We start from the raw sequence: 53,193 nt of genomic DNA, 5'->3' as shown, positions 1-53,193 counted from the left end.
CTCTGCGGACTTTGTTCGCCCGCGGGTGTGTTTGCCGACTTGCGATGCGGGATGGCCGGCTTCGGCGCCATGGCCAAGGCCCGCAGCGCCCCGAGCCACACCGCGTACGTCTTGCCGGCACCGGTGGTCGCGTGCAGCAAGCCGGACTGCGCCTCGGCAATGGCTTGCCAGACCTCTTTCTGGAAAGCGAAGGGACGCCAGCCGCGAGCCTTGAACCAGGCCAGAAGCGCACCGGTACTCATCGCCATGGCCGCGCTCCAGGGCTGCACGAAATGCGCAACCGGGATGCCCCCTGCGAACGGCACACCTGCGTCATGACGGCAACAATGCCTCCAACGTCCCCAGCGTATCGGCCTCCTCCACCGGCTTGTCCTCGCGCCAGCGCAGCATGCGCGGGAAGCGCACGGCGATGCCGCTCTTGTGGCGCGTGCTGCGGGCGATGCCTTCGAAGCCCAGTTCGAACACCAGCGTGGGTTTCACGCTGCGCACCGGGCCGAAGCTCTCGATCGTGGTCTTACGGATCACGGCGTCCACACGTGCCATCTCGGCGTCGGTGAGGCCCGAATAGGCCTTGGCGAAGGGCACCAGCTTGCGGTCCGGCTGTTCCGGCGGACCATCCCAGACGGCGAAGGTGTAGTCGCTGTAGAGGCTGGCGCGGCGGCCGTGGCCGCGCTGGGCATAGATGAGCACGGCGTCGACGGACAGCGGATCGATCTTCCACTTCCACCACACGCCCACGTCCTTGGTGCGGCCCACGCCGTACTGCGCGTCGCGCCGCTTGAGCATCATGCCCTCCACGCCCAGGCTGCGCGCGGCCTCGCGCTGGCGCGCCAGGTCGGCCCAGTCGGTGCCCGCGAGCAGCGGGCTCGCGACGAGCTGCGGGTGGCGCAGCTGCGCGAGCAGCGCGTCCAGCCGCACGCGCCGCTCGGCCTGTGGCAGCGCGCGCAGGTCGCGCCCTTCCCATTCGAGCAGGTCGTACGCCAGCAGCACCACGGGCAACTCGCGCAGCAGCCTGGCGCCCAGGGTCTTGCGGCCGAGGCGCTTTTGCAGCTCGGCAAAGGGTTGCACGCGGCCTTCGGCGTCTGGAGCCGCCGCATCGCTGCGCCAGACGACGATCTCACCGTCGAGCACCGTGCCGTCGGGCAGCGCCTCGCCCATCATGGCCAGTTCGGGGAAGCGCTCGGTCACCAGTTCCTCGCCGCGCGACCACAGCCACACCTGGCCCGCGCGCTTGACCAGCTGGGCGCGGATGCCGTCCCACTTCCATTCCACCAGCCAATCGGTGGGCGGACCGAGCAGTGCATCGAACTGCGCCACGTCCACGTTGAAAGGATGCGCCAGGAAAAAGGGGTAAGGCTGGCCGCTGGTACTTGTGTTTTGCTCGCCCTCGCTCTCAGGGGCGATGAGCGCCGTGTAGGCCGCCGCGTCGGGCCGCGCGCCGATGTGCGTGTAGCCCATGAGCCGCTGGGCGACGCGCTTGGCGTCCACCGCGCCCACGGCCGCCAGCGCCTGCGTGACCTGCAGCTTGGAAACGCCGACGCGGAAGGCGCCGGTGATGAGCTTGAAGTACACCAGCCGTTCGCCCTCGGCGAGCTGGCGCCATTGCGCGCGCAGGCGGTCGGGCAGTTCCTCGGCCGGCGCGCCCCGCAGCGGCAGCAGGTGCTGCTCGACCCATTGCGCCAGGCCGAGGTCGTGCGCGTCGCTGGGCGGGGGCAGCAGCAGTGCGATGGTTTCGGCCAGGTCGCCCACGGCCTCGTAGCTTTCGTCGAACAGCCATTCCGGCAGGCCGGCCGCCTCCTGCGCCAGGAAGCGCAGCAGCTTGACCGGCACCAGCTGGCGCGGTTTGCCGCCGGCCAGGAAGTACACGGCCCAGGCCGCGTCGGCCGCGGGCGCATCGCGCAGGTAGCGCTGCAGCGCGGCCTGCTTGGCCAGGTTGGAGGTGCTGGCGTCCAGCGCGTGGTACAGCGCGGCGAAGGCCTTCACGGCGCGTCCGCCTTCCGGCCCGCACGAAGGTGCGGATGCGCGGGCGCATCGGGCACGGCCTGCGCCGCGCCTGCGTCCTCGCCGCCGGCCGCACCCGGCCGGTCGGCCATGTCCTCGTCGCCGTACTCGGTCTTGAAGCCCTGGGCCTGCAGGCCGCTCTCGCGCAGCCAGCGCACGAGCACCGCCACGCTGCCATGCGTGACGAACACGCGCTCGGCCCCGGTGCCGGCGATGGCCTGCTGCAGGCCGGGCCAGTCGGCGTGGTCGCTCATGACGAAGCCGCGGTCCACGCCGCGGCGGCGGCGCGTGCCGCGCAACCGCATCCAGCCCGAGGCGAAGGCGTCGGCGTAGTGGCCGAAGCGCTTCATCCACGGCGTGCCCTGTGCCGAAGGCGGCGCCAGCACCAGCGCGCGCTGGAGCAGCGTGGCATCGACGCCGGGATCGGTCACCCGCAAGGTGGGCGGCAGCGCCACACCTGCGGCGCGGTACACGGCATTGAGCGGCTCCACCGCCCCATGCACGACGATCGGGCCGATGCTCGCGTCCACCCCATGCAGGATGCGCTGGGCCTTGCCGAAGGCATAGCAGAAGAGCACCGAGGCGCGGCCCTGCGCGGCATTGCGGCGCCACCAGTCGTTGATGTCGGCCAAGAGCGCCGCCTGCGTGGGCCAGCGGTAGATGGGCAGCCCGAAGGTGGATTCGGTGATGAAGGTGTCGCAGGGCACGGGCTCGAAGGGCGCGCAGGTGCCGTCGGGCTCGGTCTTGTAGTCGCCCGAGGCGACCCACACCCGGCCGCCGTGTTCGAGCCGCACCTGCGCCGAGCCCAGCACATGGCCGGCGGGGTGCAGCGAGATGCGCACGCCCTGGTGCACGAGGGCTTCGCCGTACGGCAGCGTCTGCAGCGTGATGTCGGCGCCCAGGCGCTGGCGCAGCACGCCTTCGCTGTCGGTGTGGGCCAGGTAGTGCGCATGGCCCCAGCGTGCATGGTCGGAATGGCCGTGCGTGATGACGGCGCGCGCCACCGGCTTCCAGGGGTCGATGTAGAAGTCGCCGGGCGGGCAGTACAGGCCTTCGGGGCGGGCGATGACGAGGTCCATGCGGGGCGCGGGGCGTCGGGCGATGCGCCATCATCCGCCAGGGCGCGGCGCGCGCGGTGTCGGAAAAGAGGCCAAGCCGGCTGGCGCGCCTCCGAGGCGAGGGGCCTACTTGCCCGTGTTTCCCGCGCCGCGCGCGGCGGGCCCCATCTGCTTGTGCATCTCGGCCGCCATGCGCTTCATGGCTTCCAGGTCGACCTGGGTGCCATCGGGCAGCGTCATCTCGCCGGCCTTCGCGTCGGGACCGGTGCGCATCAGCTGGCCGGCCAGGGCGCCCATGCGGGTCATGTCCTGCACGTTCACCTTCATGCCGCCCGGCAGCATCATGTCGCCGGGCTTCATGCCGGCGGGGCAGGCGCCCAGCCAGCGCATGTCGGCCACCAGGTCCTCGTCGGGCGGCGGCGTGCGCGGCTTCGGGTCGTACACGGTGTGCGACTCGACGCGGTAGGCCACGTTGAAATCACCCGAAATGACGATGCGGCGCGTCATCGTGGTGCCGCTCTGCCTGCAGGTCTCGGTGTGCACGAGCATCTTGCCGGCCTCGTTGCGCATCTCTTCCTTGCAGAACTTGCGGTTCATCTGCGGCTGCGCGAGGCCGTATTCCTGCAGCGCCTTGTCGGTGGCGCTGTCGGCGCATTGCTGCACGGTCATCGCCTCCTTCGCGCCGGCCTTCTGCACGGAGCGCATTTCCCACAGGCCGGGCTTGCGGGGCGGAAATCCGGGGCCGGCCAGCACGGCCGCACCGGCCGCCCCCAGGGCGGCGGCCAGGCCCGCGCGGACCAGCAAAGGAAAAGACAGGGACATGGACGGGCTCCGGCAGGCATGGGACAGGCAGAGCCGCGGCGCGGGCCGCGGAAGCTGGCCGTTGTACCGAGCGCCGCGGCGCGCGCCTATACCGCCTTCGCCATAGGCGTGTGCCGGCAGCGCCGTGCGCCTGCGCATGGCGCGCGGGCAACGCGATCGGGCACGCCCGCCCGCGCGGCGAAGCGCGCGGCGCCTACCAGGCCGTCCACTTCTGCGCGCTGGCCGCCGAGGCGACCGTGCGCTCGATGAAGCGCACGCCGCGCGCGCCGTCTTCCACGCGCGGGTAGTCGGCCTCCAGTGCATCGGCCCGGCGGCCGGCCTGGCGCGCGCGGATGTCGGCGATCACGCCCGCGTAGACGTTGGCGAAGGCCTCGATGAAGCCTTCGGGGTGGCCGGCCGGGATGCGGCTGGCCCGTTGCGCCGAAGGGCTGAGCCAGGGCGCGCCGCGCGTGAGCACGCGCTGCGGCCCGTCGTCGGGCCAATGCCGCAGTTCGCTGGGCCGCTCCTGCCGCCATTCCAGCGTGCCGCGCGTGCCGCTCACGCGCAGGCGCAGGTCGTTCTCCTTGCCGGTGCTGATCTGCGAGGCGACCAGCACGCCGCGCGCGCCGCCCGCAAAGCGCAGCAGCAGGCTCGCGTCGTCGTCCAGCGCACGGCCGGGCACCAGCGCGCCCAGGTCGGCGCAGATCGCTTCGATCTCCAGGCCGGTGACGGTGGCCACGAGGTTCTCGGCATGCGAGCCGATGTCGCCGATGGCACCGGCCGCGCCGCTGCGGGCGGGGTCGGTGCGCCAGCCGGCCTGCTTGTTGCCCTCGCCTTCCAGCGCGGTGGCCAGCCAGCCCTGCGTGTATTCGACCACCACCTTGCGCACGGTGCCCAGTTCGCCCGCGCGCACCATGTCGCGGGCCTGGCGCACCATCGGGTAGCCGCTGTAGTTGTAGGTCACGCCGAAGACCGTGCCCTGGCGCGCCACGGCGGCCACCAGCGCGTCGGCCTGTTCGCGCGTGTGCACCAGGGGCTTGTCGCACACGACATGGAAGCCCGCTTCCACGAAGGCCTGCGCGACCGGGAAATGCACGTGGTTGGGCGTGACGATCACCACGAAGTCCACGCGCTCGTGCGCGGGCCGCCGCTGCTCGTCGGCCAGCAGCGCCTGCCAGCTGCCGTGGTTGCGGTCGTCGGCCAGGCCCAGGGCCTGACCCGAGGCGCGTGCCTTCTCCGGCGTGGACGACAGCGCGCCCGCCACCAGTTGCGCCTGGCCATCGAGGGCCAGCGCATGGCGGTGCACCGCGCCGATGAAGGCCCCCTGCCCGCCGCCCACCATGGCATAGCGCAGCGGTCGGATCGAGGAGGCGGCAGGGGCAGTCATCGGAGCGGTCACTTGAAGAAAAAGAACGGGGAGCGTGCGGCCTTCAGGGCGTCGCCGTGTCGTCGAAGGGGTCGTAGCTGCCGAAGTTCCACACATGGCCACCGGGGTCGCGCGCGTCGTAGCTGCGGCCCGGGTAGCCCTCGTTGTCGTGGGGCTCGGTCAGGATCTCGGCACCGGCCGCGCGGGCGCGGGCGCAGTGCGCGTCGGGGTCGGCGATCACGGCATAGATGCACTGCGTGATGCCGCCCGCCTGCTGCGGCGTCTTCCAGCGGTAGCGATCGCGCACCTCGCCGGGCCGGTCGGAGCCCAGCATCACCATGTGCCCGTGCAGCAGCAGCTCGGCATGGTGCACGACCGAGGCGTCCTGCTCGTCCGTGTAGACCACCCGCCGCTCGAAGCCGAAGGCGTGGCACAGGAAGTCGATGGCGGCGGGCGCGTCGGCATAGCGCAGGCAGGGAATCAGGGCGGGACGGATCGGCATGGAGGGACTCCTGGAAGAACGAGGCCGTGCGTTTGCACGAGACGGGAGCGGCACGCAGCGGGGGGGCCGCCCGTGCCGCCGCAGGCCGCGACCGCCGGCCGCACGCCCGGGCGCAACGGCACCGAGCGCCCGGGAGCCGCCGGCGCGGCGCGCCGGTCAGAACGGCGAGTTCGGGTGGTAGAAGTCCTTGGCGTTTTCCTTGGTGATCAGCACCGACGGGATGATGGTCGTCGCCGGCAGCTTCTCGCCCTTCAGCCGTGCCTCGGCCGTGAGCTTGATCGCGTCGTAGATGAACTTGGGCGAGTAGCTCACGTTGGCCTGGATGCGCGGATCGCTGTTGTCGATCAGCGTCTTCACGGCGCCCTTGGCGCCGGCGCCGCCGAACACGATCTTGATGTCGTTGCGCTTGGCCTGCTCGATGGCCTTGAGCACGCCCACGGCCATGTCGTCGTCGGCCGCCCAGATGGCGTCGATCTCCTTGAAGCGCGTCAGGTAGTCCTGCGTGACCTTGAAGGCGTCGTCGCGGTTCCAGTTGGCGTACTTGGCATCCAGCAGCTTGATGTCGGGGTAGTTCTTGAGCACGGCGTTGAAGGCGTCCATGCGCTCGTTGTCCAGCGTGGTCGCGATGCCGCGCAGCGCCACCACGTTGCCCTTGCCATTGAGCTTCTTGGCGATGTATTCGGCCGGGATGCGGCCGAAGGCGGTGTTGTCGCCGGCGACGTAGGCGTCCTGCGCGCTGGTGTCGGTCAGGCCGCGGTCGACCACCGTGACATAGGCGCCCTTGGCCTTGACCTGCGCGACCGGCTTGGTCAGCGCCGCCGACTCGAAGGGGAAGACGACCAGCGCGTTGATCTTGGTGACGGTGGACAGGTCCTGCAGCTGGTTGGCCTGCTCGGGCGCGTTGGCGGCCGTCTTGATCGTGATCTTCAGGTCCTTGTGCTGCTTCTCCAGGTCTTTCTTGGCCTGGTTGGCCCAGTAGTTGATGCCGCCCATGAAGCTGTGGGTGGCGGCCGGGATGGACACGCCGAGGTTCACTTTTTCGGCAGCCAGCGCGGGCAGGGCCGCGACAGCGGCGGCGGCGGCCACGGCGCTGAGCGCGATGCGGCGGGTGATGCGGTTCATGCAGAGTCTCCTTGGTTGGGATTCACGGACGGGGAAAGACACAGGAAAAAGGCGCGGCAGCCGGCTAGCGGCGGCCGCGCTGGAGGAACGCGACGACGATGATCACGAAGCCCTGCACCGCCGCGTTGAGGTACACGCTGATGATGCTGGTGAGGTTCAGGATGTTGCTGATGACCGAGAGCAGGATGGCGCCGACCACGGTGCCGCTGATGCTGCCGGCACCGCCCTTGAGCGCCGTGCCGCCCACGATCACGGCGGCGATGGCTTCCAGCTCCCACAGCAGGCCCGTGGTGGGCGAGGCCGAGCCCAGGCGCGGCACGTACAGCAGCGTGGCGATGCCCACGCACACGCCCAGCAGCGCGTAGGTGAGGATCTTCACGCGGTCCACGTCCACGGCCGCGTAGCGCGCCACCTGTTCGTTCGAGCCGATGGCCTGCACGTAGCGCCCGTAGGCCGTGCGGTTGAGGATGACGCCCCCCAGCACGGCCACCGCCGCGAAGACCCACACCGGCACCGGGATGCCCAGCAGGCTGCCGTAGTACACGGGCGCGTAGAGGTCGGCGAATTCGTTGTCCAGCGTGAGCGCGCCGCCGTCGGCGAAGTAGGTCAGGTAGGCGCGGAAGATGCCCAGCGTGCCCAGCGTGACGATGAAGGGCTCGATGCGGCCCTTGGTGATGAGCAGGCCGTGGGCGAGGCCGAAGACCGCGCCCAGCAGCACCGCGAGCGCCGCGCCCAGCACCACCGCGAGCATCGGCGAGCCGCTGGCGGGGCCGGCCCAGTTGATGAACATGATCACGCTGCCCGCGATCAGCGCCGCCATCGAGCCCACCGACAGGTCGATCCCGCCCGAGATGATGACGAAGCACATGCCCACCGCGATGATGCCGATGAAGGCCGTGCGGGTGAGCACGTTCATCGCGTTCTCGGGCGTCGCGAAGTCGCTGTTGAGCAGCGCGCCCGCGATGCACAGCAGCACCAGGCCGATGACCGGGCCGAAGCCGTGCAGGCGCTCGGTCCAGCGCGGGGCGGCCTCGGCGCGGTGCGCCGCGCCTTCGGCGGCGGCGGAGAGGGGGGTCGGATCAGGCTGGGACATGGTCTGAAGCGGCGGTGCCGGTCGCGTGCGCAATGAGTTCTTCCTCGCTCAGGTGTTCGGCCGGCAGCGTGGCCACCAGGCGGCCGGCGCGCATCACGGCCACGCGGTGCGCAAGGCCGATCAGCTCCATGAGTTCGGAGGAGACGACGATCACGGCCAGGCCTTCGCGCGCCAGCCGCTGGATCAGGAAATAGATGTCGCGCTTGGCGCCCACGTCCACGCCGCGCGTGGGCTCGTCGAGCACCACCACCTTGGGCTGCGGATGCAGCACCTTGGCCAGCGCGAGCTTCTGCTGGTTGCCGCCCGACAGCGAAGCGGCGCGCACGTCGAGCGAGCCGGTGCGGATGCCGAAGTCCTTCACCGCGGCATCCAGCGCCGCGCGCTCGCTGGCCGGCTGCAGCCAGGGCTGGACATGGCGCTCCAGGGCCATCAGCGTGAGGTTCTGGCGCAGGCCGAAGGCCACGTGCAGACCTTTGCCCTTGCGGTCTTCGCTGAGGTAGGTCAGGCCCTGGTCGGCGGCCTGGCGCGGCGAGCGCAGCTGTACGGCGCGGCCCTGCAGCTGCACCTCGCCGCTCGCGGGGCGCAGGCCCAGCAGGCCTTCGAACAGTTCGGTGCGGCCCGCGCCGACGAGGCCGGCGAAGCCCAGGATCTCGCCGGGCCGTACCTCGAAATCCACCTGCTGCGCCCAGCCCGGCACCGTGAAGCCGCGCACGCGCAGCGCCGGTGCGCGGTCGGTCGCCACGGGGTCGCGCGGCGGATACAGGTCGGCGATCTCGCGGCCGACCATCAGGTTGGCCATCTGGTGGCGCGTGAGCTTTTGCGTCGCCTCGCGCGTGACGAAGCGGCCGTCGCGCATCACCACTACCTCGTCGGTCACGCGCTCCACCTCGTCGAGCTTGTGCGAGATGTAGACGATGGTCACGCCGTCGGCGCGCAGTTGCGCGATGAGCTTGAACAGGCGCTCGGTCTCGCCCGGCGTGAGCGTGGCCGTGGGCTCGTCCATGATCAGCAGGCGCGCGCGCCGGGCCAGGGCCTTGGCGATCTCGACCAGCTGCTTCTCGGCCACGATCAGGCGGCGCACCTTGGTGGCCGGATCGATCGGCAGGCCCACCTGCGCGAGGGCCGCGGCGGCTTCTGCGTGCATGGCGCGGTCGTCCAGGAAGAGGCCCTTGCGCTTCTCGTGGCCGAGGAAGATGTTGTCCGCGATGCTCAGGTCTTCGGCCAGGTTGAATTCCTGGTGGATCAGCACGATGCCCAGCGCCTCGGCATCGCGCGAGCTGCGGAAATGCCGGGCCACGCCGTTGATGCGCAGCGCGCCGCCCGTGGGTGCTTCGTAGCCGCCCAGGATCTTCATCAGCGTGGACTTGCCGGCGCCGTTCTCGCCCAGCAGGCCGATCACGCGCCCCGGCGGCAGCGCGAAGCTCACGCCATGCAGCACCTGCACGGGGCCGAAGGCCTTGGTGATCGCATCGAAATCGACGGCGACGGAGGGCTTCGGGATCGTTGAGGAAGTCATGCGTCGGTCCTGCGTCACGGCGCCACGCCGCGCACCTTGAGCGTCTCGTGCATGGCCAGCACACCGGCGCCGATCACGCCCGCGTCGGTGCCCAGCGGCGTGTACTGGATCTCCAGGTGCCGCGTCGACAGGGCGAGCGAGCGCTGGTAGACGCTCTGGCGCACGGCCGCGAGGAACAGCGGGCCGATCTGCGTGATGCCGCCGCCGATGAACACGTGCGAGGGGTTGAAGAAATTGACCACCGACGCGAGCATCTGGCCGATCAGGTTGCCCGCGCGCTGGATGATGGCGTTGGCCGCCACGTCGCCCGCGCGGCTGGCATGGCCGACGTCGACGGCCTCGATGCGGCCCTGGGTGCGCAGCACGGCGGCCAGCGCGGGCGACTCGCCGCGTTCCGCCGCCGCCTGCGCCATGCGCACGATGGCGGGGCCGGCAGCCATCGTTTCCACGCAGCCCACGTTGCCGCAGTGGCAGCGCGGCCCCTGCGGGTCCACGCAGATGTGGCCCACGTCGCCGGCCGAGCCGGCCGCGCCGCGGTACACCTCGCCGTGGCAGACGATGCCACAGCCGATGCCGGTGCCGACTTTGATCACGAGGAAGTTGGACAGCTGGCGCTGCAGGCGCCACAGCTCGCCCAGCGCCATCAGGTTCACGTCGTTGTCGACGAAGACCGGCGCCGCGTAGTCCTCGCGCAGGTAGTCGCGGATGGAGAAGCTGTCCCAGCCCGGCATCAGCGGAGGATTGACGAGCTGGCCGGCCTCGAAGTTCACCGGGCCGGGCACGCCCATGCCGATGCCCAGCACGCGGCGCGGCGAAATGCCCTGGCCCTGCAGCAGCTCGCGCAGGCGCTGGCGCACGCGCGCCAGCACCACGCCGGGGCCTTCGCGCACGTCGATGGCTTCGGCATGGCGCGCGAGCACCGTGAGGTCGGGCTGCAGCACGGCCACGTCGAGGCTGGTGGCGCCGATGTCCACGACCCCGAGCACGCCCAGGTCGGCATGCAGGCACAGGTGCTCGGGGCGGCGGCCGCCGGTGGACGCGCGCGGACCGGCCTCGGCCAGCAGGCCCTGGGCGATCAGGCCCGCGATCAGTGCATTGGCCTTGCTGCGCGAGAAGCCCAGGCGCTCGGCCATGCCATGGCGGGAGCCGCCGGCCGACCAGAAGGTGGTCGACAGCAATTCCAGCTCACCGGCGGAAAGGCCGTTCCAGGGCGCCATGCGGCGTTGTCTCCGTGCGTTCGTGTGAGGCGCCGCTCAAGGGCGGCGTCGATGCACGGATGCTAGGCGGCCGACTTCGCACAAACAAGGCCTAACTTTGGCCATTCTTGAGCAAAAGACCAAGGCTGGCGTGCGCACCGCCCAAAGAAAAAGCCAGTCAGCGAACTGACTGGCTTCCAGGCCCGAAGGCGAGCGGCGGCGAAGGCCGCTTACTTCTTCTGGCGGTACTTGCGCAGTGCGGCGATCTGGGCGGCCATCACGGCCAGCTCGGACTGGGCCATGGCGATGTCGATGTCGCTCTTGGCGTTCTTCAGCGCTTCTTCGGCCGCGGCCTTGGCCTGGTTCGCCTTCTCGTCGTCCAGGTCCCTGCCGCGGATGGCCGTGTCGGACAGCACGGTGACGGAATCGGGCTGCACCTCGAGGATGCCGCCGGCCACGAACACGAACTCCTCGTTGCCCTCGGCCGTCTCGATGCGCACGGCACCCGGGCGGATGCGCGTGATCAGCGGCGTGTGGCGCGGATAGATGCCGAGCTCGCCGGCTTCACCGGGCAGCGCCACGAAGCGAGCCTGCCCCGAGAAGATGGACTCTTCTGCGCTGACGACATCGACTTGAATGGTGTTGGCCATGTAGCTTCCTTTGGATCAGGGAAAAAGTTGCGGAAAGCAAGCAGTCGGGACGAGCCGCGAGGCGCGGCGCACAGCCGTACACCAAGTACGGCGAGCACCGCAACGACGCGGATCGCCCGAATGCACCGCTTTACGCGACCTTCTTGCCCTTTTCGATGGCTTCGTCGATCGTGCCCACCATGTAGAAGGCCTGCTCCGGCAGGTGGTCGCACTCGCCGTTCACGATCATCTTGAAACCACGGATGGTCTCGGCCAGCGGCACGTACTTGCCGGGCGAGCCGGTGAACACTTCGGCCACGTGGAAGGGCTGCGACAGGAAGCGCTGGATCTTGCGGGCGCGGGCCACGGCCAGCTTGTCTTCCGGTGCCAGTTCGTCCATGCCCAGGATGGCGATGATGTCGCGCAGTTCCTTGTAGCGCTGCAGCGTGCCCTGCACGGCGCGCGCCACGCTGTAGTGCTCTTCGCCGACGACGTTGGGGTCGAGCTGGCGCGAGGTCGAGTCCAGCGGGTCCACGGCAGGGTAGATGCCCAGCGAGGCGATGTCACGGCTCAGCACCACGGTGGAGTCCAGGTGGGCGAAGGTCGTGGCCGGCGAGGGGTCGGTCAAGTCATCCGCAGGGACGTACACGGCCTGGATGGAGGTGATCGAGCCGACCTTGGTCGACGTGATGCGCTCCTGCAGGCGGCCCATTTCCTCGGCCAGCGTCGGCTGGTAGCCCACGGCAGACGGCATGCGGCCCAGCAGTGCCGACACCTCGGTACCGGCCAGCGTGTAGCGGTAGATGTTGTCGACGAAGAAGAGCACGTCACGGCCTTCGTCGCGGAAGGATTCGGCGATGGTCAGGCCCGTGAGCGCCACGCGCAGGCGGTTGCCCGGGGGCTCGTTCATCTGGCCGTAGACCATGGCCACCTTCGACTCGGACAGGTTCTCCTGAACCACGACCTTGGAGTCCGACATCTCGTGGTAGAAGTCGTTGCCCTCGCGGGTGCGCTCACCCACACCGGCGAACACCGACAGGCCCGAGTGCGCCTTGGCGATGTTGTTGATGAGCTCCATCATGTTCACGGTCTTGCCCACGCCGGCACCGCCGAACAGGCCCACCTTGCCGCCCTTGGCGAACGGGCAGACCAGGTCGATCACCTTGATGCCGGTTTCCAGCAGTTCCTGCGAGGGCGACAGCTCGTCGTAGGCGGGGGCCTTGGCGTGGATGGAAGCGGTCAGCTCCTGGCTCACGGGGCCGCGCTCGTCGATGGGATTGCCCAGCACGTCCATGATGCGGCCCAGCGTGGCCTTGCCCACGGGCACCGTGATGGGCGCGCCGGTGTTCGTCACCGTCAGGCCGCGACGCAGGCCGTCCGAGGAGCCCAGGGCGATGGTGCGGACCACGCCGTCACCGAGCTGCTGCTGCACTTCCAGCGTCAGCGTGCCGTCTTCGAACTTCAGGGCGTCGTAGACCTTGGGCATCTGGTCACGCGGGAATTCCACGTCGACCACGGCGCCGATACATTGAACGATTGTTCCTTGAGCCTGAGCCATGTTCTGCTCCAGTAATTTGTCTTGAATCTGTATGCCGGACCGAGGGAATCAGTTGCCGGTCGCCGCGGCCGCACCGGCCACGATCTCCGACAGTTCCTTCGTGATGCCGGCCTGGCGGGTCTTGTTGTAGACCAGCTTGAGCTCGTTGATCACGTTGCCCGCATTGTCGGTGGCGGCCTTCATGGCCACCATGCGTGCGGACTGCTCCGACGCCATGTTCTCGGCCACGGCCTGGTAGACCAGCGACTCCACGTAGCGCACCAGCAGCTCGTCGATGACGGTCTGCGCGTCGGGCTCGTAGATGTAGTCCCAGCTGTGGCCGGGGGTCTTCTCGCCTTGCAGTGCGTCGGCGCTCAGCGGCAGCAGCTGCTCGACCACCGACTCCTGGCGCATCGTGTTGATGAACTTGGTGTAGCTCAGGTAGACCGCGTTGATCTTGCCTTCCGCGTAGGCGTCCAGCAGCACCTTGACCGGCCCGATGAGCTTGTCCAGGTGCGGCGTGTCGCCCAGCTGCGTGGCATGCGAGACCACCTTGGCGCCGATGCGCGTGAGAAAGCCCAGGCCCTTGTTGCCGATGGCCACCGCCTCGGTCGACACGCCGGCCGACTGCAGCTCGCGCAGCTTGGCCGTGACGGCCCGCAGCACGTTGGTGTTCATGCCACCGCACAGGCCCTTGTCCGTCGTCACCACGATGAAGCCCGCGACCTTGGCGTCGTTGGTCTTCATGAAGGCGTGGGTGTACTCGGGATTGGCCTGGCTCAGGTGCGCCGCGATGGTGCGCACCTTGTCGGCGTAGGGACGGGCCGCACGCATGCGGTCCTGCGCCTTGCGCATCTTCGACGCGGCCACCATTTCCATGGCCTTGGTGATCTTCTTGGTGTTCTCCACCGATTTGATCTTGCCGCGGATTTCCTTGCCGGCTGCCATCGATGCTCCTTAAGCCTTGTCCTGTCCGGCCGCCATCAGGCGAAGGACTTCTTGAACGCGGTGATCGCGGCGGTCAGCTCGGCTTCGGCGTCCTTGTCCAGGGCCTTGGCCTGTTCGATCTTGTCGAGCAGCGCGGCGTGGCTGGTCTTCAGGAACTGGTGCAGGCCATGTTCGAAGGGAAGCACCTTCTTCACGTCCAGGTCGTCCATGAAGCCCTTGTTCACGGCGAACAGCGACGCGCCCATGAGCGAGATCGGCAGCGGGCTGTACTGGGTCTGCTTGAGCAGTTCCGTCACGCGTGCGCCACGGTCCAGCTGCTTCTTGGTCGACGCGTCCAGGTCGGAGGCGAACTGCGCGAAGGCCGCCAGTTCGCGGTACTGCGCCAGGTCGGTACGGATACCGCCGGACAGGCCCTTGATGACCTTCGTCTGCGCAGACGAACCCACGCGCGACACCGAGATACCGGCGTTGATGGCGGGGCGGATGCCGGCGTTGAACAGGCTGGTTTCCAGGAAGATCTGGCCGTCGGTGATCGAGATCACGTTGGTGGGCACGAAGGCGGACACGTCGCCGGCCTGCGTCTCGATGATCGGCAGCGCCGTCAGCGAACCGGTCTTGCCCTTGACCTCGCCCTTGGTGAAGGCTTCGACGTAGTCGGCGTTCACGCGCGCGGCGCGCTCCAGCAGACGGCTGTGCAGGTAGAACACGTCGCCGGGGTAGGCTTCGCGGCCCGGCGGGCGGCGCAGCAGCAGCGAGACCTGGCGGTACGCCACGGCCTGCTTGGACAGGTCGTCATAGACGATCAGCGCGTCCTGGCCGCGGTCGCGGAAGTATTCGCCCATCGTGCAGCCCGAGTAGGCCGACACGTACTGCATGGCGGCCGATTCGGAGGCCGATGCGGCCACCACGATGGTGTAGTCCATCGCGCCGGCCTGTTCCAGGGCACGCACCACGTTCTTGATCGACGAAGCCTTCTGGCCGATCGCGACGTAGATGCAGGTCATGTTCTGACCCTTCTGGTTGATGATCGTGTCGATCGCGACGGCCGTCTTGCCGGTCTGGCGGTCGCCGATGATCAGTTCGCGCTGGCCGCGGCCGATGGGCACCATGGAGTCGATCGACTTCAGGCCCGTCTGCATCGGCTGGTCGACGGACTTCCGTGCGATCACGCCGGGTGCGACCTTCTCGATCACGTCGGTCAGCTTGGCGTTGATCGGGCCCTTGCCGTCGATGGGCTGGCCCAGCGCGTTCACCACGCGGCCGATCAGCTCGGGGCCGACCGGCACTTCCAGGATGCGGCCGGTGCACTTGACGGTGTCGCCTTCGGAGATGTGTTCGTACTCGCCCAGAATCACGGCGCCGACGGAGTCGCGCTCGAGGTTCAGCGCCAGGCCGTAGGTGGCCTGGCCCGAGGCGGTGGCCGGGAATTCCAGCATTTCGCCCTGCATCACGTCGGACAGGCCGTGGATGCGCACGATGCCGTCGGTCACCGAGACCACGGTGCCCTGATTGCGGATGTCGGCGCTGACGCCCAGGCCTTCAATGCGGCTCTTGATCAGCTCGGAAATTTCTGCGGGATTGAGTTGCATGACTCTTTCCTTCTTTCAATCTGTGTGACGGCCAGCGCGCGCACCGCCCTCAGGCGATGAGTGCAGCCTTCATTTGTTCGAGTCGGGCCTTGACGGAGGTGTCGAGCACTTCGTCGCCGACCACGGCACGAATGCCGCCGATCAGCGCGGGATCGATCTCCACGCGTGCCGTGAGCTTGCGGCCAAAGCGGCGTTCCAGCACCCCGGTGACTTCGCTCAGCGCGGCGTCGTCGATCGGGAAGGCGCTCTGGATCACGGCGTCGGCGGCGCCGCTGCTGGCGTTGTGCAGGGCACGGTACTGCTGCGCGACTTCGGGCAGGGCCGCCAGGCGGCCGTTCTCCAGCACGGTCTGCAGAAAGTTGCGGCCGGTGTCGGGCAGGCCCTGGGGCACCAGGCCGGCGATCAGGTCGAACACCTGCTGCACCCCGACCTTCGGATTGGACGCGAACTCCTGCAGGCGGGCATCGCCCGCCACAGCAGCCAGCGGGGCGAGCCAGCCGAGCGTGGCGTCGGCCGAGCCGGCCGTGGCCTTGTACAGGGCTTCGGCGTAGGGACGTGCGATGGTCGCGAGTTCGGCCATGGCAGTCCTCAGAGTTCGGTCTTCAGGCGCGAAAGCAGGTCGGCGTGGACGCCGGCGTTGACTTCCTTGCGCAGGATCTGCTCGGCACCCTTGACGGCCAGCGCAGCCACCTGCTCGCGCAGGGCTTCACGGGCCCGCACGGCCTGCTGCTCGGCCTCGTCACGCGCGGCGGCCACGATCTTGGCGGCTTCCTCGGTGGCGCGGGCCTTGGCCTCTTCGATGATCTGCTGGGCGCGGCGCTCGGCGTCGGCCAGGCGGTTGCCGGTCTCGGTGCGCGAGGCCTGCAGTTCCTGTTCGACACGCTGGTTGGCAGACGCGAGTTCGGCCTTCGCCTTCTCGGCGGCCGCCAGGCCCGCGGCGACTTTCTGTGTGCGCTCATCCAGCGCCTTCGCGATGGGCGGCCACACGAACTTCATCGTGAACAGCACCAGCAGCAGGAAGACGACGGCCTGAACGAACAGCGTTGCGTTGATACTCACGTCAACACCTCTCTTTTAGGCGGGGCGTCGGACGCGAATCAGGCGGCGGGCAGCGCGGCGATGAAGGGGTTGGCGAAGGCGAACAGCAGAGCGATGGCCACGCCGATCAGGAAGGCGGCGTCGATCAGACCGGCCAAGATGAACATCTTGGTCTGCAGGTCGTTCATCAGCTCGGGCTGACGGGCCGAGGACTCGAGGAACTTGCCACCCATCAGGGCAATACCGATGGAAGCACCGATCGCGCCGAGACCGACGATCAAACCACAAGCCAGAGCGACGAGACCGAGAACGTTTGCCATGATGACTCCTTAGGAAAAAATGATTGGCAAGAGGAAAGGGAAGGGAAACGAGAAACCGGGGTGATCAGTGCGCTTCGTGCGCCTGACCCAGGTAGATCAGCGCCAGCATCATGAAGATGAAGGCCTGCAGCGTGATCACCAGGATGTGGAACACAGCCCAGATGAAGCCCGCAATGATGTGACCCAGCGGCAGCAGCACGCCCGACAGGGACAGGGCCGCGGCGCCGCCCATCAGGGCGATCAGCATGAACACCAGTTCGCCGGCGTACATGTTGCCGAACAGACGCATGCCGTGCGAGACGGTCTTGGCCACGTATTCGATGACCTGCATCAGCAGGTTCACCACGCCGAGGATCAGCGCGAAGATGGGGTTCTTGCTGGTGCCGAACGGCGCCGTGACCAGCTCGTGCGCCCAGCCGCCAGCGCCCTTGATCTTGACGCTGTAGAACCAGCACAGCAGCAGCACCGAGGTGGACAGGCCCAGCGTGGTGGACAGGTCGGCCGTCGGCACGACGCGCATGTAGGCATGGTGCGGGTCATGGCCCATCGCACCATAGGCCTGCGCCCACAGGTGGGGCAGCAGGTCGACGGGCAGCAGGTCCATCGCGTTGAGCAGGAAGATCCAGACGAACACGGTGAGCGCCAGCGGGGCGATGAACTTGCGGCTCTGGGCGTTGTGGATGTTGGCCTTGGCCTGGTTGTCGACCATCTCGACCAGCAGTTCCACGGCGGCCTGGAAGCGGCCCGGGACGCCCGAGGTCGCCTTGCGCGCGGCCAGCCACAGCACCAGACAGCCCAACACACCCAGGATCACGGAATAGAGCACCGAATCCAGGTTGATCACGTTGAAGTCGATGATCGCCGTCTGCTTCGTGGCATTGAGGCCCCAGTCCACCTGCCAGTGCTGCAGGTGGTGGACGATGTACTCACTGGCGGTCGGTGCGTGTCCTTCGGCGGCCATTTATCAGCGTCTCTCTAACGGTCAAATACGGTTCAAAAAGCGAGGCCGCACCAAGAGCGCAACCCAGTACATCTTCAGCGCGACCACCACGCCGGCCACCAAGGCCAGCCAGTGGAGATCGCCGATCAGCCACGGCGCCGCGGCCAGCAGGGCCACGGTCAATACGATCTTGATCAACTCCCAGACAAAAAACCTCAGCATGACAGCAGACTGTGACAGCTGCTGCGTCCCGCGCCGCGTCGCCTTCAGGAAGAGGGCTGCAGGCAAGGTGACCGCCAGGGCTCCGTAGAAGGCCGACCCCGCAGCCGAAGGCTGCCGGGCCCAGGCCCAGGCGATCCCTGCCGCGAGCAATCCCGCGGCCACCTGGGCCGCGATCACCCACCAGGGCGACGGTTCGGGATGCTGTTCGCGCAAGCGCTGCGCCTGCTCGGCGGTCAGCGGCTTGAAGTCGGAAACCTCGGCCTCATCTCCGGTCACAGGGGCGTTGTTGTTCATTGGTGTGGCCGCCCCTGCATCCGCAGAAATTCTACAAAGCCTCTCATTATAAGTACAAACCCCGGCCGCTCCGGCATTCCGTCACGCCGGGCGTTGTCGCGCGCGTGAAAGCAGCATGGCGCGCGGACCGGCGCGGCGTCATTCCACGCCGCGGGCGGGAGGCGCGGGCCCTGCCTGCACACTCTCCCCGCCGCCGCAGGGCCCGCCCTGGAATTGGCGCCCCGCGCCCCCATCTGGGAGACTCGCCGGCATCCGGCCTCGCGGCTGTCGCCGACCGCATCGGCGCCCGCGGCCTCCGAAGGAAGTTCCATGTCTGCCTCTGCCCTGCCCCCCAGCCCGCCCGTCGCCGACGGCCGCAAGGACTCGCTCATCGAGTACCCGAGCGCCTTTCCCATCAAGGTCATGGGCGCGAACGTGGACGGCTTCGTGCATGCCGTGACGCAGGTGGCCAAGGCGCATGACCCCGGCTTCGACGCCAGCACCATCGAGCTGCGCGACAGCAAGGCCGGCAACTACCTGGGCGTGACGATCACCGTGACCGCCACCAGCCGCGAACAGCTCGACGCGCTGTACCAGGCACTGTCCACGCATCCGATGGTCAAGGTCGTGCTGTGAGCACGGCGGGCGCCCTGCAGCCCGAGCGGCTGGGCCGCGTGCCCTACGCGCCCACCTTCGCGGCCATGCAGGCCTTCTCGCAGTCACGCACGTGCGACACGCCCGACGCGCTGTGGCTGTGCGAACACGACCCCGTGTTCACGCAAGGGCTGGCGGGCAAGGCCGACCATGTGCTGCTGCCCGGCGACATCCCGGTGGTGCAGACCGACCGCGGTGGCCAGGTCACCTTCCACGGTCCCGGCCAGGTGGTGGCCTATCCGCTGCTGGACCTGCGCCGCGCGGGCTACTACGTGAAGGAATACGTCTACCGCATCGAGGAAGCCGTGCTGCGCACGCTGGCGCACTTCGGCGTCACCGGCCACCGCGTGGCGGGTGCGCCGGGCATCTACGTGCGCCTGGACGACCCGTTCTCACACGCGGCGTGGAAAGGCCCCCACGCTGCGCCGCTGCGCGGGTCGCTGCCCCCCGGGGGGGCTGATTCGTCTCGGGGCGGCCCGGCGGCGAATTCCGGCCCGCAGCCCGGCGTCGACCCCTTCCGCGGCCTGGGCAAGATCGCGGCGCTGGGCATCAAGGTCAGCCGCCACTGCACCTACCACGGCGTGTCGCTCAACGTGGCGATGGACCTGGAGCCCTTCACGCGCATCAACCCTTGCGGCTACGCGGGGCTGCAAACCGTCGATCTTTCTACAATCGGCGCCCCAGTCACATGGGACGAAGCCGCGCAGGTGCTGGGCCAGAAACTCAGTGCCTACCTGGCCCCCTGAGTCCTGCCGAGGCCCTGCCATGAGCACTCCCGAAGTCGTCCGCGAAGCCCAGTCCGCCGAGAACTACAACCCGCTGGCCAAGCAGAAGGCCGCGGCCAAGCTGTCGCGCATCCCCGTCAAGGTGGTGCAGTCCGAGGTGCTCAAGAAGCCCGAGTGGATCCGCGTCAAGGCCGGCAGCCCGACCACGCGCTTCTACGAGATCAAGCAGATCCTGCGCGAGTCGAACCTGCACACGGTGTGCGAGGAAGCCTCCTGCCCCAACATCGGCGAATGCTTCGGCAAGGGCACGGCCACCTTCATGATCATGGGCGACAAGTGCACGCGCCGCTGCCCCTTCTGCGACGTGGGCCACGGCCGGCCCGACCCGCTGGACAAGGACGAGCCGCTCAATCTGGCCCGCACCATCGCCAAGCTGCGCCTGAAGTATGTGGTGATCACCAGCGTGGACCGCGATGACCTGCGCGACGGTGGCAGCGGCCACTTCGTCGAATGCATCCAGAAGACGCGCGAGCTTTCGCCAGGCACGCAGATCGAGATCCTGGTGCCCGACTTCCGCGGCCGCGACGACCGCGCGCTGGAGATCCTCAAGGCCGCGCCGCCGGACGTGATGAACCACAACCTCGAGACCATTCCGCGCCTGTACAAGGAAGCGCGCCCGGGCTCGGACTACCAGTTCTCTCTGAACCTGCTCAAGAAGTTCAAGGCGCTGCACCCCAACGTGCCCACCAAGAGCGGCCTCATGGTCGGCCTGGGCGAGACCGACGAGGAGATCCTGCAGGTCATGCGCGACATGCGCGCGCATGACATCGACATGCTGACCATCGGCCAGTACCTCGCGCCCAGCAACAGCCACCTGCCGGTGCGCCGCTACGTGCACCCGAACACCTTCAGGATGTTCGAGGAAGAGGCCTACAAGATGGGCTTCACGCACGCCGCCGTGGGCGCGATGGTGCGTTCGAGCTACCACGCCGACGAGCAGGCCCACGCCGCGGGCGTCTGACCTCCGCGCGGGCGTCACCCGCCCGTCACCTCGGCGACGGCGGCGGGTCCGGACGGCGCACTAAGGTCGGGCCATCCCGCCCGTCCTCGTCCCCCATGCCGCTGACCGCCTCCGACATCGCCGCCGCGCCCTTCCGGCGCGTCACCGACTGCATCCGTCTCCATGCCGAACAGGCGCCGCAGCGCCCGGCCCTGCGCGATGCGTCCACCACGCTCGACTACGCGGGCCTCGATGCGCACATGGACCGCATCGCCGCTGCGCTGGTCCATGCCGAGCTGCCGCCCGGAGCGGCCATCGCGATCTGCGCGCAGGCCTCGGTGGACTACGCGGCCGTGTTCCTCGGCGCGCTGCGCGCCGGCGTGGCCGTGGCGCCGCTCGCGCCCGGCAGCACGGCGCAGAGCCTGCGCCGCATGGTGGACAACGCGCAGGCCACGCTGCTATTCGTCGACGCGGCCGGCTTCGAGGCGCTGCAGAGGCAGGCCCCCGAGGGAGTGACGCTGATCGGCATCGGCCCGCCACCGGCGGCCGAAGGCCTGCAGACGCTGGAAGACTGGCTGGCTGCGGCGCCCGCCGCAGACCCGGTCGCGCTGGCGCAGCGCCAACCCGCCGAAGACGCGCCCTTCAACATCATCTATTCCTCCGGCACCACCGGCGAGCCCAAGGGCATCGTGCAGAGCCACGCCATGCGCTGGGCCCATGTGCAGCGCGGCCAGAGCTACGGCTACGGCCCCGAGACGGTCACGCTGCTGTCCACCCCGCTGTACTCCAACACCACGCTGGTGGTCTTCTTCCCCACCCTGGCCTATGGCGGCTGCGTGCTGCTGATGCCGAAATTCGAGGCCGGCGCCTGGCTGCGGCTGGCCGAGGCGCACGGCGTGACCCACACCATGCTGGTGCCCGTGCAGTACCAGCGCCTGCTCGCGCATCCGGATTTCGACCGCACCGACCTCGGCCGCTTCCACATAAAGTTCTGCACCAGCGCGCCCTTCTCCGCCGCGCTCAAGGCCGAGGCGCTGGCCCGCTGGCCCGGCGGGCTGGTCGAGTTCTACGGCATGACCGAAGGCGGCGGCACCTGCCTGCTGGAAGCGCACCTGCACCCCGACAAGCTGCACACGGTGGGGCGCCCTGCGCCGGGCAGCGACATCCGCCTGATCGACGAAGAAGGCCGCGAACTGCCGCCCGGCACCGTGGGCGTGGCCGGCGAAGTGGTGGGCCGCTCGGGCGGCATGATGACCGGCTACCACCGCCAGCCCGAGAAGACGCGCGAGGCCGAATGGTTCTCGGCCGAGGGCTTGCGCTTCATCCGCACGGGCGACGTGGGCCGCTTCGATGCCGATGGCTTTCTCACCCTGGCCGACCGCAAGAAGGACCTCGTCATCAGCGGCGGCTTCAACATCTACCCCAGCGACCTCGAAGCCGTGCTGCGCGAACACCCGGGCGTGGCCGATGCGGCCGTGGTCGGTGTGCCCTCCGAACAGTGGGGCGAGACGCCGGTCGCCTTCGTGGTGCGCAGCGCGCAGGCCGGCGCGATCACGCCCGAGGCGCTGCTCGCCTGGGCCAATGCGCGCCTGGGCAAGACCCAGCGCCTGAGCGCCGTGCAATGGCTGGACGAGCTGCCGCGCAGCGCGATCGGCAAGGTGCTCAAGCGCGAACTGCGCGACGCCTGGGACGCGCGCGCCGGCACGCAGTAGGCGAAGCCCGCAGGGCGCGCAGGCGGCTGCGGCGCACAATGCCGGCAACCAGCCCCTTCTTTCGCCGGCCTTCGCTTCGCGCATGCGCTCACCGCCCCCGCAGCCCTCACTGCACCTTCGCAGCTACCGCGGCCATTCGGTCCCGCATGACCACGACTTCGCGCAGCTCGTGCTGCCGGTCGCGGGCGCGCTTCATCTCGACTTCGGCGACCGCGCCGCCCCGCTGGACGCCGCGCGCGGCGCCTTCGTGCCCACGCGCCAGCCGCACGCCACGCACACCGACGGCCCGAATCGCTCGCTGATCCTGGATCTGCCGGGCGACCCGGCGCTGTCGCCGCTGCTCGAACAGCTGGCGCACCGCCCCTTCCTCGCGCTGTCGGCGCCGGCCACGCGGCTGCTGGATTTCATGGCCCTCCTGGTCGAGCAGGGGCAGGCCTCGGCGCCTGCGGTGCAGCTGTGGGTGCCGCTGCTGCTCGACACCCTGCTGCTGCAGGCGCCGCGCCCCGCGTCGCGCCTGGCCGCGCTGCGCGCGCGCGTGGAAGCCGACCCCGGCGCCGGCTGGACCGTGGCACGCATGGCGCAGTTCGCCGCCCTGAGCCCGAGCCGGCTGCACGAGCTGTTCCAGGCCGAGCTGCACACCCCGCCGCGCGCCTGGCTGCAGGGCCTGCGCCTGGCGCGGGCGCGCGAGCTGCTGGCCCACACCCGCCTGCCCATTGCCGAGATCGCGAGCCGCTGCGGCTTTGCGGACCAGAGCGCGCTGACGCATGCGATGCGCCGTGCGCACGACATCACGCCGGCGGCCTGGCGCCGGCAGAACGCGGCGCCCGGCGCGCCGTAGCCCGCAGCGCGCCCGCAGCCGCGAAGCGAAGGCGCGCACAAAAGCGGCGGAGCCTGGCACAAGCCGCCGCCGACGCGCGCGGGCATGATCTCCTTGGCCGTGCCTGCGCCTGCCGCGCGCCGCCTTTTTCCTCCGCTTCGCATGTCTTCCTCTTCGTCCATCCGCCGCGGCATCGCCTGCGGGGCCGCCGCAGGCGCCTTCTGGGGCCTAGTCTTCCTCACGCCCGAACTGGTGCGCGACTTCACGCCCGGGCAACTGGCGGCCGGGCGCTACCTGGCCTACGGCCTCTTCGCGGCCGTGCTGATCGCGCCGCGCCTGCGCCGCCTGCTGCCCCGGCTGGGCGGGCGCGAATGGTGGGCGCTGACCTGGCTCAGCCTGCTGGGCAACACGCTGTACTACGTGCTGCTGGCGCAGGCCGTGCAGCTGGGCGGAATGGCCATGACGGCGCTGGTGATCGGCTTCCTGCCCGTGGCCGTGACCCTGGCCAGCCGCGGCGGCGCAGGCGCCGTGCCGCTGCGCCCACTTGCGCCCTCGCTGCTGCTGGGCATCGCGGGCATCGGCTGCGTGGGCTGGCAATCGCTGGGCGCGGCCTCGGCCGCCGGCCCGGCCGCCGACCTGGCCCGGCCCGGCGCCCTGCTGGGCTTTGCCTGCGCGGTCGGGGCGCTGATCTCCTGGTCCGTCTATGCCGTGGCCAACGGCCGCTGGCTGGCGCGGCGCGCCGACCTGTCGGCCCACGACTGGAGCCTGCTGACCGGGCTGGCCACGGGCGCGCAGGCACTGCTGCTGGCCGTGCCGGCCTTCCTGCTGACGGGCAGCGGCGCCGAGGCTGCGGCGCATACGCCCGAAGCCTGGTGGAGCTTCATCGGCGTGGTGACCAGCGTGGCCATCCTCGCCTCCATCGTCGGCAATGCCTTCTGGAACCGCGCCAGCCGCCTGCTGCCCTCGACCATGATCGGCCAGATGATCCTGTTCGAGACCCTGTTCGCCCTGCTCTACGGTTTTGCGTGGGAACGGCGCGGCCCCACGCTGCTGGAGGCATGCGCGATGGTGCTGGTGGCCGCAAGCGTGCTGCTGAGCGTGCGCGCGCACGCGCCCGCCGGCGCGGCCCATGCGGCTTGAAGCGGCCGGCGCCTTTCGGTCAGTGCCCGGGTGCAGCCACCGGCGCGCGCCGGCGCCGCAGCGAGGCGAGCATGACGGCGACGACGCCCAGGTTCAGCACCAGCAGCCCCAAGTGCAGCGCCGTGGGCGCGCGCCAGAAGGCCATCAGCTCGAAGGGCACGTAGATCGCGCCGCTCACGGCCGCCAGCAGTTCGGCCCAGGCGCGTCCGCGGTACAGGCCGTAGGCCTCGACGAAGCGCAGCAGCGCATAACCGGCCGCGCCTGCCGCCAGGGTTCACAGGCGAGCGTCATGCACGCGCGTGGCGGCGTCCAGGAAGATCTGCGGATAGTGGGACGCCGGGTTGAGATGCGTGTGCTCGACCAGGGCCAGCGCCAGCGCATGCAGGTCGCGGTGCGCGAGCGACAGCACGGCCGAGGAGGCCAGCAGCACCACCGCGCCCTTGAGCGCTTCGAAGGCCGCGACGGCGCGGATCGTGCGGCTCATCGGGAATGCGCCCGGGCGGTCTCAGTCACACGCAGGGCGAAGCGCGCGGAGCCGCCTCAAGCGGAGGTGGCGCAACCCGCCGGCTTGAGCACCCGTTGCGTCGACGCCGGGTGCTTCGCCAGCTTGGCCGCCGGCCGGCGCGGACGCTGCAGCAACTCGCCGCCGCAGTTCGGGCAGGCGCCGCCCAGCTTCTGCGCGGCGCAGGCAGCGCAGAAGGTGCATTCAAAGGTGCAGATGCGGGCGTCGCTGCTGTCGGGCGGCAGGTCGCGGTCACAGCATTCGCAGTTGGGGCGCAGTTCGAGCATGGCGGTCAAGGAGCGGGGGTGGAACGAGGCCGCGCTTCAGCGGCGGCGGTCGAGGGCCAGGATGGACAGGCCGGCCGCGACGAAGGTCAAGCCCGCGCCCACGTTCGCCGCCACCACGGCCTTGGGCCGGCGCGCCAGCCAGCCCGACAGCTGTGCGGCAAAGGCGCCCAGCACGCTGAAGAGCAGCGCCGTCACGAGCGCGAAGATCGCGCCGTAGACCAGCATCTGCGTGTGCACCGGCCCGCGCGTGGCCGAGACGAACTGCGGAATGAAAGCCACCACGAACAGCCCCGGCTTGGGGTTGAGCACGTTGGACATCAGACCGACCCAGAACACGCGGCGCAGCGGCTGCTTTGCGGCCGGTTCGAAGGAGATCAGGTTGCGGCTGCGCAAGGCCTTGAACCCCAGCCACAGCAGATAGGCCGCGCCCGCCAGCTTGACGGCCAGGAAGGCCAGCGGCGAGGTCTGGAGCACCAGCGCCAGACCCAGCGTGGCAGCGGTCGTGTGGACCAGGATGCCCAGCCCCGCCCCCGCCGCCGACAGCGCCGCCGCCAGCGGGCCCTGGCTCAACCCACGGCTGACGGCCAGGATGTTGTCCGGGCCGGGCGAGGCGACCACCACCAGGACGGCCGCCAGGTAGGCGATGAGGATGTCGGTCGGGAACATGGTCAGGGGGAAAGAAGGTCCGTGGAGGCGAGGACGCGCGCAGCGGCCCGCCGTGCGTTATAGCGCGGCAGGAGCCGCGTTGCGAGCCATTGCCACATTCACCTGCACGCGCCGGCGTCCTCGTGCAGTCTCAAGCCAGCTGCTTGGACTGCGCCGCCGTGATGAACGGGCGGAAGCGCTCGCACCAGGCGATCACGCAGGCCGCTGGACGCGATGCCGACGTGACGGGCGCGTCGCAGCGGGCCGGCTTCGCGCTTTCGACGGGCTCGGCACGGGCCGAGCGACGCGGCCGCCCGCGCGCTTGCCTGGTCCCTCAGTCCTTCGCCACTTCCAGCACCAGCTTGCCGAAGTTCTCGCCCGAGAACAGCTTGCCCAGCGCCTCGGGGAAGTTCTCGAGGCCCTGCACGACGTCCTCGCGGCTCTTCATGCGGCCGTCCTTGAGGTAGCCGGCCATCTCGGCGATGGCGATGTGATAACGGTCGGCGTAGTCGAACACCACCATGCCTTCCATGCGCGCGCGGTTCACCAGCAGGCTCAGGTAGTTCTTGGGGCCGGCGGCGGGCATGCTGTTGGCGTTGTTGTACTGGCTGATGGCGCCGCAGATGACGATGCGGGCCTTGCGCGCGAGCTTGGCCATCACGGTGTCGAGGATCTCGCCGCCGACGTTGTCGAAGTACACGTCCACACCCTTGGGCGCGTGCTCCTTCAGGCCTTCGCGCACGGCTTGCGGGCCGGCCTTGTAGTCGATGCACGCGTCGAAGCCCAGTTCCTTCACCACCCATTCGCACTTGGCCGGGCCGCCGGCGATGCCGATGGCGCGGCAGCCCTTGATCTTGGCCAGCTGGCCCACGGTCTGGCCGACGGCGCCGGCCGCGCCGGAAACGACCACCGTGTCGCCCGCCTTGGCCAGGCCCACGTCCAGCAGGCCGAAGTAGCCGGTCATGCCGGGCATGCCCAGCACGTTGAGCCACTGGCTGGCGGTGCCGGCCTTCAGGTCGATCTTCGCCAGGCCGCTGCGCTTGACCTCGTCGGCGGCCACCAGCGCATAGTCCTGCACGCCCAGCGTGCCGTAGACGACGTCGCCTTCGGCGAAGCCGGGGTTCTTCGACGCGACCACGCGGCCGACGCCGCCGGCGCGCATCACTTCGCCGATGCCCACGGGCGGGATGTAGCTGCGGCCTTCGTTCATCCAGCCGCGCATGGCCGGGTCCAGCGAGAGCATCAGCGTCTTGACCAGCACGCCGCCTTCGCCGGGTTCGGTCACGGGCGATTCCTGCAGGCGGAAGTTCTCGCGCGTGGCAGCGCCCTGCGGGCGGCTGGCGAGCAGGAACTGGCGGTTGGTGGCGGTGGGTGAAGCGCTCATGGCGAGGTCTCCTGATTCGGTGTTGGACAGCGGACGGGCATCCTAGTGCGCACCGCCTGGACCTGCAGGCGCGCGCGGGACATGGGCAGCGCCGGGCGCATCGCCCGTCTTGCCCACCGGACAGCCCCGCGGCAAAGCCTGGCCGCCGCTGTCTTCCTTCCGCCCGCTGTCACAAACGCGCATCCGCCACCGTCTGCCTGGAGAGGGCGGCCAAGCCGCTGCCCCAAGGACCAAACGCACGCATCCACGAAAGGAGTCCCGATCATGCAACGCGCCAACTGGTTTGCCATCTCGCCCGCGGGCGCCCAGGCCGTCGGCGGCCTTCACCATTACGTCACCACCGGTACGGCGCTGCCGCCGCGCCTGGTCCACCTCGTCTTCCTGCGCGTGTCGCAGCTCAACGGCTGCGCGCATTGCATCGACATCCATTCGCGCGACCTGCTGCAGGAAGGCATGGCCGTCGACACCCTGGTGCTGGTGCCGGTGTGGCACGAGGCGCCGTGGCTCTTCTCCGAGCAGGAACGCGCGGCCCTGGCCTGGGCCGAGGAAGTGACGCACGTGGGCCAGACGCACGCCTCGGACGCGGCTTATGCGGCGGCAGCCAGCGCCTTCAGCGAGAAGGACCTGGTCGACCTGACGCTGGTGATCGCGGCGATGAACGCCATCAACCGCATGGGCGTCAGCTTCCGGCTCAAGCCGCGCGCACGCGCCTTGCCCTGAGCGCGGCCCGCGGCACTGCCGCCAACGACGTCACACCACGCGTTCGATCGCCTGCCCGAGCAGGTGCACGCCGAGGTCGATCTCCTCGTCGCTCACCGTCAGCGGCGGCGCGATGCGGAACACGCCGCCCATGCCGGGCAACTGCACGATGTTCATCGACAGGCCCAGCTTCATGCACTCGCGCGTGATGGCGGCGCCCAGTTCCGGCGCGGCCTGTTTGCCGGCCTTGCTCTTGACGATCTCCATGCCCAGCAGCAGGCCGCGGCCGCGCACGTCGCCGATGCAGTCCATGCGTTCCTGCAGTTGGCGCAGGCCCGCTTCCAGGCGCTGGCCCGCCACGCGCGCGCGCTGCACCAGGCCGTCGCGCTGCACCACTTCCAGCACCTTCACGCCAACGGCGGCGGGCAGCGGATCGGAGACATGCGTGGTGTAGAACAGGAAGCCGCGCTTGTGGCATTCCTCCTCGATGGCTTCGGACGTGAGCACGGCCGCCAGCGGCAGGCCGGCGCCCAGCGTCTTGGACAGCGTGAGGATGTCAGGCACCACGCCATCGCGGTCGCAGGCCAGCATGGTGCCGGTGCGGCCGATGCCGGTCTGCGCCTCGTCCAGGATCAGCAGCATGCCGCGCTCGACGCACTTGGCCTTGAGTGCGGCCAGGTAGCCCAGCGGCAGGTCGATGAGCCCGCCCGAGCTGAGGATCGGCTCGGCGATGAAGGCGGCGAGGTTGCCGCTCGATTGGCGGTCGATCAGGTCGAAGGCATAGTCCAGCTCGGCCTGCCAGTCGAAGCGACCGTCTTTCTCGAAGCGCGGACGGTAGGGGTACGGCGCCGGGATCGCGAAAGAACCCACGGCCGCGGGGCCGTAGCCCTTGCGGCCTGCACTGTAGGTGGCCGAGGCCGCGCCGCCCGTCATCCCGTGCCAGCTCTGCGCAAAGCTCACGACCTCGTGCTTGCCGGTGTAGAGCTTGGCCATCTTGATGGCGGCCTCGTTCGCTTCAGCACCGGTGGTCAGCAGCAGCGCGCGGTCCAGCCCGGCGGGCGTGATCTCGGCCAGTTGCGTGGCTAGGTCGACCACCGGGCGGCTCAGCATGCCGCTGAACAGGTGGTCCAGGCGCTGCGCATACTCGGCCACCACGGCCGCGATCTCGGGGTGGCCGTGGCCCAGCAGCGCGCTCATCTGGCCCGAGGTGAAGTCCAGGATCGCGCGGCCGTCGGCGTCGTAGACGAAGCTGCCCTGGGCGCGCTCGATGATCAGTGGCTCGAAGCTGCCACCGTAGCGGATCAGATGGCGGCGGGCGTGGAGCCAGAAGGCGGGGTCGTCGTTGCGGGACATTTTCGAGGGCATTGCGGTGAGTCAACGGCCCGAGCGTACGAAAACAGGAGGCATGCGCCAAGCGGGACTTCTGCAAGCGTCAGGCTGGGTACACCCCGTGCGCATGGCCGCGACTCTAGAATCGCTACGCGCCGATCAGCGGCGGAATCTGGCCCCCATGCCGGCGCGGCCCTGCTACCAACCCATTACCCATCCAAAGGAGACGAGACGATGAGCAAGTTCAGTATGGAAAAGCCGACCCTGACGTTCAGCGGCGTGTTCTACCCGCGCGGATGGGTGGTTCTCATGTTCGCCACTCCCGACGCTGGGCGAAAGTGCGAAGCCGATCTGAAGACCGGTGGATACAGTGCAGACGACCTGATCTTCGTGAGTTCGGCCGACGTCCTTGCCAATGTGGCCAACACCATCGGGCAGGCGGACAGCGGACTGCCTTCGGTTGGCGCCGAAAGAGGGATGGTGCGCCAGCACGAGACGCTGGCCCGCCAGGGTCATGTCGCTGTACTGGCCTTTGCGCCGAGCGAAGAAGAAGTCGAGCGAGTGATGACGGTGGCCCGCCGCTATCGGCCCAGCTTTGCTCAGAAGTACCACCGCTTCGCAATTGAAGACTTGAGCTGAGCGCTGCCGGCTTTCGTCGCCGCTTCGTTCAATCCAGCCGCGCAGTGACCGACCGGCCGGGCTGGGCATTGTTCAGTTTCAAATGTTGCCTTTGCGGCTACGTCATCAGCCAGCACGGGTGCAGCTCTCGCGGACACTATCGGGGCGGCCGAGTCGGGAATGGGAAACGCCGTGGCTGTAGTCGCGCGCGTGCTGCTGCGGCGGCAGCGAGCCGCGATGCGGGTGGAGCGAGATCGAGGGCTCAATCCGCGCTGTGCAGAAAGTCGATCCCCACTTTCTGCACCAGGGCCTCATAGGCGATGGGCTTCATCGCCTGCGCGCCCGGCTGGTTCTGGTGCCAGTGCGCCCAAAAGCGGCCCGTGGCCGGGTCATGGACCAGCTTGAACAGGTGACTGGGCACGGCCACGCCGGAATCACCGATGCGCGGCGGTCTGCCGTCCCGGAAGGCGGGCCCGGTGAACACATAGACGTCGCCCCGCGCCCGCATCACGTACTGGCGCGTGTCCTGTTCGATCCGGTTCCACGGCCCGCTGTTGTGGCTCGGGTCCTGCGGCACCATGTTGGCCAGGCTGAAGCTCTGGGCCATCGCCTCATCGCTGGGCATGTCGGCCGCCGGCGCCATGTGGCCGCGCGCGTAGCCCGAGCCCCGGTAGTCGTCGAGCTGCACGCGCGCGCTGCCAGGCAGGCGGGCCTCAGCGTAGAAGCGATCCGTGCGGGCGATGGCCTTTGCCGCCCCCAGCGCCGCCCGGTTCAGCCGCTCGACCACGTACACGGGGGTCTTGGTGTCGCCGCTGTACAGAACGGCAAAGGCGTCGAAGCACAGGGCGAACAGCCCTGAAGGTGGGTGCAGCAATTCCGGCGGCTGCCCCTTCGGGAACATGTCTCGGCAGGCGGAGAAATCGCTGCCCGGCGCCGCGCGCGGGGCGGCACCCGGCGATGTCGGCAGGCCGGCGCTTCGCGCTTCATCGGCGCCGTGCGCGGAAGACGCCGGCAGCCGCGCTTCGAGCCAGGGACCGAGGCGCGCGATGCGCTCGCGCATCCACGCCGAGTCCAGCACGGGCGGTGGCGTCCACTGCGGATTCAAGACCCAACTGACGGCGGTGAAGGAGGCCGCCGTTGAAAAAACAAGCGCCGACCAGAAGCCACGTCTGGAGGCGTTTTTTTTAGACCGATTCTTGCTGGAACGAGGGCTGGCTTTCTGGCGCGTGTTGTTCTTGGAAGCAGGCATTCAAACTGACAGAGTCGGGCCGCAGAAAGGCCGGATGTGTTCGCAATCGGGGAGCGGGAGTATGACAGCGGGTGCGCGCGCCCTTCGGGCACGAGAGCGATGTCAGCGCGCTGTGAAGGCCATCGCGTCAGGCCCGCAATCGGTGTGTTCGCTGCTGATCGGAGGGCGCGAAGCCAAGCGTCAAGCGCCTGCAGAGCGGGGCGAGTCCGCCACTTCGGGCGCCTCCTGGCTGATGCGTCTCAAGCCTGCAAGCGCGCCGTGACGGACAGCCCCGGCAGCGCGTTGCGCAGCACCAGTTGGCCGCCATGCGCCTGCGCCACCAGCCGGCACAGGTACAGGCCCAGCCCCACGCCACCCGCGGCGCGCGCGCGGGCGCTGTCGGGCCGGTAGAAGGGCTCGGCCAACTGTGCCAGTTGCGCGTCGGACACGCCGTGGCCGAAGTCGCGCACCTCGATCTCCACGGCCGGGCCGCCATCGGTGGCGGCGCGCAGTTGCAGCACGGGCGCCTGCAGCGTGCCCTCGCCATGGCGCAGCGCGTTGTCGAGCAGGTTGCGGATCAGCAGGCGCACGCGCGCGCGGTCCAGCGCCAGCACCGGCGGCTCGGGCAGCTGCGCGGCGTCGATGCGCACGCGCTGTGCCGCCTCGCCCGTGGCGCCGCCGCGCGCGGCCAGCTCGGCCAGCACCTCGCGCGCCAGTTGCGGCAGGTCGACCGGCTCACGCTGCAGCGCACCGTGCGGGCTGGCCAGGCGCTCGCTTTCGAGCAGGTCGCTGATCAGGTCGCGCATTTCGCCCAGGTCGCGCAGCAGCGCGGCGCGTTCGGCCACGCCCTCGCCGGTCTCGGGCAGCAGTTCGGCATTGAGGCGCGCGCGCGTCAGCGGGGAACGCAGCTCGTGGCTCATGGCCAGCAGCAGGGCGCGCTTGGCATCGAGCATGGCCTGGATGTCCTGCGCCATGGTGTTGATGCGCTGTGCCAGCTCGCCCAGGTCGTCGGCGCGGCGCACGGGAATGGGCGTGGCGAAGTCGCCGCGGCCGAAGCGCTGCGCGCCTTCGCGGATGTCGATCAGCGGCCGCAGCAGCCGCTGCACCACGGCATAGGCCAGCGCCACCAGGCCCAGCAGGGCCGCCAGCGTGACCCAGCCGGTGGCATGCGGCACGATGCGCCACAGCCGCGGCGACCAGCCGAAGACGATGCGGTGGCCATCGGCCGAGCGGCGCACGAACCATTCGTCGTTGCCGTGCTCGTCCACCAGCGCCTGCTCGGGAATGCGGCCGTGGCGCCAGCGCCGGGGACCGTCGGAGATCGAAGACCAGTTGACCTGCGGCCCGCTGATCTGCAGCGTGATGGGCAGCCGCTCCACCATGGCCTGCGCGCGCGCCACGTCGGGCGGCGTGCCGAGCTCGGCCACCAGCCGGTCGGCGTAGTCGATGATCATGGGCCGCGTGGCATCGGACATGCCGCTGGTGAAGGCGCGCTTGACGCCGCCCATGAAGATGCCGGCCGTGGCCAGCGCCAGCAGCATGAACAGCAGCACCAGCCGCACGCGCAGCGACCGGCGCCAGCGCACGGTGCCGAACGGCGTCTTCATGGGGCGCCGGGGGCCGGGGCCGCCGCCAGCGTGTAGCCCGCGTTGCGCAGCGTCTTGATGCAGTCCAGCGGCTCCAGCTTGCGGCGCAGCCGGCTCACCACGATGTCCACCGCGCGGGTGTAGAGGTCGGCCTCCTGCCCGCGCAGGCGGTTGAGGATGTCGTCGCGGCTGAACACCGTGCCGGGCTCGCGCGCCAAGAGGGCCAGCAGCTCGAACTCGGTGCTGGTCAGCGCCACGGCCTCGCCCTGGCGCAGCACCTGGCGGCGCGTGAGGTCCACGCTCAGGCCTTCGAAGCGCAGCAGCGTGTCGGGCGCGGCCGGCGCGGCGCGCACGCGCTGGCGGCGCAGGATGGTCTGCACGCGCGCCACCAGCTCGCGCGGCTCGAAGGGCTTGGGCAGGTAGTCGTCGGCGCCCATCTCCAGGCCCACCACGCGGTCCATCACGTCGCCGCGCGCCGTGAGCATGACGATGGGAATGTCGCCGAAGCCGGGCTGCGCGCGGATCTCGCGGCACAGCGCGAAGCCGTCCATCTCGGGCAGCATGACGTCGAGGATGGCCGCGTCATAGTCCTGGGCGCGCAGGCGCGCCAGGCCCTCGCTGGGGCGCTGCGCGCTGTCGAGCGTGCAGTCGAAGCGCGCGAAATAGCTGGCCAGGGGCGCGGCCAGGTGCGCGTCGTCGTCGATCAGCAGGATGCGGGGCATGGGCAGATTGTGCGACGCGCCGTAACACGCCGCGATCACGAGGCCGCAGGGCATGGCGGGCAGGCGCCGGGCCTTGGGCTCAGCCGTGGCGGCCCCAGCGGCGCCCGCCGCGCTCGAGGAACTCGCGCACCTGCTGCTGCTGCGCGGGGCGCAGGTGATCGTAGAAGTCGGCCGCCGCGGCAATCACCTCGGGGCTGCCCAGGCGCACCGCGTTGAGCTTCTCGTCCAGCAGGCGTTGGGCCCCGGCCTGGTCGAGCTTGTCGCCCGCGATCAGCGCCCGCAGCCCGGCCTTCGGGTCGGCGCCGCCGCGCAAGCTCTGGCGCTGCGCCTGGAGCTTTTGCGCCAGCACGTCCAGCTTCTGCTTCTGCGCGGCATCGAGGTCCAGCTTGTGGCCCATGCGCTCGACCATGCGGGCGCGCAAGGCGCTGCCATCGCCCTCGGGGCCGCGGTCGCGGTGGCCGGCACACCCGGCCAGGCTGCCGGCCAGCACGCCGGCGCCCAAGAGGCCGAACAGGGAACGGCGAATCCAGCTTTTCTTCATTGGGAACTCCTGAGGAAGGCGCGCGAGCGCCAAGGCCGATGGGGACGGCGAAATCAGTTCGCGCTCGGCAACTGGCCGGCGGCCTGCAGGCGCGCGGTGGCCGGGTTGGGCAGCGTGGAGATCACGGTGCTGTTCACGCGCGAGCCGGGCGTGACGTTCTGGTCGGGCGCATGCGCGGCCAGCATGGCTTCGGCCTGCACCTGGGCGCGGCTGCGCGAGGACGCCAGGGCGCCCATCGGCACGGCGACGGCGGGGATGTTCTGGTCGGCGGCCTGCGCGGCCTGCACCGCTTCGGCCTGCACGGCGCCGCGGCTCAGGGCCGACACGGTGGGCGCGCTGTGGGCGTGGTAGTCCTCGGCCTGAGCGGCGGTGGTGGCACCCAGCAGGGCGACGAGGGCGGCGGCGAGGAAGGAAGAACGGTGGGACATCGAGGACTCCTTGCAGAAGGGGTTGAGGAGCCCTGATGGTGCGCGGCAGGCCGTGCGCGCGGTTTTCGGCAGCGTCGCGTTGTGTTTCGTTTTTTGTCGAGGCGCGCGCCTCAGGCGCCCAGCAGTTCCGCCGGATCGTCGCTGTCCAGCACCTGCTGCGCCCAGGGCGCCAGCTTGCCGCTGTCGGCGCGCAGCACTTCCTGCTTCACGGCCAGGATCTGCGACGGGTGCATGGAGAAGCTGCGCAGGCCCAGGCCCAGCAGCAGGCGCGTGAACTGCACGTCGCCTGCCATCTCGCCGCACACGCTCACGCCCTTGCCCTGGCGCCGGCATTCGGCGATGGTGTCGGCCACCAGCCGCAGCACGGCCGGGTGGCAGGGGTCGTACAGGTGCGACACGGCCTCGTCGGCGCGGTCGATGGCCAGCGTGTACTGGATCAGGTCGTTGGTGCCGATGGACAGGAAGTCGAAGTGCTTGAGGAACACGCGCAGCATCAGCGCGGCGGCCGGAATCTCGATCATCGCGCCCAGCTTCACCTCGCCCTGCGGGATGCCCTGGCCGCGCAGCTCGGCGCGGGCCTGCTCGAGGAGCGCCAGCGTCTGCCGGATCTCGCGCGCATGCGCGAGCATGGGAATCAGCAGCTGCACCGGCCCGTGCGCCGCCGCGCGCAGGATGGCGCGCAGCTGCACCAGGAACATGGCCGGCTCCGCCAAGCTCCAGCGGATGGCGCGCAGGCCCAGCGCGGGGTTCAGGTATTCCTGCTTGCTGCCCTTGCCGTCCAGCGGCTTGTCGGCGCCGATGTCGATGGTGCGGATGGTGACGGGCATGCCGCGCATGCCGTCCACGGCGCGGCGGTAGGCCGCGTACTGTTCTTCTTCGTCGGGCAGGCGCGTGAGGCTGCGCGCCTCGCGGCCCATGAACAGGAATTCGCTGCGGAACAGGCCCACCCCCACGGCGCCGGCCTTCACGGCGGCCTCGCTGTCCTCGGGCATCTCGATGTTGGCGAGCAGTTCGACCGGCTCGCCGTCCAGCGTGATGGCCGGCTTGTGGCGCAGGCGCCAGAGCCGTTCGCGCTCCAGCTCGCCCTGGCGCTGCTTGAAGCCGTATTCGGCCAGGATGATGGGCGAGGGGTCGACGATCACCACGCCGGCCTCGCCGTCGATGATGACCCAGTCGTCCTGCCGCACCAGCTGGCTGGCGCTGCGCGCGCCGACTACGGCCGGGATGTCCATGCTGCGCGCCACGATGGCCGTGTGCGAGGTCTTGCCGCCCACGTCGGTCACGAAGCCCGCGAACACGCTCTTCTTGAACTGCAGCATGTCGGCCGGCGACAGGTCGTGCGCCACCAGCACCAGCGGCGCGTCGAAGCCGTCGCCTTCGTCTTCGTCCCCCTCGGTGCGTGCGCGGCGCGGCGGCGGCGTGGGCGCCAGCACGGCGGCCGTGCCCTTCATCTGCCGCAGCAGGCGCTCCACCACCTGTTCCAGGTCGGCCTTGCGCTCGCGCAGGTAGGGGTCCTCCATCTCGTCGAACTGCCGCGCCACCACTTCCAGCTGCGTGGTCAGCGCCCATTCGGCGTTGTACAGGCGCTCGCTGATCCAGTGCTTGACGCCTTCGGTGAGCGCCTCGTCCTGCAGCAGCATCTGGTGCACTTCCAGCAGCGCCGCCAGCTCGTGCGGCGTTTCCTCGCGCGTCATCTGCGACACGCTGGCCTGCAGCCGGACCAGTTCCTGGCTCACCGCGTCGCGGGCCGTGCGCAGGCGGCCGATCTCGGCGTCCACCTCCCAGGGCTGGATGAAGTAGTGCGCCACGTCGAGGCGGCTGGAGACGACCAGCACGGCACGCCCGATGGCGATGCCGCGGGCGACGGGAAGGCCGTGCAGGGAGAGGGTCATGGCAATCTCAAGCGGCGGGGTGCCGCGAAGGCACCGGCCCTCCGCGCGACCACCCCGGGGCGGCAGGCGCCCCCTCGGGGGCCAGTGGACGGCACGCAGCGGAGAGCGGGGGGATCATGGGCCTATTCGCCTTCACCGAACTTGTCGTTGATCAGGGCCAGCAGGGCGTCCATGGCCTGCTGCTCCTGCGCGCCCTCGGTCTCCACCTCCACCGTGGTGCCCAGGCCCGCGGCCAGCATCATCACGCCCATGATGCTCTTGGCGTTGACGCGGCGCTCGCCGCGCGAGAGCCACACCTCGCAAGGGAAGCTGCCGGCCAGCTTCGTGAGCTTGGCCGAGGCCCGCGCATGCAGGCCCAGCTTATTGCTGATGGTCACGGATGTCTTGATCACTGAAAGCTCTCCTCACCTGATTCTGGGGCGCGGCCACGGCCACCTGCATCACGCCCGCCGTGCCGCCCGCAATGGCCCGCTGCACCAGGGCATCGAGCGACTCGTGCCGGTAGCTCACGGCGCGCAGCAGCATGGGCAGGTTCACGCCGGCCACCAGCCGCGAGCGCACACCGTCGACCAGCTGCTGTGCCACGTTGCAGGGCGTGGCGCCGAACACGTCGGTGAGCACCAGCACCTGGGACTGCGGGCTGCGGCCGCCGAGCTGCGCGAGCAGGATGCGCGCCGCGGCCAGCGATTCCTCGGGCGCGGCCCGGGCCTGGACGTCGAGCGCGGCGATGCCGGCCTCCGCCTCCGGGAACACATGCAGCGCGCATTGCCGCAGCGCATGGGCCAGCGGCGCGTGGGCGATCAGAAGGATGCTGTTCATGAGGCAGGAAGGGAGGCCGGCCGATCATACGGGCGCGCCCAGAGGAAAAAGAGGTAGGCGCCAACGCTGCAGGCCCAGAACACGGCCAGGCTCAGGCGGAAGGCCATGGGCTCGGGCTGGCCCAGGGCCAGGCCCAGGTCGATCAGCAGGCCCACGCCCCATTGCAGCGTGAAGATGCCGACGAACACCGCCAGGTTGTAGGCCGACAGCGCCCGCCCCGCCAGCGCCGGCGGCAAGGCCAGCGCGGCGGCCGGCTGGGCCAGCGACACGGGGGTCGCGCTCATGCCGTACAGCACCCACAGCCCGACGCCGGCCTGCGGCCCCAGCAGCCAGATGGCGGCCAGCACCGCCAGGTTCAGCGGCAGCAGCAGGGCCATCAGGCGCGGCGCCGTCCAGCCGCGGCGCAGCAGCCAGGGATTGGCCAGGCCCCAGAGCCAGTAGCAGGCAAGCAGCGTGAGGCTGACGGCGAACAGGCCTTCGGCCGCCTCCTGGGGCGTTCGACCGCCCACGCGGATCAGCCAGGGCACGATCCACAAGGTCTGCAGGGCCGCGAGCCCGCCGTTGAAGAAAAAGCCCAGCGGAACCACGCTGCGGAAGAAGGGCGAGCGCCAGACCGCGGCATCGCCGCCCACGGCCGCGTGCGACGGCGCAGGCGCAGGCGCAGGGGCCGTGGCCGGCGCCGCACCGCGCGGCACGGCCCAGGCGATGCCCGCCATCGCCAGCCCCACGCCGGCCGCCAGCAGCCAGAACAGCGGGCGCCAGCCGACCAGCGGCAGCAGCCACTGCACCGGCAGCGTGGCCGCCACCACGCCCGAGGAGCCGACCATCAGCATCCATGAGGCGCTGCGCAGCTGCATCGCGGGCGTGAACCAGCGCCGGTAGCCCGTGAGCGGGGCCATCAGGCAGGCGCTGACGCCCACGCCCGTGAGCACGCGCGCGAGCAGCAGCACGCCGAAGGACTGTGCGAAGGAGAACAGCAGGCAGCCGGCGACCGCCAGCCCCAGGAAGGCCAGCTCGACCCGGCGCGGGTCGTGCCGGTCCAGCCAGCGGCCCAGCGGCAGCTGCGTGAGCGCGAAGCCCAGGAAGTAGCCGGCGGCCAGCAGGCCGAGATCGCCAGCGTCGAGCGCGAATTCCTGCGTGAGCGTGGGCGAGAGCGTGGCGGTGATCGCCCGGATCAGCGTGGACAGGAAGTACGCCAGTGCGAAGGCCGAGAAGACCAGGACGGCGCGGCGGCCGCCGAGCGCGGCGGCGGCTGGCGCGCAGGACGGCGCGGGCGGCGCAGCGCTCATCGGGGCTGCAGCCCGTCGAAGAAGGTGGCGGCAGCATCGGCCGCCGAGGGCTCGCCCAGCACCGTGGCCTGGTACAGCGTGACCCGGCCCTGCGCGTCGGCGCGCGCGAACCAGCGCATGCGCGCCAGCGGCGGGGCGGCGTCGCCCTCGGCCAGCAGCAGCCAGTGCTGGGCGGGCGGCGCCACGGCCATCGCCGCCATGGGCGCCTCGCTCGCCTGCACGATCGCGCGTTCCCACTGCGCGCGTGTCGCACGCTGCCACAGCTTGAGGCGCTCGGGCGCCTCTTCGGCCGTGAGGCCGGGCCACTGCGCGACGGCGAAGGTGGCGCCGCCCGCCATGCAGCCGGCCATGCCGATGGTGGCCTTCAGGCCTTCGGGCGCCAGCGGCAGCTCGCGTTCGGCGCGGTCCGGCTTGCAGGGCAGCAGCGCCTTGACCTGGCCGTCCAGCGGCACCTCGCGCCAGTTGAAGACGGGGCTGCAGGCCATGGCCAGGCTCGCCAGAGCAAGGGTGGCAGCCAGCCTGGGCACGAAGCCCGGACGGCGCGAGGGAAAGGTCTGAGAAGCCATGCCACTTGTTCGGTCGCCGGCGGGCGGAGCCTGTGGGAAGGCCGCGGAACTTAGAATCCGCCCACCTTCTCCGACCGAGTCACCATGAAGAAAGTCCTCTATGTTGCCGCATTCGCGGCCGCGCTGGCGGTCGGCGCAGGCGTGTACCTGAGCAGCGGCGCCACGGCCGCGCCCGCCTCCACCTTCGTGCTGCTCGACGGCAGCAAGAGGAGCACCGAGGACTTGAAGGGCCAGGTGACGCTGGTGAACTTCTGGGCCACCAGCTGCGTGACCTGCGTGGCCGAGATGCCGCAGATCGCCGCCACGCACGAGAAGTACAAGGGCCGGGGCTACGACACGCTGGCCGTGGCCATGAGCTACGACCCGCCGAGCTACGTGGTCAACTTCGCGCAGTCGCGCAAGCTGCCCTTCTCCGTCGCCATCGACAACACGGGCGCCGTCGCCCAGGCCTGGGGCGACGTGAAGCTCACGCCCACCACCTACCTGGTCAACAAGCGCGGCGAGATCGTCAAGCGCTATGTGGGCGAGCCCGACTTCGCCGAGCTGCACCGCCTGATCGAGAAGCTGCTGGCCGAGGCCTGAACCTGCTTGCGGGCTCGCGCGGGCACCGGGGTTTTCGGTACTGCGCTCACGCAAACGGCGACCCGCAGGTCGCCGTTTTCGCTGGCGGGGCGAGGGATGCGCCGCCGGCGGCGCCCCTCGCGTCGCACCTCAGTTGCGGTACGCGTCGTGGCAAGCCTTGCACGAGGCGCCGGCACCGCCGATGGCGGCCTTGATGGCGTCCAGGCTGCCGGTCTTGGCGGCGGCCGCCACCTTGGCGACTTCGGTCTCGGCGCGCGTGGCCGCGGCCTTGAACTTGTCCTGCTCCTTCCAGATCGCCGGCGAGGCCTTGCCGCCCTCGGTGCCCGGGCCGAAGCCGGCCCAGGGCAGCTTGATCAGCTCGGCCGCGCGCGCCGAAGCGGCCTCGGCCACCTTGGCGTCGAAGTCGGCGCGGCCGCTGGCCATGTCCGCCACCTGCTTGAAGTTCTGCTGCATTTCCTTCAGCGTGGCCTGGCGGAACTTGATGGCCTCCTGCGGCGTGGCGAAGGTCTGCGGGGCCTGGGCCTGTGCCGACAGACCCGCCAGGGCCAGCGCGCAGAACGCCAGCGTGGGGAGCATGGAACGTGACATGGGGTTTCCTGTTTCTTCGTGGAGGATTGACCGCCGGGTGCTTGCCCGCGCACCCGGCTGCGGCGAAGTGTAGAGGTGGCCCGTGGCGCCCAGGCAAAGGCCCCGCGCGCCCACGGAATCCCGGCGCCCCTCTGCGCGGGCGCCCGCATTTGTTAATCTGGCGGCCCGCCAGTCCGCCCCGATGTCCATCGCAATGACCGCCACGCCCCCCGATCGCCAGCGCCTGCGCGTGTGGGACCTGCCCACGCGCCTGTTCCACTGGAGCCTGGCCGTGAGCGTGGTGGGCCTGATCGTCAGCGCCAAGACGGGGGCGATGGACTGGCATTTCCGGCTCGGCTACTTCGTGCTGGCATTGCTGCTGTTCCGCCTGCTCTGGGGCTTCGTCGGCGGGCGCTGGTCGCGCTTCTCCGCCTTCGTCTATTCGCCCGCTGCGCTGATCGCTTACCTGCGCGGCCGCGCCGCGCCCGCGCACCGCATCGGCCACACGCCGCTGGGCGCGCTGTCGGTGTTCGCGCTGCTCGGGGTGCTGCTCGTTCAGGTGCTCTCGGGCCTGATGTCCGATGACGCCATCACCTTCACCGGCCCACTGGCCACGCGGGTGCCCGGCGCCTGGTCCAGTGCCGCCATGGACTGGCACAAGGAGGCCGGGCAGTGGCTGGTCATCGCCCTGCTCGTGCTGCACGCGTTCGCCGTGCTCGTCTACGTGCTCTTCAAGCGCCAGACGCTGGTGCGGCCCATGCTGTCGGGCGACAAGACCGTGGAGCCCGCGCTGGCCGTGCCGGCCAGCCGCGACGACTGGGCCAGCCGTGGCGTGGCGCTGCTGCTCTTCGGCCTGTGCGCCGCGCTGGCGCGCTGGGTGGCGTCGATGCAGGGCTGAGATGAGCTTCAGCACCATGATCCGTCCCCCCGCGGCTGCCGCCCCCGCCCCCACGCATGCCACGCCAGTGTGCGTGCTCAGCATCGACGCCGCAGCGGACATGGATGCGGTCCGGACGATCTTCGAGGAATATGGCCGCAGCCTCAGCGTGGACCTGGGCTTCCAGGGCTTCGAAGCCGAACTGGCGGCGCTGCCCGGCGACTACGCCGCGCCGCGCGGCGCCCTCCTGCTCGCGCTGGCCGGCGCCGAGGACGCCGCACCGGTGCAAGACGCCTGGCGCCGCCCCGACGGCGCCTGGGGCCAGGTCGCCGGCTGCTGTGCCCTGCGGCCGCTGGACACGGTGGATTACGTGAACGCGGCGGAAATGAAGCGCCTGTACGTGCGGCCGGGCTACCGCGGCCTGGGCCTGGGGCGGCAACTGGTGGAGGCCACGCTCGATGCGGCGCGGCATGCCGGCTATTCCTGCGTGCTGCTGGACACGCTGGACGACATGGAGTCCGCACGCGCGCTCTACGAAGACCTGGGCTTCGTCGAAGTGCCGCCTTACTACCACAATCCCGTGGCGGGCTCGCACTACCTCAAGGTCGATCTCTGAGGAGCGCAGGCGGCGCTGCGCCCCCTTCACGAGGGGGCGCGCAAAGCCCCTGCAGCGCTCAGCCCTTGGCCTGGGCCAGCAGCGTGGCCGCGTCGCTGACTTCGAACTTCCCCGGGGCTTCCACGTTCAGCGAGACGACCTTGCCGTCCTTCACCAGCATCGAATAGCGGTTGCTGCGCACCCCCATGCCGCGCGACGTCAGGTCCAGCGTCAGGCCCGTGGCCTTGGCGAAATCGCCGCTGCCATCGGCCAGCATGCGCACCTTGCCGGCGGTCTTCTGGTCGCGCGCCCAGGCGCCCATGACGAAGGCGTCGTTCACGCTCAGGCACCAGATTTCGTCGACGCCGGCGGCCTGGAACGCAGCGTGCTGCTCCACGTAGCCGGGCACATGCTTGGCCGAGCAGGTGGGGGTGAAGGCACCGGGCAGCGCGAACAGCGCAATCGTCTTGCCCGCGCTCGCCTGGGCGACGTCGACGGGGTTCGGGCCGATGCTGCAGCCTTCGCCCTCCACCTCCGAGTATTCGTACAGCGTGGTCGCAGGCAGGGTGTCGCCGATCTTGATCATGGTCTGAGGTCCTTGTGAGCTTCGGAAAAAAGAAAACGGCCCACATTGTGGGCCGTTTTCAAATAGCCATCCCCGCAGGGCGGCGAAAGGCGCGGGTCAGAATCAGACCACGGCCGCCTTCTCGACCAGGCGCGTGGCGATCCAGTTCTTGGACTTGGAGATCGGACGCGACTCCGTGATCTCGATCAGATCGCCCAGGTGGTACTCACCTTGCTCGTCGTGCGCGTGGTACTTGCTCGACTTGATCATGATCTTGTCGTAGATCGGGTGCTTCACGCGACGCTCGACCAGCACGGTCACCGTCTTGGCGCGCTTGTCGCTGACGACCTTGCCGATCAGGGTGCGCTTGAGGGATTTTTGAGCTTCCGTCATGTTCACTCCTTACTGGGCCGCAGCCTGCTTTTGCGCCAGGATGGTCTTGGCGCGGGCGATGTCGCGGCGGGTCACCGACAGGCTGGCGTTGTTGCTCAGCTGTTGCGTGGCCTTCTGCATGCGCAGACCGAAATGGGCCTTCTGCAGGTCCTTGATTTCGGCCTGCAGGCCAGCCACGTCCTTCTCGCGCAGCGCGGCGGCCTTGGAGACCTTCGCGGTTTGCTTGTTCTTTGCCATGGTGTTCTCCTCGATCAGGCGCCGAGCTGGCGTGCGACGAAGGTCGTACGCAGGGGCAGCTTGGCGGCAGCCAGGCGGAACGCTTCACGAGCGAGTTCTTCGGGCACGCCGACGATCTCGTAGATGACCTTGCCCGGCTGGATCTCGGCCACGTAGTACTCGGGGTTGCCCTTACCGTTACCCATCCGGACTTCGGCGGGCTTGGTCGAGATCGGCTTGTCGGGGAACACGCGGATCCAGATGCGGCCACCGCGCTTCACATGGCGCGAGATGGCACGGCGGGCGGCTTCGATCTGGCGGGCCGTCAGGCGGCCCCGATCCACCGACTTCAGGCCGAAGTCACCGAAAGCGACCGAGTTGCCCCGGGTCGCGACGCCGGTGTTGCGGCCTTTCTGTTCCTTGCGGAACTTTCTGCGTGCAGGTTGCAGCATTTGATTTCTCCGTCTTTCTCAAAGACTGGGTTTATTCAGTCTTGGCACCGTCCGCTGCTGCAGCGGGCGCGGCTTTGCGGACGCGCTTAACGGCGGGCTTGCTGGGGTCTGCGGCTTCGGCGGGCTTGTCGCTGCCGTCGGCCGGCGCAGCATTGCTGCCCAGGCCGCGGCCGCCGGCGCGCGGACCGCCACGGCGGTCGTTGCCGCCCGGGCGGCCGTCACGGCGCGGACCGCGCGGACCGCGGCGCTCTTCGCCTTCGGGGCGCGGCGTGCTGTCCAGCGACGGCGCATCGCTGCGGCCCAGCGTGTCGCCCTTGTAGACCCACACCTTCACGCCGATCACACCATAGGTGGTCTTGGCTTCGGAGGTGCCGTAGTCGATGTCGGCGCGCAGGGTGTGCAGCGGCACGCGGCCTTCGCGGTACCACTCGGTACGTGCGATTTCGATGCCGTTCAGGCGGCCGGCGGACATGATCTTGATGCCCTGGGCGCCCAGGCGCATCGCGTTCTGCATCGCGCGCTTCATGGCGCGGCGGAACATGATGCGCTTTTCGAGCTGCTGGGTGATCGAGTCGGCGATCAGCTGCGCATCGACTTCGGGCTTGCGCACTTCCTCGATGTTCACGGCAACGGGCACGCCCAGTTGCTTGCCGAGTTCCTTCTTCAGGTTCTCGATGTCCTCGCCCTTCTTGCCGATCACGACGCCCGGACGCGCCGAGTAGATGGTGATGCGGGCGTTCTTGGCGGGGCGCTCGATCAGCACGCGCGACACGGAAGCGTTCTTCAGCTTCTTCTTCAGGTACTCGCGCACCTTGATGTCTTCGGCCAGCATGCCGGCGAAGTCACGGTCGCTGGCGTACCAACGGCTGGACCAGTTGCGGCTGACCGCCAGGCGGAAGCCGGTGGGGTGGATTTTCTGTCCCATGTTTCTTCCAGACCTTAGTTGCCGACCGTCACGTACACGTGGCACGTGGGCTTGCTGATGCGGTTGCCGCGGCCCTTGGCGCGCGCGGTGAAACGCTTGAGCGTGGCACCTTGCTCGACATAGATGGTCTTGACGCGGAGTTCGTCGATGTCGGCACCGTCGTTGTGCTCGGCGTTGGCGATCGCCGACTCGAGCACCTTCTTGACGATGACGGCAGCCTTCTTCTGGGTGAATTCCAGAATGTTCAGCGCCTGGTCCACCTTCTTGCCGCGGATCAGGTCCGCGACGAGGCGGCCCTTGTCCACCGACAGGCGAACGCCGCGGAGCACTGCACGTGTTTCAGACATGTTCTTGCTCCTTACTTCTTGGCTTTCTTGTCCGCCGGGTGACCCTTGAAGGTGCGGGTCAGTGCGAACTCGCCCAGCTTGTGGCCGACCATCTGGTCGGTCACGTACACGGGCACGTGTTGCTTGCCGTTGTGCACGGCAATGGTCAGGCCGATGAACTCGGGCAGCACCATCGAGCGGCGCGACCAGGTCTTGATCGGCTTCTTGTCCTTGGTCGCAATGGCCTTTTCAACCTTGGCGACCAGGTGGTGGTCGACGAAAGGACCCTTTTTGAGAGAGCGAGTCATGGCTGTCCCTTACTTCTTGCGACGCGACACGATGAAGACTTGCGTGCGCTTGTTGTTGCGGGTGCGATAACCCTTCGTCAGGTTGCCCCATGGGTCGACCGGATGGCGGCCTTCGCCCGTGCGGCCTTCACCACCACCGTGCGGGTGGTCGATCGGGTTCATCACCACGCCGCGGACGGTCGGGCGAATGCCGCGATGGCGGGTGGCACCGGCCTTGCCGTACTGGCGCAGGCTGTGTTCTTCGTTGGCCACTTCACCGATGGTGGCGCGGCATTCGATGTGGATGCGGCGCACTTCACCGGAGCGCATGCGCACCTGGGCGTAGACGCCTTCGCGGGCCAGCAGCGTCGCCGAGGCACCGGCCGAACGCGCGACCTGCGCACCCTTGCCGGGCTGCAGCTCGATCGCGTGGATGGTCGAACCCACGGGGATGTTGCGGATCGGCAGCGTGTTGCCGGCGCGGATCGGGGCTTCCGAGCCGCTCAGCAGCGTGGCACCGGCTTCCACACCGCGCGGGGCGATGATGTAGCGGCGCTCGCCGTCGGCGTAGCACACCAGCGCGATGTGGGCGGAACGGTTGGGGTCGTACTCGATGCGTTCGACCTTGGCCGGGATGCCGTCCTTGTTGCGTTTGAAGTCCACCACACGGTAGTGGTGCTTGTGGCCACCGCCCTTGTGGCGGGTGGTGATGTGACCGTTGTTGTTACGGCCGGCCTTCTGGAACTGGGGCTCCAGCAGCGGCGCGTAGCCTTCACCCTTGTGCAGGTGGTCGCGCGAGATCTTGACGGCACCGCGTTGACCCGGCGTGGTCGGCTTGAGCTTGATGACGGCCATGATTACGCGGCCTCCGAAACAAGGTTGAGCTCCTGACCGGGCTTGAGCGTCACGTAGGCCTTGCGAACGTTGTCGCGGCGGCCCACCGAGCGGCCGAAGCGCTTGGTCTTGCCCTTGATGTTGGTGACGGACACACCCTTGACCTCGACCTTGAACATCAGCTCAACGGCGGCCTTGATCTCGGGCTTGGTGGCGTCCTGCAGCACCTTGAAAGTCACGGCGTTCGACTTCTCGCCGACCATCGTGGCCTTTTCGGACACGATCGGGGCGACCAGCACGTTCATGAGACGGCCTTCGTCGAACTTCCGCTCGGCGGGAGTGGGATTCACGCGGCTCATGCGAACATCTCCTTGAGCTTGTCGACAGCGCCCTTGGTCACCAGCACCTTCTTGTAGTGCACCAGCGACAGCGGGTCTGCGTAACGCGGCTCGACCACCAGCACGTTGGCCAGGTTGCGCGAGGCGAGGTACAGGTTTTCGTCGACTTCTTCGGCGATCACGAGCACGGACTCGAGATTCATCGCCTTGAACTTGGCAGCCAGCGCCTTGGTCTTGGGCGAGTCGACCTTCAGGGAGTCGACCACGGCCAGACGGCCTTCACGCACCAGCTGCGAGAAGATGGACGCCATGCCGGCGCGGTACATCTTCTTGTTGATCTTCTGGGTGAAGTTCTCGTCCGGCATATTCGGGAAGATGCGGCCGCCCCCACGCCACAGCGGCGAGGAAGTCATACCGGCACGGGCACGGCCCGTTCCCTTTTGCTTGAACGGCTTCTTGGTCGAGTGCTTGACCTGTTCGCGGTCCTTCTGGGCACGGGTGCCCTGGCGCGCGTTGGCCTGGTAGGCCACGACGATCTGATGGATCAGGTCTTCGTTGTAAGCACGACCGAACACGGTCTCGGGCGCATCGTACTTCGACGCGGCCTGGCCCTGTTCATTCAGGAGTTCGAGTTCCATTACTTCGCTCCTTCAGCCGCTTGCGGCTTGGCCTTGACGGCGGGACGCACGGTGACGAAGCCACCCTTCGAACCCGGAATCGCGCCCTTGATCAGCAGCAGCTGGCGAGCTTCGTCCACGCGCACCACGTCCAGGTTCTGGGTGGTCACGGTCTCGTCGCCCATGTGGCCGGTCATCTTCTTGCCCGGGAACACGCGCCCCGGGTCCTGCGCCATCGAGATGGAACCAGGAACGTTGTGCGAGCGGCTGTTGCCGTGCGATGCGCGCTGCGAACCGAAGTTGTGGCGCTTGATCGTGCCGGCGAAGCCCTTGCCGATCGAGGTGCCCTGCACGTCGACCTTCTGGCCGGCGGCGAAGACGCCTTGTGCAGCGATCACGGCGCCAGCCTGGTGCTGGGCGGCCGTTTCGGCGCTCACGCGGAACTCACGGATGATTTCGCCGGCTTCGACGCCAGCCTTGGCCAGGTGGCCGGCCTGCGGCTTGGTCACGCGGGAGGCCTTGCGCGAACCGAACGTCACCTGCAGAGCGACGTAGCCGTCGTTCTCTTGGGTCTTGACCTGGGTCACGCGGTTGTTGGACACGTCCACCACCGTGACGGGCACTGCGTCCCCGTCGTCGGTGAAGAGGCGCATCATGCCCACCTTGCGGCCCAGCAACCCGAGGGAGTTGCTTTGACTCATGTTGTTTCTCCGAAACTCTCGCCGCTGCCACTTCAATTGGCGACAGCGTTCGGCCCCGAGGCCTGCACCCGATGGGCACCGGCCGCTCGCCAGCGAGAGAAGGTTGATAGGACCCTGCCGCCTGCGACCCGCCCTCGGAAAAACCATGGGCGAACGACCGCAAAAAAGCAGAGCCCGCGATTCTACTGCGCTGCCATCTTTTTGTGCAAGCCCTGTTCTGGCCCGCAGACATCGGCCCCGGCGCCAAGAACAAAAAAAGCCCGGCCACGCGAGCGACCGGGCTCCAGGGGCAGGCCCGAAGGCCTGCGCTGCCATTTACTGCAGCTTGATCTCGACGTCGACGCCGGCCGGCAGGTCCAGCTTCATCAGCGCGTCCACGGTCTTGTCGGTGGGGTCGACGATGTCCATCAGGCGCTGGTGGGTGCGGATCTCGAACTGGTCGCGGCTGGACTTGTTCACGTGCGGCGAGCGCAGGATGTCGAAGCGCTTCATGCGCGTCGGCAGGGGCACGGGACCCTTGACGATGGCGCCGGTGCGCTTGGCGGTGTCCACGATCTCGGCGGCCGACTGGTCGATGAGCTTGTAGTCGAACGCCTTGAGGCGGATGCGGATCTTTTGCTTGTTGGCCATGGCGCTCATCCTTATTCGATGATCTTGGCCACCACGCCCGCACCCACGGTGCGGCCGCCTTCGCGGATGGCGAAGCGCAGGCCTTCTTCCATGGCGATCGGCGCGATCAGCTTGACGGTGATCGACACGTTGTCGCCGGGCATGACCATTTCCTTGTCCTTGGGCAGCTCGATGGCGCCGGTGACGTCGGTCGTGCGGAAGTAGAACTGCGGACGGTAGTTGTTGAAGAACGGCGTGTGACGGCCGCCTTCGTCCTTGCTCAGCACGTACACCTCGGCGGTGAAGTGCGTGTGCGGCTTGATCGAGGCGGGCTTGGCCAGCACTTGGCCGCGCTCGACTTCCTCGCGCTTGGTGCCGCGCAGCAGCAGACCCACGTTGTCGCCGGCCTGGCCCTGGTCCAGCAGCTTGCGGAACATTTCCACGCCGGTGACGGTGGTCTTTTGCAGGTCACGAATGCCGACGATTTCGATTTCCTCGCCGACCTTGATGACGCCGCGCTCGATACGGCCGGTCACCACGGTGCCGCGGCCGGAGATCGAGAACACGTCTTCCACGGGCATCAGGAAGGCACCATCCACGGCACGCTCGGGCGTGGGGATGTAGGTGTCCAGCGCGTCGGCCAGCTTCATGATGGCTTCTTCGCCCAGCTTGCCCTTGTCGCCTTCCAGGGCCAGCTTGGCCGAGCCGTGGATGATGGGGGTGTCGTCGCCGGGGAAGTCGTACTTGTCCAGCAGTTCGCGCACTTCCATTTCGACCAGCTCGAGCAGCTCGGCGTCGTCGACCATGTCGCACTTGTTCAGGAACACGATGATGTAGGGCACGCCCACCTGGCGCGCCAGCAGGATGTGCTCACGGGTCTGGGGCATCGGGCCGTCGGCGGCCGAGCACACCAGGATGGCGCCGTCCATCTGGGCAGCGCCGGTGATCATGTTCTTGACGTAGTCGGCGTGGCCGGGGCAGTCCACGTGGGCGTAGTGACGGTTCTGCGTCTCGTACTCGACGTGGGCGGTGTTGATGGTGATGCCGCGCGCCTTTTCTTCGGGTGCCGCGTCGATTTCGTCGTACTTCTTGGCTTCGCCGCCGAACTTGGCCGACAGCACCGTGGCGATCGCCGCCGTCAGCGTCGTCTTGCCATGGTCCACGTGACCGATCGTGCCCACGTTCACGTGCGGCTTGGTGCGCTCGAACTTACCTTTTGCCATTTTTCAATCCTTGAAAGAGCAATGGCCCGTGTGAGGGTTTTATGTCTGCATCCGGTTGCTGGATCGCCCCGCACGGGCACAGGACGGCACCGGATCGCAGACAGGAAAAAGCCGCCCGGGCCTGCGCCCGGACGGCTGAACGCTTTTTACTTGGCGCGCGCGGCCACGATGGCTTCGGACACGTTGCGCGGAGCTTCGGCGTAGTGCTTGAACTCCATCGTGTACGTGGCGCGGCCCTGCGTCATGGAACGCAGCGTGGTGGCGTAGCCGAACATCTCCGACATCGGCACTTCGGCGCGGATGACCTTGCCGCCGCCGGCCATGTCGTCCATGCCCTGCACCATGCCGCGGCGGGACGACAGGTCGCCCATCACGGTACCGGCGTAGTCTTCGGGCGTTTCCACTTCCACGGCCATCATCGGCTCGAGGATGACGGGATTGGCCTTGCGGGCCGCTTCCTTGAAGCCGAAGATGGCGGCCATCTTGAACGCCTGTTCCGACGAGTCCACGTCGTGGTACGAACCGAAGGTCAGCGTGACCTTCACGTCCACCACGGGGTAGCCCGCCAGCACGCCGGTGTTCAGGGCTTCGACCACGCCCTTTTCCACCGCCGGGATGTACTCGCGCGGCACCACGCCGCCCTTGATGGCGTCGACGAACTCGAAGCCCTTGCCGGCTTCCTGCGGCTCCAGAGTGAACACGACGTGGCCGTACTGGCCCTTGCCGCCGGACTGGCGCACGAACTTGCCTTCGACGTCGGTGACCTGCTTGCGCACGGTTTCGCGGTAGGCCACCTGGGGCTTGCCCACGTTGGCTTCCACGTTGAACTCGCGCTTCATGCGGTCCACGATGATTTCCAGGTGCAGCTCGCCCATGCCGGCGATGATGGTCTGGCCGGATTCCTCGTCGGTGCGCACGCGGAAGGACGGGTCTTCAGCGGCCAGGCGCGACAGGGCGATGCCCATCTTCTCCTGGTCGGCCTTGGACTTGGGCTCCACGGCCTGCGCGATCACGGGCTCGGGGAACACCATGCGTTCCAGCGTCACGATGGAGTCGGGATCGCACAGGGTTTCGCCCGTGGTCACGTCCTTCAGGCCCACGCAGGCGGCGATGTCGCCGGCGCGGATCTCGTCCACTTCCAGCCGCTCGTTGGCATGCATCTGCACGATGCGGCCGATGCGCTCCTTCTTGCCCTTGACGGCGTTGTAGACGGTGTCGCCCTTGGACAGGACGCCCGAGTACACGCGCACGAAGGTCAGCTGGCCGACGAAGGGGTCGGTCATCAGCTTGAAGGCCAGCGACGAGAACTTCTCGCCGTCGTCGGCCTTGCGGGTCACTTCGTTCTCGTTCTCGTCCGTGCCGGCCACCGGGGGGATGTCCACCGGCGAGGGCAGGAAATCGATCACGGCGTCCAGCATGCGCTGCACGCCCTTGTTCTTGAAGGCCGTGCCGCACAGCATGGGCTGGATTTCCGTGGCGATGGTGCGCGTACGGATGGCGAGCTTGATTTCTTCCTCAGTGAGGTCGCCCTCTTCCAGGTACTTGTTCATCAGCTCTTCGCTGGCCTCGGCAGCCGCCTCGACCATCTTCTCGCGCCACTCCTTGGCGGTCGCCTGGAGATCCGCAGGAATGTCCTGGTACTCGAACTTCATGCCCTGGGAGGCTTCGTCCCAGATGATGGCCTTCATCTTGAGCAGGTCGACCACGCCCTTGAAGTTGTCCTCGGCACCGATCGGGATCACGATCGGCACGGGGTTGGCCTTCAGGCGCACGCGCATCTGCTCGTAGACCTTGAAGAAGTTGGCGCCGGTGCGGTCCATCTTGTTCACGAAGGCCAGGCGGGGCACCTTGTACTTGTTGGCCTGGCGCCAGACGGTTTCCGACTGGGGCTGCACGCCGCCCACGGCGCAGTACACCATGCAGGCGCCGTCCAGCACGCGCATGGAGCGCTCCACCTCGATGGTGAAGTCCACGTGGCCGGGGGTGTCGATGATGTTGAAGCGGTGTTCGGGATAGGACAGGTCCATGCCCTTCCAGAAGCAGGTGGTGGCCGCGGACGTGATCGTGATGCCGCGCTCCTGTTCCTGCTCCATCCAGTCCATCGTGGCCGCGCCATCGTGCACTTCACCGATCTTGTGGTTCACGCCGGTGTAGAACAGGATGCGCTCGGTCGTCGTGGTCTTGCCAGCGTCGATGTGCGCCGAGATACCGATGTTGCGGTAGCGCTCGATGGGGGTTTTACGGGCCATGAGAAATTACTCCGTGAATCGCAGAGAGCCCGCCTGTCGGAAGGACAGGTCGGGCTCCCGGCCGTAGGGTTGGGTGAGGATGGAGATCAGAAGCGGAAGTGGCTGAACGCCTTGTTGGCGTCGGCCATGCGGTGCACTTCGTCGCGCTTCTTCATCGCGCCGCCACGGCCTTCCGTGGCTTCCATCAGTTCGTTGGCCAGGCGAAGGGCCATCGACTTCTCGCCGCGCTTGCGGGCGGCTTCCTTGATCCAGCGCATCGACAGCGCCAGGCGGCGCACGGGGCGCACCTCGACCGGCACCTGGTAGTTCGCACCGCCCACGCGGCGCGACTTCACTTCGACCATCGGCTTGACGTTGTTGATGGCGATGGTGAAGGCTTCCAGCGGATCTTTGCCGGGGTTCTTCTTCTCGATGAAGTCGAGCGCGCCATAGATGATGCGCTCGGCGACTGCCTTCTTGCCGCCTTCCATGATCACGTTCATGAACTTGGACAGCTCGACATTGCCGTACTTGGGATCCGGCAGGATTTCACGTTTGGGGACTTCGCGACGACGTGGCATTTTTCTGAACCTCTTTGCTTCAGTTGGCACCGCCTTCCGGCGACGCCGCGAGAGCCATCAGGACTCTCACTTACTCGACCCACGCAGACCTCTGCGTTCGGGGTCACTACGTTCGCACCGCCTGCCAGGGCAGCCGAACACCGAATGAAAACGAACCGGGAAAGCCCGATCAGGCCTTCTTGGGACGCTTGGCGCCGTACTTCGAACGGGCCTGCTTGCGATCCTTCACGCCCTGCAGGTCCAGCGAACCGCGCACGATGTGGTAGCGAACACCGGGCAAGTCCTTGACCCGGCCGCCGCGAACCAGCACCACGCTGTGTTCCTGGAGATTGTGGCCTTCACCGCCGATGTAGGAAATGACTTCGAAACCGTTGGTCAGGCGCACCTTGGCGACCTTGCGCAGAGCGGAGTTCGGCTTCTTGGGGGTCGTGGTGTAGACCCGGGTGCAGACGCCGCGGCGTTGCGGCGAGTTCTGCATGGCAGGGCTCTTCGACTTGGTCGTTTCGACCTCGCGACCCTGGCGCACCAGTTGATTGATCGTTGGCATGAATGAATAGTCCCAAAAACTCCCGACAGCCCCGTGACAGGCCGCAGGGCCCATGGCTGCGAAGCCAGACACCCCCGGGAAACGAAAACGTGAAACCCTTCGGAAAATTCCGAAAAGCCCGCGATTCTAGCAATCAGCGGGCTGTGGCTGCAAGCCTTTGGCCCAGCGGGGGGCCAAGGCCCTGCGCCGCGAAGGCCTGGCAGGCAGCTCGCGGCCGTTCCTACTTGATCCAGAGCCGCACCGCGTCCCAGGCACGGCCGAGCACGCCCGCCTGCTCCACCGGCTCCAGCACCACCAGTGGCACTTCCGCCAGCGCCTGGTCGCCCAGCGAGATCTTCAGGCTGCCGAGCGCCTGGTTCCTGGCCAGCGGCGCCATCAGCGGATCGGGCCGCACCACCTGCGTGCTCACGCGCGAGGCGCTGCCCGAAGGCACCGTGACGACGATCGGCTCCGTGCGCCCCAGCTTGGCGGTGCTGGCCTTGCCCTTCCAGACCTGCGGCGTGGCCACGGCCTGGTTGGCGTCGAACAGGCGCACCGCGTCGAAGGCGGTGTAGCCCCAGTTCAGCAGCTTCTGCGATTCGTTGGCGCGCACGGCTTCGCTGCTGGCGCCCAGCACGATGGACAGCAGGCGACGGCCGCCCGGCAGGTTCGGGAAGTCGCGCTTGGCCGTGACGATCATGCAGTAGCCCGCCGCATTGGTGTGGCCGGTCTTCAGGCCATCCACCGTCGGGTCGCGGAACAGCAGCAGGTTGCGGTTGGTGTCGTTGGTCGAGGGCGTGCCGGGGTAGCGGTACTTCTTGATCGAGTAATAGTGCGTGTACTCCGGAAAGTCGCGCATCAGCCGGGTGGCCAGGATGCTGAGGTCGCGCGCCGTGGTCGTGTGGCCGGGTGCGGTCAGGCCCTCAGGATTGGCGTAGCCCGTGTTCTTCATGCCCAGCGCCTTGGCCTGCTCGTTCATCAGGTGCACGAAGTGCTCCACCGAGCCGCCCACGCCTT

62 protein-coding genes and 1 pseudogene (2 of these 63 running past the window's edge) are annotated in these 53,193 nt (G+C 68.8%); 11 read left to right on the top strand and 52 right to left on the bottom strand.

Annotation, left to right across the window (positions count from 1 at the left end; translation table 11 throughout):
- The 19 genes from LG388_RS09435 to LG388_RS09345 all read right to left on the bottom strand — a co-directional run.
- Nucleotides 1–248, bottom strand: the beginning of a protein-coding gene (locus tag LG388_RS09435) for a ligase-associated DNA damage response DEXH box helicase (RefSeq protein ID WP_225782550.1). 2,443 nt of this gene lie to the left of the window's left edge; only the first 248 of its 2,691 coding nucleotides appear in the window; its start codon is at nt 246–248; the stop codon falls past the left edge of the window.
- Nucleotides 249–312: 64 nt separating this feature from the next.
- Complete coding sequence (locus LG388_RS09430) at nt 313–1,983, bottom strand: ATP-dependent DNA ligase (RefSeq protein ID WP_225782549.1); 1,671 nt, start codon at nt 1,981–1,983, stop codon at nt 313–315.
- Nucleotides 1,980–3,080 carry a ligase-associated DNA damage response exonuclease gene (locus LG388_RS09425; protein ID WP_225782548.1) on the bottom strand — a complete coding sequence of 367 codons (1,101 nt, stop codon included), beginning with the start codon at nt 3,078–3,080 and terminating at the stop codon, nt 1,980–1,982. Before LG388_RS09425 ends, LG388_RS09430 begins: the two co-directional genes overlap by 4 nt.
- A gap of 105 nt (nt 3,081–3,185) precedes the next feature.
- Nucleotides 3,186–3,881 carry a DUF3617 family protein gene (locus tag LG388_RS09420; RefSeq protein ID WP_225782547.1) on the bottom strand — a complete coding sequence of 232 codons (696 nt, stop codon included), beginning with the start codon at nt 3,879–3,881 and terminating at the stop codon, nt 3,186–3,188.
- Between the two features lie 193 nt (nt 3,882–4,074).
- Nucleotides 4,075–5,247 (bottom strand): Gfo/Idh/MocA family protein, encoded by a 1,173-nt coding sequence (locus LG388_RS09415; protein ID WP_225782546.1) that lies wholly within the window; start codon nt 5,245–5,247, stop codon nt 4,075–4,077.
- A gap of 43 nt (nt 5,248–5,290) precedes the next feature.
- A complete protein-coding gene (locus LG388_RS09410; protein WP_225782545.1) occupies nt 5,291–5,728 on the bottom strand; it encodes a VOC family protein in 438 nt (145 codons plus the stop codon).
- Between the two features lie 156 nt (nt 5,729–5,884).
- Complete coding sequence (locus LG388_RS09405) at nt 5,885–6,850, bottom strand: substrate-binding domain-containing protein (RefSeq protein WP_225782544.1); 966 nt, start codon at nt 6,848–6,850, stop codon at nt 5,885–5,887.
- 64 nt (nt 6,851–6,914) lie between these two features.
- Nucleotides 6,915–7,943: an ABC transporter permease gene (locus tag LG388_RS09400; RefSeq protein WP_225782543.1), complete on the bottom strand. Its 1,029-nt coding sequence runs from the start codon at nt 7,941–7,943 to the stop codon at nt 6,915–6,917.
- On the bottom strand, nt 7,930–9,459 hold the full coding sequence (locus LG388_RS09395) for a sugar ABC transporter ATP-binding protein (protein WP_225782542.1): 1,530 nt from the start codon (nt 9,457–9,459) through the stop codon (nt 7,930–7,932). The genes LG388_RS09400 and LG388_RS09395 overlap by 14 nt, the downstream gene beginning before the upstream one ends.
- 14 nt (nt 9,460–9,473) lie before the next feature.
- Complete coding sequence (locus LG388_RS09390) at nt 9,474–10,643, bottom strand: ROK family protein (RefSeq protein ID WP_225782769.1); 1,170 nt, start codon at nt 10,641–10,643, stop codon at nt 9,474–9,476.
- Nucleotides 10,644–10,885: 242 nt separating this feature from the next.
- A complete protein-coding gene (locus LG388_RS09385) occupies nt 10,886–11,305 on the bottom strand; it encodes a F0F1 ATP synthase subunit epsilon (protein ID WP_225782541.1) in 420 nt (139 codons plus the stop codon).
- A gap of 130 nt (nt 11,306–11,435) precedes the next feature.
- Nucleotides 11,436–12,842 carry a F0F1 ATP synthase subunit beta gene (atpD, locus tag LG388_RS09380; RefSeq protein ID WP_225782540.1) on the bottom strand — a complete coding sequence of 469 codons (1,407 nt, stop codon included), beginning with the start codon at nt 12,840–12,842 and terminating at the stop codon, nt 11,436–11,438.
- Between the two features lie 48 nt (nt 12,843–12,890).
- Nucleotides 12,891–13,769 carry a F0F1 ATP synthase subunit gamma gene (atpG, locus tag LG388_RS09375; RefSeq protein WP_225782539.1) on the bottom strand — a complete coding sequence of 293 codons (879 nt, stop codon included), beginning with the start codon at nt 13,767–13,769 and terminating at the stop codon, nt 12,891–12,893.
- Between the two features lie 35 nt (nt 13,770–13,804).
- Entirely contained in the window at nt 13,805–15,358 is a 1,554-nt protein-coding gene (gene atpA / locus LG388_RS09370) for a F0F1 ATP synthase subunit alpha (RefSeq protein ID WP_225782538.1), read from the bottom strand.
- Nucleotides 15,359–15,407: 49 nt separating this feature from the next.
- The gene (locus tag LG388_RS09365; RefSeq protein ID WP_225782537.1) at nt 15,408–15,938 is read right to left on the bottom strand and encodes a F0F1 ATP synthase subunit delta; all 531 of its coding nucleotides are present in this window, start codon (nt 15,936–15,938) and stop codon (nt 15,408–15,410) included.
- Between the two features lie 8 nt (nt 15,939–15,946).
- Nucleotides 15,947–16,417 (bottom strand): F0F1 ATP synthase subunit B, encoded by a 471-nt coding sequence (locus LG388_RS09360; protein WP_225782536.1) that lies wholly within the window; start codon nt 16,415–16,417, stop codon nt 15,947–15,949.
- A 38-nt stretch (nt 16,418–16,455) separates the two neighbouring features.
- Nucleotides 16,456–16,716: a F0F1 ATP synthase subunit C gene (gene atpE / locus LG388_RS09355; protein WP_056667590.1), complete on the bottom strand. Its 261-nt coding sequence runs from the start codon at nt 16,714–16,716 to the stop codon at nt 16,456–16,458.
- A 64-nt stretch (nt 16,717–16,780) separates the two neighbouring features.
- Nucleotides 16,781–17,677: a F0F1 ATP synthase subunit A gene (gene atpB, locus LG388_RS09350; RefSeq protein ID WP_225782535.1), complete on the bottom strand. Its 897-nt coding sequence runs from the start codon at nt 17,675–17,677 to the stop codon at nt 16,781–16,783.
- Between the two features lie 21 nt (nt 17,678–17,698).
- Nucleotides 17,699–18,172 (bottom strand): ATP synthase subunit I, encoded by a 474-nt coding sequence (locus LG388_RS09345; RefSeq protein ID WP_225782534.1) that lies wholly within the window; start codon nt 18,170–18,172, stop codon nt 17,699–17,701.
- A gap of 309 nt (nt 18,173–18,481) precedes the next feature.
- On the opposite strand from LG388_RS09345, the gene LG388_RS09340 reads away from it, so the two are divergent.
- The 6 genes from LG388_RS09340 (at nt 18,482) to LG388_RS09315 (ending at nt 24,199) form a co-directional block, all read left to right on the top strand.
- The gene (locus LG388_RS09340; protein WP_225782533.1) at nt 18,482–18,787 is read left to right on the top strand and encodes a YbeD family protein; all 306 of its coding nucleotides are present in this window, start codon (nt 18,482–18,484) and stop codon (nt 18,785–18,787) included.
- A 65-nt stretch (nt 18,788–18,852) separates the two neighbouring features.
- A complete protein-coding gene (gene lipB, locus LG388_RS09335) occupies nt 18,853–19,551 on the top strand; it encodes a lipoyl(octanoyl) transferase LipB (protein WP_255632156.1) in 699 nt (232 codons plus the stop codon).
- 19 nt (nt 19,552–19,570) lie between these two features.
- Nucleotides 19,571–20,551 (top strand): lipoyl synthase, encoded by a 981-nt coding sequence (lipA, locus tag LG388_RS09330; protein WP_225782531.1) that lies wholly within the window; start codon nt 19,571–19,573, stop codon nt 20,549–20,551.
- Nucleotides 20,552–20,646: 95 nt separating this feature from the next.
- Nucleotides 20,647–22,242, top strand: coding sequence for a class I adenylate-forming enzyme family protein (locus LG388_RS09325; protein ID WP_225782530.1), 1,596 nt, complete (start codon nt 20,647–20,649; stop codon nt 22,240–22,242).
- An 82-nt stretch (nt 22,243–22,324) separates the two neighbouring features.
- Nucleotides 22,325–23,080 (top strand): AraC family transcriptional regulator, encoded by a 756-nt coding sequence (locus tag LG388_RS09320; RefSeq protein ID WP_225782529.1) that lies wholly within the window; start codon nt 22,325–22,327, stop codon nt 23,078–23,080.
- 141 nt (nt 23,081–23,221) lie between these two features.
- On the top strand, nt 23,222–24,199 hold the full coding sequence (locus LG388_RS09315; RefSeq protein ID WP_225782528.1) for a DMT family transporter: 978 nt from the start codon (nt 23,222–23,224) through the stop codon (nt 24,197–24,199).
- A 19-nt stretch (nt 24,200–24,218) separates the two neighbouring features.
- On the opposite strand, the pseudogene LG388_RS09310 reads toward LG388_RS09315, so the two are convergent.
- From LG388_RS09310 to LG388_RS09295, 4 genes and pseudogenes are all read right to left on the bottom strand, one after another.
- A pseudogene (locus tag LG388_RS09310) lies at nt 24,219–24,683 on the bottom strand (DUF2127 domain-containing protein).
- 56 nt (nt 24,684–24,739) lie between these two features.
- On the bottom strand, nt 24,740–24,988 hold the full coding sequence (locus LG388_RS09305) for a DUF1272 domain-containing protein (RefSeq protein ID WP_225782768.1): 249 nt from the start codon (nt 24,986–24,988) through the stop codon (nt 24,740–24,742).
- A gap of 36 nt (nt 24,989–25,024) precedes the next feature.
- Complete coding sequence (locus LG388_RS09300; RefSeq protein ID WP_225782527.1) at nt 25,025–25,654, bottom strand: LysE family translocator; 630 nt, start codon at nt 25,652–25,654, stop codon at nt 25,025–25,027.
- Nucleotides 25,655–25,967: 313 nt separating this feature from the next.
- Entirely contained in the window at nt 25,968–27,017 is a 1,050-nt protein-coding gene (locus tag LG388_RS09295) for an NADP-dependent oxidoreductase (protein ID WP_225782526.1), read from the bottom strand.
- A gap of 264 nt (nt 27,018–27,281) precedes the next feature.
- Between LG388_RS09295 and LG388_RS09290 the strand changes: the two genes are divergently transcribed.
- Nucleotides 27,282–27,737, top strand: coding sequence for a carboxymuconolactone decarboxylase family protein (locus LG388_RS09290; RefSeq protein ID WP_225782525.1), 456 nt, complete (start codon nt 27,282–27,284; stop codon nt 27,735–27,737).
- A 30-nt stretch (nt 27,738–27,767) separates the two neighbouring features.
- On the opposite strand, the gene LG388_RS09285 is transcribed toward LG388_RS09290, so the two are convergent.
- The gene (locus tag LG388_RS09285) at nt 27,768–29,069 is read right to left on the bottom strand and encodes an aspartate aminotransferase family protein (RefSeq protein ID WP_225782524.1); all 1,302 of its coding nucleotides are present in this window, start codon (nt 29,067–29,069) and stop codon (nt 27,768–27,770) included.
- A 210-nt stretch (nt 29,070–29,279) separates the two neighbouring features.
- On the opposite strand from LG388_RS09285, the gene LG388_RS09280 reads away from it, so the two are divergent.
- Nucleotides 29,280–29,684, top strand: a complete 405-nt coding sequence (locus LG388_RS09280; protein ID WP_225782523.1) for an RNA-binding protein — start codon at nt 29,280–29,282, stop codon at nt 29,682–29,684.
- 241 nt (nt 29,685–29,925) lie between these two features.
- Here LG388_RS09280 and LG388_RS09275 read toward each other — a convergent pair whose 3' ends face one another.
- The 10 genes from LG388_RS09275 to LG388_RS09230 form a co-directional block, all read right to left on the bottom strand.
- Nucleotides 29,926–30,768: a DNA/RNA non-specific endonuclease gene (locus LG388_RS09275; RefSeq protein WP_225782522.1), complete on the bottom strand. Its 843-nt coding sequence runs from the start codon at nt 30,766–30,768 to the stop codon at nt 29,926–29,928.
- Between the two features lie 383 nt (nt 30,769–31,151).
- On the bottom strand, nt 31,152–32,498 hold the full coding sequence (locus tag LG388_RS09270) for an ATP-binding protein (protein WP_225782521.1): 1,347 nt from the start codon (nt 32,496–32,498) through the stop codon (nt 31,152–31,154).
- The gene (locus LG388_RS09265) at nt 32,495–33,199 is read right to left on the bottom strand and encodes a response regulator transcription factor (RefSeq protein ID WP_225782520.1); all 705 of its coding nucleotides are present in this window, start codon (nt 33,197–33,199) and stop codon (nt 32,495–32,497) included. Before LG388_RS09265 ends, LG388_RS09270 begins: the two co-directional genes overlap by 4 nt.
- Before the next feature lie 79 nt (nt 33,200–33,278).
- Nucleotides 33,279–33,740, bottom strand: coding sequence for a Spy/CpxP family protein refolding chaperone (locus LG388_RS09260; protein ID WP_225782519.1), 462 nt, complete (start codon nt 33,738–33,740; stop codon nt 33,279–33,281).
- Nucleotides 33,741–33,793: 53 nt separating this feature from the next.
- The gene (locus tag LG388_RS09255) at nt 33,794–34,168 is read right to left on the bottom strand and encodes a DUF4148 domain-containing protein (protein ID WP_225782518.1); all 375 of its coding nucleotides are present in this window, start codon (nt 34,166–34,168) and stop codon (nt 33,794–33,796) included.
- Between the two features lie 110 nt (nt 34,169–34,278).
- Complete coding sequence (gene ptsP / locus LG388_RS09250; RefSeq protein ID WP_225782517.1) at nt 34,279–36,060, bottom strand: phosphoenolpyruvate--protein phosphotransferase; 1,782 nt, start codon at nt 36,058–36,060, stop codon at nt 34,279–34,281.
- A gap of 122 nt (nt 36,061–36,182) precedes the next feature.
- Nucleotides 36,183–36,452 (bottom strand): HPr family phosphocarrier protein, encoded by a 270-nt coding sequence (locus LG388_RS09245; protein WP_225782516.1) that lies wholly within the window; start codon nt 36,450–36,452, stop codon nt 36,183–36,185.
- Nucleotides 36,421–36,879: a PTS sugar transporter subunit IIA gene (locus LG388_RS09240; RefSeq protein ID WP_225782515.1), complete on the bottom strand. Its 459-nt coding sequence runs from the start codon at nt 36,877–36,879 to the stop codon at nt 36,421–36,423. Before LG388_RS09240 ends, LG388_RS09245 begins: the two co-directional genes overlap by 32 nt.
- Complete coding sequence (locus LG388_RS09235; RefSeq protein ID WP_225782514.1) at nt 36,876–38,168, bottom strand: MFS transporter; 1,293 nt, start codon at nt 38,166–38,168, stop codon at nt 36,876–36,878. Before LG388_RS09235 ends, LG388_RS09240 begins: the two co-directional genes overlap by 4 nt.
- Complete coding sequence (locus LG388_RS09230) at nt 38,165–38,734, bottom strand: hypothetical protein (RefSeq protein ID WP_225782513.1); 570 nt, start codon at nt 38,732–38,734, stop codon at nt 38,165–38,167. Before LG388_RS09230 ends, LG388_RS09235 begins: the two co-directional genes overlap by 4 nt.
- An 84-nt stretch (nt 38,735–38,818) precedes the next feature.
- On the opposite strand from LG388_RS09230, the gene LG388_RS09225 reads away from it, so the two are divergent.
- Nucleotides 38,819–39,316, top strand: a complete 498-nt coding sequence (locus tag LG388_RS09225; RefSeq protein ID WP_225782512.1) for a TlpA disulfide reductase family protein — start codon at nt 38,819–38,821, stop codon at nt 39,314–39,316.
- Nucleotides 39,317–39,445: 129 nt separating this feature from the next.
- Here LG388_RS09225 and LG388_RS09220 read toward each other — a convergent pair whose 3' ends face one another.
- The gene (locus tag LG388_RS09220) at nt 39,446–39,904 is read right to left on the bottom strand and encodes a cytochrome c (RefSeq protein WP_225782511.1); all 459 of its coding nucleotides are present in this window, start codon (nt 39,902–39,904) and stop codon (nt 39,446–39,448) included.
- Nucleotides 39,905–40,097: 193 nt separating this feature from the next.
- Between LG388_RS09220 and LG388_RS09215 the strand changes: the two genes are divergently transcribed.
- Both LG388_RS09215 and LG388_RS09210 read left to right on the top strand, forming a co-directional pair.
- On the top strand, nt 40,098–40,781 hold the full coding sequence (locus LG388_RS09215) for a cytochrome b/b6 domain-containing protein (RefSeq protein ID WP_225782510.1): 684 nt from the start codon (nt 40,098–40,100) through the stop codon (nt 40,779–40,781).
- A gap of 1 nt (nt 40,782) precedes the next feature.
- Complete coding sequence (locus LG388_RS09210; RefSeq protein ID WP_370630125.1) at nt 40,783–41,376, top strand: GNAT family N-acetyltransferase; 594 nt, start codon at nt 40,783–40,785, stop codon at nt 41,374–41,376.
- A gap of 58 nt (nt 41,377–41,434) precedes the next feature.
- Here LG388_RS09210 and LG388_RS09205 read toward each other — a convergent pair whose 3' ends face one another.
- The 17 genes from LG388_RS09205 to LG388_RS09125 form a co-directional block, all read right to left on the bottom strand.
- Nucleotides 41,435–41,941: a peroxiredoxin gene (locus LG388_RS09205; protein ID WP_225782509.1), complete on the bottom strand. Its 507-nt coding sequence runs from the start codon at nt 41,939–41,941 to the stop codon at nt 41,435–41,437.
- Nucleotides 41,942–42,043: 102 nt separating this feature from the next.
- Nucleotides 42,044–42,313, bottom strand: coding sequence for a 30S ribosomal protein S17 (rpsQ, locus tag LG388_RS09200; protein WP_225782508.1), 270 nt, complete (start codon nt 42,311–42,313; stop codon nt 42,044–42,046).
- A gap of 9 nt (nt 42,314–42,322) precedes the next feature.
- Nucleotides 42,323–42,550 (bottom strand): 50S ribosomal protein L29, encoded by a 228-nt coding sequence (gene rpmC, locus LG388_RS09195; protein WP_225782507.1) that lies wholly within the window; start codon nt 42,548–42,550, stop codon nt 42,323–42,325.
- 14 nt (nt 42,551–42,564) lie between these two features.
- Nucleotides 42,565–42,981, bottom strand: coding sequence for a 50S ribosomal protein L16 (rplP, locus tag LG388_RS09190; protein ID WP_017758384.1), 417 nt, complete (start codon nt 42,979–42,981; stop codon nt 42,565–42,567).
- A 31-nt stretch (nt 42,982–43,012) separates the two neighbouring features.
- Nucleotides 43,013–43,906, bottom strand: coding sequence for a 30S ribosomal protein S3 (gene rpsC / locus LG388_RS09185; RefSeq protein ID WP_225782506.1), 894 nt, complete (start codon nt 43,904–43,906; stop codon nt 43,013–43,015).
- 14 nt (nt 43,907–43,920) lie between these two features.
- Nucleotides 43,921–44,253, bottom strand: coding sequence for a 50S ribosomal protein L22 (gene rplV / locus LG388_RS09180; protein WP_017758382.1), 333 nt, complete (start codon nt 44,251–44,253; stop codon nt 43,921–43,923).
- 11 nt (nt 44,254–44,264) lie between these two features.
- Nucleotides 44,265–44,540, bottom strand: coding sequence for a 30S ribosomal protein S19 (rpsS, locus tag LG388_RS09175; RefSeq protein ID WP_225782505.1), 276 nt, complete (start codon nt 44,538–44,540; stop codon nt 44,265–44,267).
- 9 nt (nt 44,541–44,549) lie between these two features.
- A complete protein-coding gene (gene rplB / locus LG388_RS09170; RefSeq protein WP_225782504.1) occupies nt 44,550–45,374 on the bottom strand; it encodes a 50S ribosomal protein L2 in 825 nt (274 codons plus the stop codon).
- 2 nt (nt 45,375–45,376) lie between these two features.
- The gene (gene rplW / locus LG388_RS09165) at nt 45,377–45,712 is read right to left on the bottom strand and encodes a 50S ribosomal protein L23 (RefSeq protein WP_225782503.1); all 336 of its coding nucleotides are present in this window, start codon (nt 45,710–45,712) and stop codon (nt 45,377–45,379) included.
- On the bottom strand, nt 45,709–46,329 hold the full coding sequence (rplD, locus tag LG388_RS09160) for a 50S ribosomal protein L4 (RefSeq protein ID WP_225782502.1): 621 nt from the start codon (nt 46,327–46,329) through the stop codon (nt 45,709–45,711). The genes rplW and rplD overlap by 4 nt, the downstream gene beginning before the upstream one ends.
- Nucleotides 46,329–47,009 (bottom strand): 50S ribosomal protein L3, encoded by a 681-nt coding sequence (gene rplC / locus LG388_RS09155; protein WP_225782501.1) that lies wholly within the window; start codon nt 47,007–47,009, stop codon nt 46,329–46,331. The genes rplD and rplC overlap by 1 nt, the downstream gene beginning before the upstream one ends.
- 315 nt (nt 47,010–47,324) lie before the next feature.
- Nucleotides 47,325–47,639 (bottom strand): 30S ribosomal protein S10, encoded by a 315-nt coding sequence (gene rpsJ / locus LG388_RS09150; RefSeq protein ID WP_225782500.1) that lies wholly within the window; start codon nt 47,637–47,639, stop codon nt 47,325–47,327.
- An 11-nt stretch (nt 47,640–47,650) separates the two neighbouring features.
- A complete protein-coding gene (gene tuf / locus LG388_RS09145) occupies nt 47,651–48,841 on the bottom strand; it encodes an elongation factor Tu (RefSeq protein ID WP_225782407.1) in 1,191 nt (396 codons plus the stop codon).
- Nucleotides 48,842–48,987: 146 nt separating this feature from the next.
- Nucleotides 48,988–51,090: an elongation factor G gene (gene fusA, locus LG388_RS09140; protein ID WP_225782499.1), complete on the bottom strand. Its 2,103-nt coding sequence runs from the start codon at nt 51,088–51,090 to the stop codon at nt 48,988–48,990.
- 86 nt (nt 51,091–51,176) lie between these two features.
- Nucleotides 51,177–51,650, bottom strand: coding sequence for a 30S ribosomal protein S7 (gene rpsG, locus LG388_RS09135; protein WP_225782498.1), 474 nt, complete (start codon nt 51,648–51,650; stop codon nt 51,177–51,179).
- Nucleotides 51,651–51,819: 169 nt separating this feature from the next.
- Nucleotides 51,820–52,197 carry a 30S ribosomal protein S12 gene (gene rpsL / locus LG388_RS09130; protein ID WP_006297701.1) on the bottom strand — a complete coding sequence of 126 codons (378 nt, stop codon included), beginning with the start codon at nt 52,195–52,197 and terminating at the stop codon, nt 51,820–51,822.
- Nucleotides 52,198–52,417: 220 nt separating this feature from the next.
- A protein-coding gene (locus LG388_RS09125; RefSeq protein WP_225782497.1) for a D-alanyl-D-alanine carboxypeptidase family protein crosses the window boundary here: on the bottom strand, nt 52,418–53,193 show its 3' portion. 397 nt of this gene lie beyond the right edge of the window; the window shows 776 of its 1,173 coding nt (coding positions 398–1,173); the start codon falls outside the window, past its right edge; it ends in the stop codon at nt 52,418–52,420.

This window comes from Xenophilus sp. Marseille-Q4582 (genome assembly GCF_916700565.1).
Classification (GTDB): domain Bacteria; phylum Pseudomonadota; class Gammaproteobacteria; order Burkholderiales; family Burkholderiaceae_C; genus Xenophilus.
The sequence above is the reverse complement of the archived record's forward strand: the minus strand, read 5'-3'. Positions and strand labels throughout refer to the sequence as shown.

Excerpts from the sequence above, each read along its gene's own strand:
- rplW (WP_225782503.1), bottom strand. The coding sequence starts at position 45,712 with ATGAGCCGCGTGAATCCCACTCCCGCCGAGCGGAAGTTCGACGAAGGC.
- rplP (WP_017758384.1), bottom strand. The coding sequence starts at position 42,981 with ATGCTGCAACCTGCACGCAGAAAGTTCCGCAAGGAACAGAAAGGCCGC.
- LG388_RS09290 (WP_225782525.1), top strand. The coding sequence starts at position 27,282 with ATGCAACGCGCCAACTGGTTTGCCATCTCGCCCGCGGGCGCCCAGGCC.
- rpsS (WP_225782505.1), bottom strand. The coding sequence starts at position 44,540 with ATGACTCGCTCTCTCAAAAAGGGTCCTTTCGTCGACCACCACCTGGTC.
- tuf (WP_225782407.1), bottom strand. The coding sequence starts at position 48,841 with ATGGCAAAAGGTAAGTTCGAGCGCACCAAGCCGCACGTGAACGTGGGC.
- LG388_RS09225 (WP_225782512.1), top strand. The coding sequence starts at position 38,819 with ATGAAGAAAGTCCTCTATGTTGCCGCATTCGCGGCCGCGCTGGCGGTC.
- fusA (WP_225782499.1), bottom strand. The coding sequence starts at position 51,090 with ATGGCCCGTAAAACCCCCATCGAGCGCTACCGCAACATCGGTATCTCG.
- atpA (WP_225782538.1), bottom strand. The coding sequence starts at position 15,358 with ATGCAACTCAATCCCGCAGAAATTTCCGAGCTGATCAAGAGCCGCATT.
- LG388_RS09320 (WP_225782529.1), top strand. The coding sequence starts at position 22,325 with ATGCGCTCACCGCCCCCGCAGCCCTCACTGCACCTTCGCAGCTACCGC.
- atpE (WP_056667590.1), bottom strand. The coding sequence starts at position 16,716 with ATGGCAAACGTTCTCGGTCTCGTCGCTCTGGCTTGTGGTTTGATCGTC.
- lipA (WP_225782531.1), top strand. The coding sequence starts at position 19,571 with ATGAGCACTCCCGAAGTCGTCCGCGAAGCCCAGTCCGCCGAGAACTAC.
- LG388_RS09280 (WP_225782523.1), top strand. The coding sequence starts at position 29,280 with ATGAGCAAGTTCAGTATGGAAAAGCCGACCCTGACGTTCAGCGGCGTG.
- LG388_RS09425 (WP_225782548.1), bottom strand. The coding sequence starts at position 3,080 with ATGGACCTCGTCATCGCCCGCCCCGAAGGCCTGTACTGCCCGCCCGGC.
- ptsP (WP_225782517.1), bottom strand. The coding sequence starts at position 36,060 with ATGACCCTCTCCCTGCACGGCCTTCCCGTCGCCCGCGGCATCGCCATC.
- atpB (WP_225782535.1), bottom strand. The coding sequence starts at position 17,677 with ATGGCCGCCGAAGGACACGCACCGACCGCCAGTGAGTACATCGTCCAC.
- rplC (WP_225782501.1), bottom strand. The coding sequence starts at position 47,009 with ATGAGTCAAAGCAACTCCCTCGGGTTGCTGGGCCGCAAGGTGGGCATG.
- LG388_RS09340 (WP_225782533.1), top strand. The coding sequence starts at position 18,482 with ATGTCTGCCTCTGCCCTGCCCCCCAGCCCGCCCGTCGCCGACGGCCGC.
- LG388_RS09405 (WP_225782544.1), bottom strand. The coding sequence starts at position 6,850 with ATGAACCGCATCACCCGCCGCATCGCGCTCAGCGCCGTGGCCGCCGCC.
- rplD (WP_225782502.1), bottom strand. The coding sequence starts at position 46,329 with ATGGAACTCGAACTCCTGAATGAACAGGGCCAGGCCGCGTCGAAGTAC.
- LG388_RS09345 (WP_225782534.1), bottom strand. The coding sequence starts at position 18,172 with ATGAACAACAACGCCCCTGTGACCGGAGATGAGGCCGAGGTTTCCGAC.
- LG388_RS09410 (WP_225782545.1), bottom strand. The coding sequence starts at position 5,728 with ATGCCGATCCGTCCCGCCCTGATTCCCTGCCTGCGCTATGCCGACGCG.
- LG388_RS09220 (WP_225782511.1), bottom strand. The coding sequence starts at position 39,904 with ATGTCACGTTCCATGCTCCCCACGCTGGCGTTCTGCGCGCTGGCCCTG.
- LG388_RS09325 (WP_225782530.1), top strand. The coding sequence starts at position 20,647 with ATGCCGCTGACCGCCTCCGACATCGCCGCCGCGCCCTTCCGGCGCGTC.
- LG388_RS09210 (WP_370630125.1), top strand. The coding sequence starts at position 40,783 with ATGAGCTTCAGCACCATGATCCGTCCCCCCGCGGCTGCCGCCCCCGCC.
- LG388_RS09420 (WP_225782547.1), bottom strand. The coding sequence starts at position 3,881 with ATGTCCCTGTCTTTTCCTTTGCTGGTCCGCGCGGGCCTGGCCGCCGCC.
- atpD (WP_225782540.1), bottom strand. The coding sequence starts at position 12,842 with ATGGCTCAGGCTCAAGGAACAATCGTTCAATGTATCGGCGCCGTGGTC.
- LG388_RS09215 (WP_225782510.1), top strand. The coding sequence starts at position 40,098 with ATGACCGCCACGCCCCCCGATCGCCAGCGCCTGCGCGTGTGGGACCTG.
- rpsL (WP_006297701.1), bottom strand. The coding sequence starts at position 52,197 with ATGCCAACGATCAATCAACTGGTGCGCCAGGGTCGCGAGGTCGAAACG.
- LG388_RS09260 (WP_225782519.1), bottom strand. The coding sequence starts at position 33,740 with ATGAAGAAAAGCTGGATTCGCCGTTCCCTGTTCGGCCTCTTGGGCGCC.
- LG388_RS09315 (WP_225782528.1), top strand. The coding sequence starts at position 23,222 with ATGTCTTCCTCTTCGTCCATCCGCCGCGGCATCGCCTGCGGGGCCGCC.
- LG388_RS09395 (WP_225782542.1), bottom strand. The coding sequence starts at position 9,459 with ATGACTTCCTCAACGATCCCGAAGCCCTCCGTCGCCGTCGATTTCGAT.
- LG388_RS09300 (WP_225782527.1), bottom strand. The coding sequence starts at position 25,654 with ATGTTCCCGACCGACATCCTCATCGCCTACCTGGCGGCCGTCCTGGTG.
- LG388_RS09230 (WP_225782513.1), bottom strand. The coding sequence starts at position 38,734 with ATGGCTTCTCAGACCTTTCCCTCGCGCCGTCCGGGCTTCGTGCCCAGG.
- rpsQ (WP_225782508.1), bottom strand. The coding sequence starts at position 42,313 with ATGACGGAAGCTCAAAAATCCCTCAAGCGCACCCTGATCGGCAAGGTC.
- LG388_RS09240 (WP_225782515.1), bottom strand. The coding sequence starts at position 36,879 with ATGAACAGCATCCTTCTGATCGCCCACGCGCCGCTGGCCCATGCGCTG.
- LG388_RS09415 (WP_225782546.1), bottom strand. The coding sequence starts at position 5,247 with ATGACTGCCCCTGCCGCCTCCTCGATCCGACCGCTGCGCTATGCCATG.
- LG388_RS09385 (WP_225782541.1), bottom strand. The coding sequence starts at position 11,305 with ATGGCCAACACCATTCAAGTCGATGTCGTCAGCGCAGAAGAGTCCATC.
- rpsC (WP_225782506.1), bottom strand. The coding sequence starts at position 43,906 with ATGGGACAGAAAATCCACCCCACCGGCTTCCGCCTGGCGGTCAGCCGC.
- LG388_RS09305 (WP_225782768.1), bottom strand. The coding sequence starts at position 24,988 with ATGCTCGAACTGCGCCCCAACTGCGAATGCTGTGACCGCGACCTGCCG.
- LG388_RS09400 (WP_225782543.1), bottom strand. The coding sequence starts at position 7,943 with ATGTCCCAGCCTGATCCGACCCCCCTCTCCGCCGCCGCCGAAGGCGCG.
- LG388_RS09205 (WP_225782509.1), bottom strand. The coding sequence starts at position 41,941 with ATGATCAAGATCGGCGACACCCTGCCTGCGACCACGCTGTACGAATAC.
- atpG (WP_225782539.1), bottom strand. The coding sequence starts at position 13,769 with ATGGCAGCCGGCAAGGAAATCCGCGGCAAGATCAAATCGGTGGAGAAC.
- rpsG (WP_225782498.1), bottom strand. The coding sequence starts at position 51,650 with ATGCCACGTCGTCGCGAAGTCCCCAAACGTGAAATCCTGCCGGATCCC.
- rpmC (WP_225782507.1), bottom strand. The coding sequence starts at position 42,550 with ATGGCAAAGAACAAGCAAACCGCGAAGGTCTCCAAGGCCGCCGCGCTG.
- rplV (WP_017758382.1), bottom strand. The coding sequence starts at position 44,253 with ATGTCTGAAACACGTGCAGTGCTCCGCGGCGTTCGCCTGTCGGTGGAC.
- LG388_RS09270 (WP_225782521.1), bottom strand. The coding sequence starts at position 32,498 with ATGAAGACGCCGTTCGGCACCGTGCGCTGGCGCCGGTCGCTGCGCGTG.
- LG388_RS09285 (WP_225782524.1), bottom strand. The coding sequence starts at position 29,069 with ATGTCCCGCAACGACGACCCCGCCTTCTGGCTCCACGCCCGCCGCCAT.
- LG388_RS09255 (WP_225782518.1), bottom strand. The coding sequence starts at position 34,168 with ATGTCCCACCGTTCTTCCTTCCTCGCCGCCGCCCTCGTCGCCCTGCTG.
- rplB (WP_225782504.1), bottom strand. The coding sequence starts at position 45,374 with ATGGCCGTCATCAAGCTCAAGCCGACCACGCCGGGTCAACGCGGTGCC.
- rpsJ (WP_225782500.1), bottom strand. The coding sequence starts at position 47,639 with ATGGCCAACAAGCAAAAGATCCGCATCCGCCTCAAGGCGTTCGACTAC.
- LG388_RS09295 (WP_225782526.1), bottom strand. The coding sequence starts at position 27,017 with ATGAGCGCTTCACCCACCGCCACCAACCGCCAGTTCCTGCTCGCCAGC.
- LG388_RS09265 (WP_225782520.1), bottom strand. The coding sequence starts at position 33,199 with ATGCCCCGCATCCTGCTGATCGACGACGACGCGCACCTGGCCGCGCCC.
- LG388_RS09365 (WP_225782537.1), bottom strand. The coding sequence starts at position 15,938 with ATGGCCGAACTCGCGACCATCGCACGTCCCTACGCCGAAGCCCTGTAC.
- LG388_RS09235 (WP_225782514.1), bottom strand. The coding sequence starts at position 38,168 with ATGAGCGCTGCGCCGCCCGCGCCGTCCTGCGCGCCAGCCGCCGCCGCG.
- lipB (WP_255632156.1), top strand. The coding sequence starts at position 18,853 with ATGCAGGCCTTCTCGCAGTCACGCACGTGCGACACGCCCGACGCGCTG.